The sequence below is a fragment of the Streptosporangium subroseum genome, assembly GCF_900188345.1.
In the GTDB taxonomy this organism is placed as follows: domain Bacteria; phylum Actinomycetota; class Actinomycetes; order Streptosporangiales; family Streptosporangiaceae; genus Streptosporangium; species Streptosporangium subroseum.
The window spans coordinates 135,923-193,593 of record NZ_FZOD01000011.1 but is presented as its reverse complement, the minus strand read 5'-3'; the positions used below and the strand labels follow the sequence as shown (position 1 = coordinate 193,593).

Genomic DNA, 57,671 nt, shown 5'->3' with positions numbered 1-57,671 from the left:
GAGTTGATGCCTCAGGACGACGCGACGGTTGAGATCACCTGTTTCGGCCTCCTGCCCTGGGCGATCGGCAAGGGCGTGGGCGGGCATCTGCTCGAGTTCACCGCGGCCCGTGCCTGGGATCTGGCCGAGCGGCAGCCGGACCGGGAGCCGACCCGGCGGGTGTGGCTGCACACCTGCTCCCTCGACAGCCCGGTGGCGCTCGCCAACTACCAGGCGCGAGGGTTCCGGATCTACGACAGCAGGCTCAACGTTCCCGGGGATGAGTACGAAGGCGACGCTCCCGGGCCCTGGCCCGGAGCCGGGCCCAGGCCGGCTCAGGCCACCGGCGCCCCGTCCGATCGCCGGTAGCCGGTAGATCGGCCCGCAGGCGGCCTTGAAGTGTCGGGTGCCCTGGGTATGGTATCGAGTCTCGGCACAATGTTCGGCTACCTCTTCCCGGCCTGACGCTCCTCCAGAGCCGATGGCTACGGCTACACCACGCAGACAGAAGGAGGATGCGCTTCCCCCCGGCCTGAAGGCCGAGGTGCCCGCGCAGGAAATCAGATGGCTCGACGGACGACCACACCCCCGACTGACGAGGGCTTCGAGGAGCGGATCGTCGACATCGACGTTTCCACCGAGATGCGCACCAGCTTCCTCGAATACGCATACTCGGTCATCTATCAGCGCGCGCTGCCCGATGCCAGGGACGGCCTCAAACCCGTCCAGCGCCGCATCCTCTACTCCATGAGCGAGATGGGCCTGCGCCCCGACCGGGGTCACGTCAAATCCTCGCGCGTCGTCGGCGACGTGATGGGCAAGCTGCACCCGCACGGCGACACCGCCATCTACGACGCGCTGGTCCGCATGGCGCAGCCGTTCTCGATGCGGCTGCCGCTGATCGACGGGCACGGCAACTTCGGCTCCCCCGACGACATGCCCGCCGCGATGCGTTACACCGAGGCCCGTCTGGCCTCGGCGGCCATGGCGATGGTGCAGTCGATCGACGAGGACACCGTCGACTTCAAGCCCAACTACGACGGCCAGGAGACCGAGCCCACGGTCATGCCGTCGGCTTTCCCGAACCTGCTGGTCAACGGGGCCACCGGTATCGCGGTCGGCATGGCGACCAACATGGCGCCGCACAACCTCGTCGAGGTCATCGCGGCCGCACGCCACCTGATCAAGAAGCCGGACGCGACCCTCGACGACCTGATGCGGTTCGTGCCGGGGCCCGACCTGCCCACCGGCGGCACGATCATCGGCCTGGACGGCATCCGCGACGCGTACACCAAGGGCCGGGGCACCTTCCGGATGCGCGCCAAGTGCGCCGTGGAGCAGGTCAGCCCCCGGCGCAAGGGCATCATCGTCACCGAGCTGCCGTTCAACGTCGGCCCCGAGCGCGTGGTCACCAAGATCAGAGAGCTGGTCACCGCCAAGAAGCTCCAGGGCATCTCCGACCTCAAGGACCTCAGCGACCGGCACAAGGGCCTCAGCCTGGTCATCGAGATCAAGAACGGCTTCATCCCCGAGGCCGTGCTGGAGGAGCTCTACCGGCTGACGCCGATGGAGGAGACCTTCGGCATCAACAACGTGGCGCTGGTCGACGGCCAGCCCCGCACGCTGGGCCTGCGCGAGCTGCTCCAGGTCTACGTGGACCACCGCATCAACGTGGTCCGCCGCCGCTCGGCCTACCGCCGCCGCAGGCGTGAGGAGCGCCTGCACCTGGTCGACGGTCTCGTCATCGCCCTGCTCAACATCGACGAGGTCATCCAGGTCATCCGTTCCTCGGAGAACTCCGCCCAGGCCCGCGAGCGCCTGATGGAGGTCTTCGAGCTTTCGGAGATCCAGGCCGCCTACATCCTCGACACCCCGCTGCGCCGCCTGACCCGCTTCGACAAGCTGGAACTCGACAACGAGAAGCGGGTTCTCCAGGAGGAGATCGCCGACCTGACCGCGATCCTGTCCTCGGACGACAAGCTCCGCAAGGTCGTCTCCGACGAGCTCGCCCAGGTCTCCAAGACCTTCGGCACGCCTCGCCGCACGGTGCTGCTGGAGTCCTCCGGCGTCACCAGGAACGCCACGGCGCCGCTGGAGGTGCCCGACGACCCGTGTCTGGTGCTGTTCTCCTCGACCGGCCTTCTGGCACGCACCTCCGACGCCTCCTCGCTGGCCGGCGACGGTGAGCGCTCGGCCCACGACGTGCTGATCTCCGCGGTGAGAAGCACGGTCAGGGGTGAGGTCGGCGTGGTCACCAACCAGGGCCGGATGATCCGGGTCCAGGTGGTCGACCTGCCGACGCTGCCCCGCTCGGTCAACCCGCCGTCGCTGTCCGGCGGACATCCCGTGTCCGAATATGTCACCTTCAACCCGGACGAAACGGTTGTGGGCATCGGCTCGCTCGATCCTGACGGGCCCGGACTGGCCCTGGGCACGGCACAGGGCGTGGTCAAGCGGGTGGTCCCCGACTACCCGGCGAACCGCGACGACTTCGAGGTCATCGGGCTCAAGGACGGCGACACGGTGGTGGGGGCGGTGGAGCTGACCAGCGAGGATCACGACCTGGTCTTCGTCACCTCCGAAGCCCAGCTGCTGCGCTACCCCGCCTCCATCGTCCGTCCGCAGGGTCGTCCGGCGGGCGGCATGGCTGGCGTACGGCTCGACAACGACGCCACCGTGATCTGGTTCGGCGTGGTCGATCCGGCGCGCGAGTCACAGGTCGTGACGATCGCCGGATCCTCCACCGCGCTGCCCGGCACCCAGATCGGCGGGGCCAAGATCTCCGACTTCACCGAATATCCGGCCAAGGGCCGTGGCACCGGTGGCGTTCGCGTCCAGCGTTTCCTCAAGGGCGAAGACGTGCTGCTGCTCGCCTGGGTCGGCCCCGGCCCTGCCCGCGCGGTCTCAGCCGTCGGCAAGCCCGTGCCTCTCCCCGAGGAGCTGGGCCGGCGTGACGGCTCCGGAGTCCGGCTCACCCACACCGTGGCGGCCGTCGGCGGAGCCATCGGCGCCTTCGACGAACCCGCGCAGGACCCTCAGGCCCCGCAGAGCCCTGAGATCGCGTAGGACCGTCAGTCCACGCAGAGGCAGAACGGATGCCCGGCTGGGTCGAGAAAGACGCGGAAACCGTCCTTCTCGCCCGGCTGGTGCGGGTGTTTGACCGCGCCCAGCGCCACCGTGGCCGCTTCGGCCTCGTCAAGGTCGTCCACAGTCACGTCGATGTGAAACTGCTGGGGCCGGTCGGCACTGGGCCAGACGGGCGGCTGGTGGTCCGGGGCCAGCTGGAAGCAGAGCCGTCCCGGATTTCCATCGGTGACCGTCACCCAGTCGTCCTCGACGCCGGTGATCTCCCACCCCAGAAGGGCGCTGTAGAAATCGGCCAGGCGCTTCGGGTCGGGACAGTCGATAACGATCGACCGCATGCGGGCAACTGCCATGATTCCTCCAAATTTCGACACCGGTAAAGATCTTATGGCGGTGTCCTCGGAAGCTTCAATCGCTTTTTGCGCCCATCAGCTCGGAGTGCGCGAAACGCCCCCGGCCCTGAGCGCGCAGAACGCCTAAGCCCCGGGGCCCGTCAAACGCCTCGGCCTTGGGACGCGCAGAACGCCTGCCCCAGCGCCACCGCCGTATTCCTCACCCGATCACGCCGGTGCGCCCTGAAGCGCGAACCGGATCGCCATCAACAACTGCCAGGGCTCGCCGGACTCCCAGAAACGGATCAGCCGGGCGACCTGATCGGTCGGCTGGAACTCGTCACAGCCGGGCGGACCGAAACATCCCGCCTCCGCGAGGGCGACCACAAACGGGTCGTCGTCGCTCAACGACCGGGCGTAGACCGCCGCGTCGAGGAGGGCCAGCGCCGAGCGGGCGTTGCGTCCCTCATCTCCGGTCTCCACCCGGTCCAGCCTTCGCCTACCCTGGGCGCGCAGATAGTCGGCCAGGGATTCGGTCCTGCTCATTGCCCTCTCCACGCTTCCACACCGTGCATCACAGCATCATTACTCAGAGTGAGTATCGATGGTGGGACCTTGGTGAAGACGTCGCGGAAAGAGGACCCGGAAATTCCCACGAAATGGGCATGAGGGATTATTGGTCCCGTTCATTCCGTCGACCAAGAGGTATTCAAGTGAGCGTCTTCGACGACCTGCTGGCCGCGAACGAGGACTTCTCCGCCGCATTCACCGATGCGGAGCTGACCGGCAAGGCGGCCCGCGGCCTAGCGGTGGTGACCTGCATGGACTCGCGGATCGACCCGCTGGGACTGTTCGGCCTGAAGCCCGGTGACGCCAAGATCCTGCGTAACGCCGGAGCCCGGGTGACCGACGACGTGCTGCGGACGCTCGTCCTGGCGGTCTATCTGCTGGGCGTCAAGCGGGTGCTGGTCATGCCGCACACGGACTGTGGCATGTCAAAGGTCACCGACGACGACGTGCACGAGCTCGCCGCCCGGCACGGCGTCGACACCCGGAGCCTGGAGTTTCACACCGTCCCCGACCAGAACGCCGCCCTGCGCCATGACCTCATGCGCATCGGGACCAGCCCGTTCTTGCCCCCGGACCTGCCCGTGGGCGGCGCGATCTACGACGTGCGCACCGGAAAGCTGATGCCGATCGAGATGTGGACCGGGCGGGGGCAGGATTCCCCGCCCCTCGACCCCGGCGGCACGGCCCGCTAGGCCCATTTTCCGCACGTGCCATATCGTTGCAGGTCAGCAGCTATATCTGATCCAACGCCATGGGTAATCGCCCCAGACCGATCGGGGTCACGTGCGGAATGCAGGGCTAGGCGTCGATGTGGTCGCGGTCGACCTCGGCCGCGCTGCCCACGATGAACTCCCGGCGCGGGGCCACGTCGCTGCCCATCAGGAGGTCGAAGATGCGCTCGGCCTCCTGGATGTCCTCGATCTGGACCCGGCGAAGGGTCCGGTGGCGAGGCTCCATGGTCGTCTCGGCCAGCTGGTCGGCGTCCATCTCGCCCAGGCCCTTGTAACGCTGGACCGGATCCTTCCAGCGCTTGCCCCGGCGCTCCAGGTCGCGCAGGACCCGGTGCAGCTCCGCGTCGGAGTAGCAGTAGACGTATTTGTTCTGACCGCGACCGGGGTTGGTGACCTCGATCCGGTGCAGCGGCGGGACGGCGGCGAAGACACGGCCGGCCTCGACCATCGGCCTCATGTAGCGGTGGAACAGGGTGAGCAGCAGGCAGCGGATGTGAGCGCCGTCGACGTCGGCGTCGGCCATCAGGATGACCTTGCCGTAGCGGGCCGCCTCGATGTCGAAAGAGCGGCCGGAGCCCGCGCCGATGACCTGGATGATCGCGGCACACTCGGTGTTCTTGAGCATGTCGGCGACGGACGCCTTCTGCACGTTCAGGATCTTGCCGCGGATCGGCAGCAGCGCCTGGAACTCGGAGTCGCGGGCCGCGCGGGCGGTGCCCAGCGCCGAGTCACCCTCGACGATGAACAGCTCGCTGCGGTCCACCTCGTCGCTGCGGCAGTCGACCAGCTTGGCCGGGAGCGCGGAGTTTTCCAGGGCGGTCTTGCGCCGCTGGTTGTCACGGTGCTCACGGGCGGCGACGCGGGCCTTGGCCGCTGCGGCGATCTTCTCCAGGACCGCGCGCAGCTGCTGCTTGGCACCGCGCGGAAGGTTGGTGAAGAGCTCCTTGAGCTCTCGCGCGACGACGTGGGCGACGATCCTGGAGGCCGCCGAGGTGCCCAGGACCTCCTTGGTCTGCCCCTCGAACTGCGGCTCGGGCACCCGGACGGTCACCACTCCGGTGAGGCCCTCCATGATGTCCTCGCGGGTGACCGGGGCATCGCCGTTCTTCAGCAGGCGGGTCTCACGCAACTGCTCGTTCAGCGTGCGGACGAGGGCCCGCTCGAAACCGTTGATGTGAGTGCCCCCCTTGGGGGTGGCGATCACGTTGACGAAGGATCGGATGGTGCTGTCGTAGCCCTTGCCCCAGCGCAGCGCGACGTCCACGGTGAGCTCGCGCTGGACCTCGGTGGCGGTCATGTGCCCAAGATCGTCGAGGACCGGCACGGTCTCGTGGAAGTGGCCGACGCCCTGCAGGCGCAGCACGTCACAGACCGCCTCGTCACGGGCGAGGAACTCGGTGAACTCCGAGATGCCGCCGTCGAAGCGGAACACCTCCTCGGCGGCCTCCTCACCGCGGCTGTCACGCACGGCCAGGGTCAGGCCGGGGACCAGGAACGCGGTCTGACGGAGGCGGACGTGGATCTCGTCGAGGGAGACCTCGGCATCGGGCAGGAAGATCTGGTGGTCCACCCAGAAGCGGACGCGGGTGCCGGTGACCTTGCGGGCGAGTTTGCCGCCGTCGCGCAGCCCGGACTTCTTCTTGAACTTGGCCGTGGGCCCGTTGCCGTCGAAGACGCCGGGGACTCCCCGGCGGAAGCTGATCTCATGGATCTGGCCGCCGCGGTCGACCTCGACGTCCAGCCGCGAGGACAGGGCGTTGACCACCGAGGCGCCGACGCCGTGCAGGCCGCCGGAGGCGCCGTAGGAGCCGCCTCCGAACTTCCCGCCGGCGTGGAGCTTGGTGTAGACGAGCTCGACTCCCGCCAGGCCGCTCTTGGGCTCGATGTCCACCGGGATGCCACGGCCGTTGTCACGGACCTCGATCGAACCGTCGGCGTGGAGCTCGACCTCGATGCGGTCGCAGTGGCCGGCCAGGGCCTCGTCGACCCCGTTGTCCACGATCTCCCAGAGGCAGTGCATGAGGCCACGACTGTCGGTGGACCCGATGTACATGCCCGGGCGCTTGCGAACGGCTTCGAGACCCTCCAGCACCGACAGATGACGAGCCGTATAACCCGCCTCCGCGCTAACTGCGGTCACAGCCACTCCCACTCTGCTCGAACACGTGTGCGCAGCTTACCGTTCTTCCCACCGCTGCGCGTACAAGCTTGCCATCAGGTGGCCAACAGTGTTACATCCGGCGTGATCACCCTTACCTCCGGACGCTTTCCGCTCTCGGCGTAGTGGGGGGTCGGTTGGGAACGTTCGTATCGGGTTAGATGTTCTCTCAAGTGACTGACGCCAGATCCTCCACTTGGGGATGACCTGAAAGGCGATACGTGACTGGAACTCTCGCCCCCGCCAAGCAGCTAACGGCCGCGGACCGCTGCGACCGGTGCGGCGCCCAGGCTTACATCCGCGCGACCCTGCCCATAGGTGGGGAGCTGCTGTTCTGCGCCCACCACGGGCGGCAGCACATAGCCGTGCTGAGAGACAAGGGTGCCAACATCCAGGACGAGTCGGCGCGTCTCAGCGACGCTCCTTCGACTGCGACCAACGATGAATAGGTAGGTGCAGGAGTCATCGGACCCGGTAGCGATATCGGCCCGACACCGTGAGGTCCTGCCGCTCCTAGAGCGGCCGGGTCACGGTGTTCGCCTCCACCACGACTGAATATGCCCGCCACACGTACCCTGCCCTCGCGCATACGAGAGCAGGGCACGCCATATCCCCGTTGATGGCCCGGGTGCCGCGCGCGCGGCACCACAGCCATTGAACAAGATCTCGGTTCCGCTCCACGGCCTCCTACCCCAACGAGGCGTGGACGGCAGGCGTGCCGATGAGGATGTGCGTGGCCGTCCTCAGGCCGCCGGCACCGAATCCTCCGTTCACGTTTCGCGATTTTCCATTCACGCTGCGCAGTCGTCGTAAGCGTTTTCCACCCGCGTTCCATCAGACCTTGAGCCATGCCCGGGTGAGAGTCATGCCCGCGAGAGCGCTCAGCCCGCTCGGTCACATCGCCGGCGGCGCGCAGAACCCGTCTCTCCGTATCCGTCCGGTGGATCGCCGGCCGGGAGTGGTCGACAGGACGGTCAAAAGCCCTGTTGATCATGTTGAAGGACACTGAAGGACTCCGGCTTCCGCTCACCGCACTACGCTCGGCGACTGTGCTGATTGTGCTGCCTCCGTCGGAGGGAAAGGCCGCGCTTGGCGACGGCCCCGCCCTTGACCTGCCCCAACTGAGTTTTTCCTCCCTGAACGCGTCCCGGGAGATCGTCCTGGACTCGCTCGGCGCACTGTGCGAAGGCGCCGAGGCTCAGGTCGTCCTCGGATTGTCGCCGGGACAGCTCGGTGAGATCGGCAAGAACCAGACCCTGCGGACCGCCCCCACGTTGAAGGCCGCCGATCTCTACACCGGCGTGCTCTACGAAAATCTCGGCCTGGCCTCCCTGTCCCACGAGGCGTCCGGGCGGGCGGCGGAGAGCCTGTTGATCTTCTCCGGGCTCTGGGGCCTGTTGCGGATCACCGACCGGGTGCCACCGTACCGGCTCTCCATGGGAGTGAAACTGCCGTCGCTCGGCGGGCTGGGCTCCTACTGGCGCCGGTCGATCACCCCGGTTCTCGACGCCGAGCCCGGCCTGGTCGTGGACCTGCGCTCCAGCACCTACGCCGCGGCGTGGCGGCCCGGTGACCGTGCGGTGACGGTGCGAGTGCTCAGGGACGGCAAGGTCGTCAGCCACATGGCCAAGGCCACTCGCGGTGCGATCGCCCGCTCCCTGCTGGAGGAGGGCGCCGACCCTCGGACCCCCGGCGAACTCGCCAAGATCCTGGACCACCTGGGCCACTCCGTCACCCTCGAACCGCCCCCGAGCGGCAGAGGATCGTGGACACTCAGCGTCAAAGTGTGACATATGGCGCATTTCTTAAAGCTGCTTAAAGCTGAAGGCATACGGGGCACGCCCCTGCCGAAGCTCACCGCGCGCCGCGGCGGCCTCCCGTTCCCCTCCGGAACGCCCGGAGAGCTTTCCTCCAGAACGCCCGGAGAGCGCACCTCTTACCGGAAGCCTCCACGCCGACAGGTTTCCTGGGCGCTCACACAGGAACGACGTTGAGCCGGCCGCAGGCCCGCAGAAACTGCTGAGCCGGATCGCCAAGATAGGACCATGGCAGCCGGCTCACCCTGCCTCCGGTCCGCATGAGGTGCCCGCGTGCGGGCCGCCGCAGGTCAGCCAGGTAGAAAGCGGCTCCGAACAGGTTGTGGGCCTCCACCGCCCGTGGATGTCCGCTCCTGCCCAGCCAGCGTCCCGCGTGTGAGACGACCTCGCGCAGCGCCTCGTCCGAGAACCAGCCTCCCCGCGACATCGGCGAGCGCTCGGCTGCCACCTGCTCGAAATGCGCCAGGGGCAGCAGCGCGGGCATCGGGTCGCCGTCCGGCGCCTGCGAGACGGCTTCCCTGACAAACTTCAGCATCTCCTGTGCGCTGCCTCCCCAGGCTGGGGAGAGCGTCATCAACCGGGCCACGTGGGCCGGAAAGAGTGTCGGATAACGGCGAACGGCCTCGAACCAGGCCGCGTCCTTCTCCTGACGCGGACGGTCGAGGCCGAGACAGAACCACATCATCGACTCCCAGGGCACCGGATCCGACGGTGCGAGCGCCGCAGCGGTGAGGAGCGGCCGCCTGGCCGACTCCATCGCCTGCTGGAAGGCCTGCAGGCGCTGCGCCTGCACGGCTCTCGCCTTCACATCCGGTTTGAGCGCCCAGGCCTCCTCGATGCGAGTACGGCCCAGCCACAGCCAGAGATCGGGATTACCCTGGTCACGGCTTGTCAGTGCCTCGATGCTCCGGCTGAAGCCGACGGCGGCCTTGGCCAGTGCCTCGACCCTGAGCGCCCGGCTCTCCGGATCCCCTCGGGTCGCACCGAGCGCAACCGTCCCGGCCTCGAAAATCTTCCGGCGCACCGCGGTGACCGCGTCGTCGAGCATTGCGTCCGCCCACGGGCGATCAACGATCACCCGCGGCCCCCGGGCGCGAATCCTGTCCATTTCGGCCACACCCATGGGGCGCGAGCCTAGAAGCCCGTCCCACACTCCGTGCTACCGGGCTGTTACAGCTGCGTTAACGACGGCAGGGCCCACACCGGATGGCGTGGGCCCTGCCGTCGATGAATCTCAGTCCAGGTAGTCGCGCAGAACCTGGGACCGGGACGGGTGGCGAAGCTTGGACATGGTCTTGGACTCGATCTGCCGGATGCGCTCGCGCGTCACCCCGTAGACCTTGCCGATCTCGTCGAGCGTCTTGGGCTGACCATCGGTGAGACCGAATCGCATCGAGACCACGCCCGCCTCACGTTCGGACAGCGTGTCCAGAACGGAGTGGAGCTGCTCCTGCAGAAGCGTGAAGCTGACCGCGTCGGCCGGGACGATCGCCTCGGAGTCCTCGATGAGGTCACCGAACTCGCTGTCGCCCTCCTCACCCAGAGGGGTGTGCAGGGAGATCGGCTCACGACCGTACTTCTGGACCTCGACGACCTTCTCCGGGGTCATGTCGAGCTCGCGGGCCAGCTCCTCGGGAGTGGGCTCGCGACCGAGATCCTGCAGCATCTGCCGCTGGACACGGGCCAGCTTGTTGATCACTTCGACCATGTGGACCGGGATGCGGATGGTCCGCGCCTGGTCGGCCATGGCCCGGGTGATCGCCTGCCGGATCCACCAGGTGGCGTAGGTGGAGAATTTGTAACCCTTGGTGTAGTCGAACTTCTCGACCGCGCGGATCAGGCCCAGGTTGCCCTCCTGGATCAGGTCCAAAAAGAGCATGCCGCGGCCGGTGTAGCGCTTGGCCAGCGAGACCACGAGGCGGAGGTTGGCCTCCAGCAGGTGGTTCTTGGCCCGGCGGCCGTCCTCGGCGATCCACTCCAGCTCGGCGCGGACGTCGACCGGAAGCTTCTCGCCGTCGGTGCCCAGCTGCTCCTCGGCGAACAGGCCGGCCTCGATGCGCTTGGCGAGCTCGACCTCCTGCTCGGCGTTGAGCAGCGGGACCTTGCCGATCTGCTTGAGGTAGTCCTTGACCGGGTCGGCGGTGGCGCCGGCGGCGGCGACCTGCGGCACAGGAGCGTCGTCGTCGTCGTCGGAGAGAATGAGGACCTCGTCCTCGTTCTGCTCGACGACCACGACCTTGGGCGCTTCCTCGGCCTCGGCCTCGGCCTCAACCTCTACTTCGACCTCTACCTCGACTTCGACCTCAACCTCGGCCACGGCCTCCAGGTCGAAGTCCTCGAGCTCGACATCCTCGAGCTCGACGTCCTCATCGTCCTCACCCAAGGCCGACTTCGGCTTCGGGTCGGACTTCGGGGCAGCCGCCTCGGGCCCGGCCTTCTTGGGCGGGGCGGGAACCGGCTTCTTGGCAGCCGGGGCGACCTTCTTGGCCGGGGTCGCCGGCTTCTTGGCCGCGGGTGTGGGCTCGGAGCCGCTGACGACCGCGGTGACGGTCTCCGGCTGCTCCTTGGCCGCCGCGGCGGTCTTGGTCTTCTTAACTGTGGCGGGAACGGCGGGGGCACGGCGCTTGGTCGAAGTCCGGGACTTCTTGGGAGCCGCGGAGTCCTCAGCGGTCAGTCTTACCGTGATGCCCTCTTTGCTGAGGCTGCGCAGTATTCCAGCGACCTGCGCCATCGGAATGTCCGCTTCCTCGACGGCCTTGCGGACATCCTCGGACTCGAGGAACCCCTGCGAGCGCCCCCGCTCCATCAGCTGCTGAATGACGGGCTCGTTCAGCTCGGATGGCTTCGAGCGAGTCGAACTTGCAGGCGACACGAACACCTCTCGAAGGAAAGCGTGACGAGAATGGACCCAGATGCCCAACTAGGGGCAGTTAGCTCTAGTTGTAATTAGCGAGGCCGCGCGAACCGCGACGCACCTGTCCAGCATTGTGGCATGACACCGTGATCCATACGGCCGCCTCCTGGCGGTTGTCCTCCACCCTAGGCCGACCAAGAGAGTAGTGCGTACGTAAGCGAGGCACCGATACCCGAAAGCAACCGTTATGACTGATTCATTCAGTCACTCTTCGTGGCTGGAGGAACATGAATCGCGAGCACCGTGACGTCGTCATCCTGCTCATATCCCGACAGCATCCGATCCACCAGGAAATCCAGCAACATATGCGGGCTTCCGACGACTTCGGGTGGCGCTTCGGTCACAACAGAGCAAAGTTCAGCTAGTCCGGCATCGAGCCCACGCTTCCTGTTCTCGACCAGACCATCCGAATACAGGACAGCGGTGTGACCAGGAGGAACGCAGAACCGGAACTGCCTGCGGCTCGTGGGCCAGCCGAGCGGCGTGCCCGGCTCACCGTCGCACAGCAGCGGCACGCCCTGCGGTGAGACGAGCAGGGGCGGCGGGTGTCCGGCCAGCGCCAGCGTGCCCTCTCCGGTGCCGGGCTCGACCACCATGTAGGCGAGGGTGGTGACCTGCTCTTCCTCCTCGGTGGCCTCGAAGACCCGATCCAGGCCGGTGAGGACCGCCGCGGGCGGCGGATTGGTCAGTGCCAGGGCCCGCATGGCGTTGCGGATCCTGCCCATCCCCGCCGCGGCCTTGACACCCTTGCCCATGACGTCGCCGACCACCGCCGCGACCCGGCCGTCCTGCAGCACGAACGCGTCGTACCAGTCGCCTCCGACCTGCACGTGACGGCTTCCCGAGCGGAAGCGCTGGGCCAGCACCAGACCGCGCACCACCGGCAGGCGATCGGGCAGCAGGCTGCGCTGGAGCGTCTCGGCGGTGCGGTGCTCCCGCTCGAACAGGGTGGCCCGCTCCACGGCCAGGGCGCACTGCCCGGCGAGCGCCTCCAGGAAGACGCCGTCCTCCTGAGAGATCTTCTGGGGCCTGGTGAAGGAGAAGCGCAGCGCGCCGAGCGCGCGCCCCGCGGCCAGCAGCGGCAGGCCCACCCAGGCCCGCTCATCGCTGTGGGCGATGAAGCTGGTGACGGTCTCCTCCTCGCCTCCCGCGTCCACGAGCTGGGATTTCAGGCTCTCGGGGGACTCGGCGAAGACCGGGCGGCGGCTGTTCACCGCCATGGTCATCACGCTGGAGTGCGACAGCGGGATCTCCTCGCCCGGCGCGCCGGGCACATCGGGGATGCCACCGCTGTTGACCAGCTTCAGGGCGGCCCTGTCGATGTCGAGCAGCGCCACGGCCGACCGGTCGGCCGCCAGCGCCGTACGGCCCACGTCGATGATGACCTGGACGACCTGCTCGACGGTGAGCGCCTCGGCGAGCATCGCCGTGGCGCCCTGGAGCCGCGCGGTCCGCAGGGCGGCGGCGCCAAGCTGATCGGTCAGCCGCCCGCGCATCTCCTCGGCCTCGCGCTGCGGGGTGACGTCGGTGTTCGCGCCCACCCACTCGACCACCCGGCCGTGCCGGATGATCGGGACCGCGCGCACCTCGAAGTGGCGATAGCCGCTGGACCGGGTGCGAACGCGATAGCTCCACTCGAACATGGTCCGGCCGCGCAGCGCGTCGCGCCACGCCTCCTCGGTGTGGGGACGATCATCGGGATGAACGGCCTCCAGCCAGCCGTGGGTGAGGTATTCCTCAAGGCCCTGGCCGGTGATGGCGCGCCACTGCGGCGCGTCCTCCATGACGACCCCGGTCGGCGCGGTGATCCACACGAGCTGGGACTGGGCCTCGACCAGCGAGCGGTAACGCTCCTCGCTGCGCCGCAGATCCTCCTCGACCTGCCTGCTGTCGGTGATGTTCACCCCGATGAGGCAGACCGCGCGGAGCGTGCCCTTGTCGTCGTGGACCGGGGAGAACGTCAGCGACCAGTGATGGGTCTCCCCGTCGGCCGTGCGCACCCGGATCCGCTGATCGCCATCGACCTCGGAGCCTTCCGCGATGCCACGGACCGAGCCCTCGATGAGCGCGGTGAGATCGGCGGAGAGCAACTCGCCCGGAGCCCGGCCGACCAGACGCTCGACGGAGAGCCCGACCACGTCGGCGAAGACCTCGTCGACCCGCTGGAAACGACCGGCGGGGTCGAAGAACGCGAAAGCGAACGGTGACTGCGACAGCAAGCCCTGTAACAGCCCGGAGTCTGAGATGTCCACACCCGACTCCCGGGGACGGGGCACGGAGGTTTCGGCGCTCATGGTCGGCACCTCCGTCGCGTGCCAGGGTCTCCCACGAGGCACATCTCCAAACTTGCGAATTGGCGTAGCGCGGCTCCGGGGGACCGGATCCTGCAGTACATCATCAGCGATGGGTGTGTGCGGACGGAAGCCCCGCCCATGATGAGGTCGGCGCATCCCTCGAACGTCTTCGGCCCGGGGCCCGGGGGTTCCACGCTAACGCGCCGGGACACCGGCACGGCCATCCGCCGGCCGGCACTGAGCCGGAGCCGGATGGTGACGCTGTCTCCCGCCGCATCCGCCCCCTTTCCGAGGCCGAGGCAATCTAACGCCCTGATGCGAGAAGCCCGGATCGGGATCCTCCCGCGTGCTCGGCGTCATGGCTCTCGCCGGCCTTGCGCCGCCCAGAACCTGACGCTGCTCCCACCGTGTTCGCGGCCACCGGCGCGATCATCGCCGACGCCTTAAACGTTTGCGGCCAGGACCCTAGCAGGATCGAGCCGGACCGTCCCGGCAACTGCCGACCTCGTCTCCATCGGCATCCCCGGCAAGATCAGGCTACTGACTCCTTGTCCGTTTGGCTCCCTCTTCGACGACACCGGCCCGCTCCCCTGTAGCCAAGTTGAGTCAAGTTAAGTTGTCAGCTTCCCATATCACTCCCTCGGAGGGTTGACACTTACGGGATAAGTTGTGGAATGAGAACGCACGTCCCGGCCGTCTCCCTGGGGGTCATCCCCCCGGAAAACCGGAGGAATGCGACACTCATGCCCGCTCTCGCCATCCGCTCCACCGGCGGCACGACGACGTGCCACGAGCCGGTGAGCGCCCGTCTGGCCGCTGAGTTTCTCACTGTTCCCGCGTCCACCGTGGATCGATGCGTGGCCGAAGTCCGGGCCTGCGCCGAGCACCTCGGTATCAGGGTGACGCCCGAAGTGATCGAACGTGTGGCGCGCGAGCATTTGCTCGCCCTTGTCAACTCCGCGCCGCCGCCCCGAAGTCCCCGGTAGCATCGGGGGCACCCGGCCGTCTTCTACGCACCGTTTGGCCCGGGAATGCGAGAAGGTTGGGGCGTGAGCGAGCGAAGCGAACGGGCCAATCAACGCGGCGGCAGCGGCGACAGGCTCATGCGGCCGACGGAGGAGGCTGCTTGAGCCGGCGACATCGTCGAGACCCCAGGGAGAGCCAGTCTCCGGATGAGGTTTTCTCCGAGATGTTGCTGGCGGCTCGCGAGCTGCTCGCCGTACGCAGCCCGCTGGACGCCGAGCTCATGGTCTCGGACATGATCGGAGCATGGTGGGGGCGCCGGCTGAAACGGGGAGACGCCGAGCAGGTCCTCGGTGAGGGTCTGGTCGACTACGCGGCCAAGGCCGGGTCTCCTGCCGCGCTCACCCTGCTGATCGCGCTGGCCTACCTCGGCACCGCCCGCCAGGCCGCCAAGGCGGAGGGCGCGGCGCTGGCGCTCATGGAGCGCGACGTGGCCAGGCCCCGCTGGGCCAACCGGCTGGGCGCGGTCAAGCCGACCGGCTGCTTCGTCTCCCGCGACGCCTACGGCGACCAAGACACGGTCATCTGCACCTTCGGCTACCGGGGTGCGGACAGCGGCGAGGACCGGCACGCGCTGGTCGTGATCGTGGACTACAACATGCGGGGCATCGCCCGCGACGCCTGGGTCTCCTCACACGTGGACAAGCTGCTGGAACAGGCCCGGGCCGAGGCCGAGGGCAACCCGATGCTGAGGTTCCAGGAGATCGAGCCGCAGCAGTCCAGGGCACTGCTCGAATCGGCCATGAAGGCCACCGTGGAGTACGGCGACCGCAGGACGTCCGCGCCGATCAGCGACAGCTACAGCGCCTACCACGCCTTCGCCCGGTCCCGGATCAAGGCGCTGCCGCCCGGCCGCAAGCGCCCGGCCCCGCTGCACAGCGAGGCTCCCTACAGCCGCGACCGCCGGGCGATGCTGGCCGCGGAGTTCCTGTCCTCGAGCGCGGCCGAGCACCTGTCGGACCCCTCGGCGGCCTCCCGGTGCGCCGACCACATCATCGACTACGGCTGCGACCAGGATTTCGGCCGTCCGCTCCGGGTAAGCCCGACCAAGTGCGAGACGTTCCTTCTCGACTGGCTGCCGCGCAAGGTCCTGCTCACCCCTGCCGAGCAGGAGGCGGTGCCCCACGTGCTGGGGGCATGGGCGCGCTTCGCCGCGCGCAGGACCGGTCTGCCCGACGAGGGCCTGCGCGCCACCCTCGACGGGATCTGGGAGGCGACGGCCAAGTTCGCCGAGGCCTACCGCGACCCGACGACCTTCGGCCTCGACGACAACCTGCTGGAGCGGCTGTTGCCCGACGGCGACCTGTCGGCCCTGGCCAGACGGGTGTTCGCGTTCCCATTCCTCCAGGGCACGCACGGCGAGATCAAGCTCGGCCTGCTGAATCCCGCCGACGAGACCGACCGGCGGGTCCTGCTGGGGATCGATCACGGCGGCGAGATCAACCGGCCCGACTACGACGAGCACCTCGCCTGGCACGAGGAGATCGCCGGCCGCCTCTGGGAGGGCGATCCTCCGCAGCTCTGGGAGGCCGCCCAGCGGCTGCTGGACCTCGGCCACGACCGGCACGACGTGCTGCACGTCCTGATCGAGATCGCCGAGCGGATCGGCGACGATCCGGAGGAGCTGGCCATCGCCCTTGACGACATCGCAGACATACCCGACGAACCTCCGATGTAGGTGAGCCATGGTGATCGATCTCAACGCCGACCTGGGTGAGGGCTTCGGCATCTGGCGGCTGGGCGACGACATGGCCCTGCTCGACGTGGTGACCAGCGCGAACATCGCCTGCGGATTCCATGCGGGCGATCCGGTGATCATCCGCCGCACCTGCGCGGCCGCGGTGGACCGGGGCGTGATGATCGGCGCGCAGGTGTCCTACCGGGACCTGGCCGGGTTCGGGCGCCGCGAGATGGAGGTGGATCCGGAGGAGCTCTGCGCCGAGGTGCTGTACCAGCTGGCGGCGGTCGACGGGATCGCCAGGGCGATGGGCGGCCGGGTCTCCTACGTCAAGCCGCACGGCGCGCTCTACAACCGGATCTGCCGCGATCCCGAGCAGGCCGAGGCGGTCGTGACCGCGGTGGTCGACTACGACCGGGGCCTGCCGGTGCTGACCCTGCCCGGTTCCGCCGTCCACGAGATCGCCGCCCGCGAGGGGCTCGCCACCGTCGTCGAGGCCTTCGCCGACCGCGCCTACACCTCCGCGGGCGCCCTGGTCTCCCGCCGCTCCCCCGGCGCCGTGCTCCACGACCCCGCCGAGGTCACCGCCAGGGCCGTGCGCATGGCGACCGACCAGACGGTCACCGCCGTGGACGGCTCCCAGGTCCCCGTGGACGCGCGCTCGATCTGCGTGCACGGCGACACCCCCGGCGCCGTGCTCCTGGCGCGGAGCGTCCGCGACGGCCTGGTCAAGGCCGGGGTGACGCTGAGGGCCTTCACGTGAGGCCGGTGCGATGACCCGCGAGCACGCCCCACCGGTGAGCCTGGAGACGGCCCGCGAGGGCGGCGCGCCGGAGGGCACGATGACGATCCGGCGGGCCGGAGAGCACGCCCTGCTGGTGGAGACCGGCTCGCTGGAGGTCTCCCACCGGCTGGACGCCCTCCTGCGGGCCGATCGCCCCGCCGGGGTGGTCGAGATCGTGCCCGGCCCCGCCACCGTCCTGGTCGCCGCGCCGGGCGCCGACCTGTCACGGCTGCGGGACCTGCTCTCCGGCCTGCTGGCCACGGCCCGCACCACCGGCGCCGGAGCCTCCCTGCCCACCAGGACCGTGACGGTCCCCGTGGTCTACGACGGCGCCGACCTGGACGACGTGGCCGCCCTGAGCGGGCTCTCCGTGGCGGAGGTGGTCGAGCTGCACACCCGGCGGGAGCTGGTGGTGGGCTGGCTGGGGTTCGCCCCCGGATTCGCCTATCTCACGGGTCTGGATCCGGTGCTGCACGTGGCTCGGCTCTCCACCCCGCGGACCTCGGTGCCCGCCGGTGCGGTGGCGATCGCCGGACCTTACTCCGCGGTCTATCCCTCGGCCTCCCCGGGCGGCTGGCGGCTGCTCGGCCGCTCCCCCCTGATCGTGTGGGACGTGACCGCCGACCCGCCCGCCGTTCTCACCCCGGGCACGCGGGTGCGCTTCCAGCCGATCGCCGGTCCATGATCGAGGTGATCGCTCCGGGACCGTACACCACCGTGCAGGATCTCGGCCGGCCCGGATACGGTCACCTCGGTGTGCCCCGCTCCGGCGCCGCCGACGCGCCGAGCCTGCGGCTGGCCAACCGCCTGGTCGGCAACCCCGAGGGCGCGGCGGGAGTGGAGCTGACCTTCGGCGGTGCCCGGTTGCTCTTCGCCGCCGGAGCCTGGGCCGCCGTCACCGGGGCTCCCTGTCCCGTGGAGCTTTCGCGGCCCCGCGGGACGGTCCCCGCGGGGATGTGCGCGCCGTTCTGGGTCGCTCCGGGCGACGAGCTCCGGATCGGGCTCCCCTCGGCGGGCCTGCGCACCTACGTCGCGATCAGGGGCGGCATCGACACTCCCGTCACCATGGGGAGCAGGTCGACCGACTCGCTCTCCGGTCTCGGCCCTCCCCCGCTCCGTCCCGGAACGGTCCTGCCCGTGGGGCCGACCGGCGCTCTGCCTCCGCTCACCGTGGACGCGGCGGCGCAGCCCGGAGTCATGACAGATGTCCTGCGAGCCCTGCCGGGGCCCCGCGACGACTGGTTCGTGCCCGGCGCGCTGGCCGACCTGTGCGCGGAGCCGTACGAGGTCAGTCAGGACGGCAACCGGGTGGGCGTCCGGCTGCGCGGCACCCGCCTCGATCGGATCCGTGAGGGGGAGCTGCCCAGCGAGGGCATGGTGGCCGGAGCCGTCCAGGTGCCGCCCAACGGCCAGCCGATCGTGTTTCTCGCCGATCACCCGCCCACGGGCGGCTATCCCGTCATCGCCGTTCTGACCTCGGCCGCCCTCGCCAGAGCCGCCCAGCTCCGCCCCGGTGACCGGATCCGCTTCCATATGTGATCATCTATTATCGTCACAGCGACGATTAAGGAGATCGCATGACGCTCGCAGAACTCCTGGATCCCCTCCTCCAACCCGCCTTCGTCGTCGGCGGGGCGCCCACCAGTTGGGCCGAGTTCCTTGGCTTCGTCACCGGGATCCTCACGGTCTGGCTGGTGGCCCGCCAGCACCTCTGGAACTGGCCGATCAGCGTCGCCAACGTGATCCTGCTCGGGCTGGTCTTCCTGGCCGTCGGACTCTACGCCGACGCGGCCCTGCAGATCCTCTACGTGGCGCTCGGGCTGTACGGCTGGTGGCAGTGGCTGTACGGCGGGGCGGGCCGGACCCGGCTGACGGTCCGCAGGACCGATCGCACCGAATGGGCCGCGCTGATCGGCTGCGGCGTCGTCGCCACCGCCGTGCTCACCGTTGTCCTCGCCACCTGGACCAACTCGACCGTGCCCTTCTGGGACGCCCTGACCACCGCACTCTCGCTGATGGCCACCTACGGGCAGACCCGCAAGCTGGTGGAGTCGTGGTGGCTGTGGATCGTGGTCGACCTGATCTACGTCCCGCTCTACGTCCACAAGGGCCTGTACCTCACCGGCGCCCTCTATGTGATCTTCCTCGCGCTCTGCGTCTCGGGCCTGCTGGCCTGGCGCAGGGACCTCGCGACCCGGCCGGTCCCGGTGACGGCATGAGCGCGGCTTTCGCCCATGGCCTGATCGTCGGCAAGTTCTACCCTCCGCACGCGGGTCATCATCACCTGATCGACACCGCGGCGGCGCGATGCGCCCGGGTGAGCGTGGTGGTCACCGCCTCGACCGCGGAGAGCATCCCGCTGGCGTTGCGCGCGGCCTGGCTGCGTGAGGCGCATCCGCAGGCCGAGGTGACGATCGCCCCCGTGGTCGACGACGTCGAGATCGACTACGCCGATCCGGAGATCTGGTCGGCGCACGTCACGGTGTTCCGGCACGCGCTCGCCCTCGCGCACGGCGAGGCTCCGGAGATCGACGCGGTCTTCTCGTCGGAGGGATACGGTCCGGAGCTGGCCCACCGGTTCGGCGCCGCCCACGTCGGCGTCGACCCGGACCGGGGGCGCTTCCCGGTGAGCGGCACGATGGTCAGGCGCGACCCGGCCTCGTGCTGGCGGTGGCTCTCTCCTGCGGTCCGCGGCCACCTGGCCCGCCGCGTGGTGGTCGTCGGCGCGGAGTCCAGCGGGACCACCACCCTGGCCAGGGATCTGGCCGCCCATTACGCCGCCCGGGGCGGGCCGTGGGCGGCGACCCGGTGGGTGCCCGAGTACGGCAGGACGTACTGCGAGGAGAAGCTCGCCCTGGCCCGCCGCCGCGCCAAGGCCACCGGACTGCCCGAACCGTGGCTGGACGATCTGGAATGGGAGTCCCCGGAGTTCGCGACGATCGCCGAACGCCAGCTCCTTTGGGAGGACGCCGCCGCCCGCACCGGCTCTCCCCTGCTGGTCTGCGACACCGACGCGTTCTCCACCTCGCTCTGGCACGAGCGCTATCTGGGAGTGGCCTCCCCCGTGCATCCGCGCGCCCGGCACGACCTGTGGATCCACACCTCGGTGGAGGACGTGCCGTTCGAGCAGGATGGCTGGCGGGACGGCGAAGCCGTCCGGCACCGGATGGACGCCCGTTTCCGCGAGGAGCTGGCCCTGCGGGGGTTGCCGCACCTCGTGGTGTCCGGGCCGCCGCACGCGCGGTTGGAGCAAGCCGTCGAAGCGGTCGACGCCCTGATCGCACGGGGCTGGGCGTTCACCGCACCCCTCTGAACGGCCTGCGGCCGGGCGAACCTGGGCCTGACTTATTTCATGAAACCGATGTCCTGGTATTTCAGGTCATAGAAGCCGCGGGCGCCGAAGTTGGCGATGGTGCTCTTGACGGCGACGTTCTGGGGACGCTGATAGAGCGTCACCACGTTCACCGCCTGCCAGATCAGTTTGTCGGCGGCGTTGGTGTCGGCGATGGCCTGGGCGCCGTCAAGCTCGGCGGTCGCCCTGTCCATGGCGGCGTCGATCTGGGGGGAGCCGATGCGGCCGAGGTTCGCGTTCCACCGCTTGACGCCCTTGGAGTCCTGCTTGGCGTTGGCGTACTGGCCGTAACCGCTGGAGACGGGAAAGGGCGTGCCCACGTAGGCGAACGCGGTGATGTCGTAGTTGCCGGGAATGATGTACGCGGTGAAAAAATCATCGCCGGGCACCGCCTGAAGGGTTACCTTGACCCCGATCTGGGCGAGCATGTTCTGGGTCAGTTCGGCCTCGGCCTTGGTGAGCTGCAGGCCGGAGGGCATGACAAACCGCAGGTTCAGCTCCTTGCCGTCCTTCTTGCGGGTCTGGCCCTCCAGCTTCCAGCCGGCGGCGTCCAGCATCTGCCTGGCCCTGCCGGGGTTGTAGACGCCGAGCTCACCGGCGTTGTCGCGGTATCCCCCCTGGGTGTTCATGAAGAAGTGGTTGTTCAGCAGGACGATCGGCCAGTCCAGGCCCTGCAGGTCCGACTGGGCGATGGCCTGGCGGTTGATGCCCATCGTGATGGCCTGACGGACCTTGGGGTCGGAGAGCATCGCGCTCTCGCCGTTCATCGTGATGTGCCGGAAGTCGGGCGCGGCGGCCTGCCGTACGATCGCATCCGGGGTGAGCTTGGCCCGCGCGTAGTCGGGCGCGGACGGGCCGATGTCGAAGGTGTCCAGCTCGCCGTTGCTGAAGGCGCCGATCAGCGCGTCGCTCTCCAGCGAGCGGTAGATGATCTGGTCGAGCTTGGCCCGCTCTCCCCACCAGCGGTCGTCCCTGCCGATGGTGAGCGTCTTGGCCGTCGGGTCGAACGCGACGAACCTGAACGGGCCTGCGGTCACCGGGATCCGGTTCAGCCAGTCGGTGTTGAACCCCTCGGGGGTGGCGTTGGTGGCCTTCGGATAGAGCGGGGCGAACAGCGACTGCCAGTCGCCGAAGGGTTTGGCGAAGGTGACGACGGCCCGGTAGTCGTCCTTGCCCCTCGTCACGCTCTCGATGTCCTGGTAGCCGGTGGTGCCGGCGACGCGGTAGTCGCCGTTCTTGCCGCTCAGCGCCTGCCACTGGGCTCTGTAGTCCTCCCAGGTGATCGGCTTGCCGTCGGACCACCTGGCTCTCGGATTGAGCGTCAGCGTGACGACCTGTTTGGGCCGGCTCGCCGTGATTCTGCCCGCCAGCAGGTAGTCGACGTTCGCGGAGATCTTGCCCTTCTCGTTGGAGCGGAAGGGCGAGGGCATGAGCCCGTCCATGACTCTCTTGACCGTCGCGAGGTTGCCGTCGACGTGGTTGAGGTTCCAGTTGGCCGGATACTCGTTGAGCCCCCAGCGGAGAACTCCCCCGTCCCTGACCTTCTCCCGGGCGACCGGGTTGATGTCGTAGGCCTTGATCTCCGAGGCGGACCCGGCCGGCGGCCCGCTCCGCCCGCCGCCGCAACCGGCCAGAGTCAGCGAGCCGACCACAGCCAGCACAACCAGCACGGCCGGCGCGGCGGCCGGCGCACTCACGCGCCGGATTGATATCATGGTTCCTCCTGGGTCATACGACTTCAAGCTTCTCGGCGAAGTGGCATGAGGCGCCGTGGTCCTCACCGAGAGACCGGACCTGGGGCTCCTCGTTCACGCATCGCGCCCTGTCCGTTTCGCCGAGCGTCTTGAACTTGGGGCAGCGGGTGCGGAAGCGGCAGCCGGAAGGGGGATCGGCCGGGCTGGGCAGGTCACCCTCGAGAAGGATGCGTTTCCTGGAGCGTTCCTTCTCGGGGTCGGGCAGCGGGACCGCCGACAGCAGTGCCTGCGTGTAAGGGTGCATCGGGGCGTCGTAGACCTCGCCGACCTGCCCGATCTCGGCGATCTTCCCGAGATACATGACTGCGACCCGGTCGGCGATGTGGCGGACCACGGCCAGGTCGTGTGCCACAAACAGGTATGACAGCCTCAGACGGCCCTTCAGCTCCTCGAGCAGGTTGATCACACCGGCCTGGATGGACACGTCGAGCGCCGAGACCGGCTCGTCCAGCACGATCAGCCGGGGCTCCAGGGCCAGCGCGCGGGCGATGCCGATGCGCTGGCGCTGGCCCCCGGAGAAGTCCTGCGGGTAGCGGGCCGCGTGGGCGGCCTCCAGGCCGACCAGACGGAGCAGCTCCCGGATCCTCGGCCCGGGGTCCCTGGTCCCGTGCGTGCGCAGCGGCTCGGCGAGGATGTCGTAGACGGTCATCCTGGGATCCAGCGAGGCCAGCGGGTCCTGGAAGACGACCTGCATGTCCCTGCGGATCGCCATCCGATCGCGGGCGCTCATCGCCGAGGTGTCGCGGCCCAGCACCGCGACCCTGCCCCGCTGCGGCTTGACCAGCTCCAGGATCTCCATCAGCGTGGTCGTCTTGCCGCAGCCGGACTCGCCGACCAGGCCGAGCGTCTCCCCCTCGCGGATGTCGAAGCTGATGCCGTCCACCGCGTAGACCGTGCCGACCCGCCGTTTGAAGAGCGAGCCCTTCATCAGGGGGTAGTGCTTGATCAGGTCGTCCACCGACAGGACCACGTCGCGCTCTCCGCGCGGCAGCCGTACCGGCCGCTCCTGAGGGACGACGGACTCGGTGAGCGGCTCGGTGACGGGGCCGGTGGCGGGTTCGGCGGTGGACTCGGCGACGGACTCGGTGACAGGACCGTTGGCGGGCGCGATGACGGGCGCGGCAGCGGACTCAGTGACGGGCTTGGTGACGGGGCCGGTGACGGACTCGGCAGCGGACTCGGTGGCGGGGCCCCCGCCGCTCTCGCTGCGCACGCCGTAGACCTGTGCGGGCGACCAGCCCGCCGCCTCGATCTCGCCCGAGCGGATACACGCCACCAGGTGACCGGATGAGCCCACCGGCTCCAGCACGGGCTCCGCCTCGGCGCACTCGGGGACGGCCAGCGGGCATCGCGGCTCGAACGGGCAGCCGGGCGGCAGCGCCGCCGGTGACGGCGGGTTCCCCTCGATCGGGACCAGCGGCTGCTCCCCGCCCTGGTCCAGACGTGGGATCGAGCCGAGCAGCCCCATGGTGTACGGCATGCGTGTGCGGTAGTAGACGTCGTCCACGGACCCGACCTCGACGGACCGTCCCGCGTACATGACGAGGACCCGGTCGACGAACCCCGCGACCACCCCCAGGTCATGGGTGATGATGACGATCGCCGCGCCCGTCTCCCGCTGCGCCTTCTTGAGCACCTCCAGAACCTGCGCCTGGATGGTGACGTCGAGCGCGGTGGTCGGCTCGTCGCAGACGATCACGTCGGGATCGTTGGCGATCGCCATCGCGATCACCGCGCGCTGGCGCATGCCGCCGGAGAACTCGTGCGGGAACGCCCTGGCGCGCTGCGCGGCGTTGGGGATGCCGACCAGGTCGAGCAGCTCCACGGCGCGCTTGGCGGCCTGCTTGGCGGTGACCTTCTGGTGGATCCGTACGGCCTCGGCGATCTGGTCGCCCACCCGGTATACCGGGGTGAGCGCGGAGAGCGGATCCTGGAAGACCATGGAGATCGTCTTGCCGCGGAACGCGGTGAGCGTCTTCTCCGTCGCTCCCAGGATCTCCCTGCCCAGCAGCCGCACCGAGCCGGTGACACGGGCGTGTGAAGGGAGCAGGCCCATCACGGCCAGCGAGGTGACCGACTTGCCGGAGCCCGACTCGCCGACGATGCCCAGCACCTCGCCGGGACGGACCGCGTAACCGACCCCCCTGACCGCGCGCACCGCGCCGGGGCCGGTGCCGAAGGTGACGTTGAGATCGCTCACCTCGAGGACCGGAGCGGCTCCGAGGCCTCCTTCACCGCCCCTTCCGGTCTCTCCCGTCTTCGCGGGCCGGGACCTCGCGTCCGTCGGCCGCCTGTCGCGCTCGCTCATCTGTTCTCCCTACCCCTCTGCGCGGTGGGGTCGAAGGCGTCGCGGAGGGAGTCGCCGACCAGGTTCACGGCGAGCACCATGACGATCAGCAGCCCGGAGCAGAACCAGAACGTCCAGGGGGCGTAGATGGCCGTCCTCGCCCCATCGGCGATGAGGCTGCCCAGCGAGACGTCGGGCGGCTGGATGCCGAAGCCGAAGTAGGACAGGGAGGTCTCGGTGAGGATCGCGGCGCTGACGTTCAGGGTGGCGTCCACGACCAGCAGCGAGGACATGTTCGGGATGATGTGACGAAAGATGATCTTTACCGGCGGCACGCCCATGAATCTGGCCGCCTGGATGAACTCCCGCTCCTTGAGCGAGATGGTCATGCTTCGGACGATCTTCGAGGTGACCATCCAGAGGAAAACGGCCAGTACCAGCACGAACAGCAGCCACTGACCGCTTTCGAAGAGCGGAGACATGATCGCCAGGATCAGGAAGGCCGGGAGCACCAGCATCAGGTCGGTCACCCAGGTCAGCGACCGGTCGGCCCAGCCCGTGAAGTATCCGGCGAAGGCGCCCACCACGGCGGCCAGCGTGGTGCCGATCACCGCGGCCAGCAGGCCGACGATCAGTGACTTCTGCAGGCCGCGCAACGTGACCGCGTATACGTCGGCCCCCGTCTGCAGGGTCCCCCACCAGTGCGCGAGGGAGGGCGGCTGGAGGAACGCCGTGAAGTCCTGGTCGGTGTAGGTCCACCTGCCGATGTAGGGCCCGACGAAGGCCAGCAGGAAGATCAGCCCCAGCAGCGCGAACCCGATCCGGCCCTGGAGCGAGCCGAAGAAGCGGCCCGCGACCACCCGCAGCCGCGAGGGCGCCTGGATCCGGCCGATGGCCGACTGCTGCTCGGCGAGCTCCTCGTCGGAGATGGTCATCGCCGGCTCACCCCACCCTGACCCGGGGATCGAGGACGGCGTGGAACACGTCGGAGGCCAGCGCGGCCAGCAGCACCGCCAGGGCGGCGAAACAGCTGATGGCCGCGACGGTGTTGACGTCGTTGGTGGAGATGGAGTTGACCAGCTGCTCGCCCATGCCGTGCCAGCCGAAGATCTTCTCGGTGAAGGTGGTGCCGACCAGCAGCGAACCGAACGTGAAGGCGAAGTAGGTGACCGCCGGGATCAGCGCGGTGCGCAGCGCGTGCCGGGTCAGCGCCGTACGGCGGCGCAGCCCCTTGGCCATGGCCGTGCGGATGAAGTCGGCGCCGAGCACGTCGAGCATCATGTTGCGCTGGTAGCGGCTGTAGACGGCGACAAGACCGAGCGAGAGTGAGATCGTGGGCAGGATCAGGTGCTGGAGCCGGTCGACCAGCTGGGTGAGGAACCCTCCCTGGAGGCCGGGGGTCGCCTCGCCGCTGACGAGAAAGACCTGGGTGCCGACCGCGTCGTTGAACCAGATCACGGCGATGATCAGGATGTTGGCCAGCACGACCGTGGGGACCGCGAGGACGACGAAGGAGACCGCGGTCGACAACCGGTCGAACACGCCGTACTGCTTGACGGCCGCGTAGGCGCCGATGAGCACGCCGGTGACGCTGCCGACGATCAGCCCGGTCGTGATCAGGCGCAGGGTGACGCCGATCCGCCTCGCGAGGTCGTCGTTGACCGAGCCACCCGTCACCGTCTTGCCGAAGTCTCCGTGGAGGAGGCCGCCCGCCCAGGTCAGGTAGCGCTGGAACAGCGGGGTCTCGTCGTTCAGATTCAGTTCCGTGAGGCGCGCGTCGATGACCGCCGGTGGAATCGGGGGGTTGCGTCCCTCATAGTTCGACCGGGGATTGAGCGCGCTCGCCGCCAGCATGTAGGCCAGGCTCGTGGCCACGATGATCAGCACCAGATAGTTGAGCAGCCTCCGGGCAAGGAATCCCGCCATCGTCCCCCCCTCCGGAGCCTCTTGCCGCCAGCGGCCATCCTGCTACATTGGGCGACTGGTTGAGTGCATAGAGTACTGATTCGAGGGTGCGATCTCAGCCAACGGCGGTGTTTGGTCGCTCCGCCTCGCGAACCCGGGCCCGCGGAGACTCCGCGCGGGCTCCGTAAGGGGCCGGCGTGGGATTCCGGTACGGGCTCGCTCGGCGTGAGTTCGACGCGGAATTCAGTGGGGGCCCGGCGTGGGCTCGACGCAGGATTCGGTACGGGCTCCGCGTGAATTCGGCGCGGGATCGGTACGGGCTCGCTCGGTGCGGCCTCGACCCCGGCTCAGCATGGGCTCAGCTCGGGATCAGCATGGGCTCAGCGCCCGGCGAGTTCTTCCACGGCGGCGCGCAGGTCGGCGCTGGTGATCGTGGTCAGGTCGGCGGCACTGGCGGTCCCGCCGCCCACGGCGGCCAGGCGGACATCCCTGCGCATGGCGGCGCGTTCGAACAGCGAGCGCGCGAACCGGCCGTTGCCCAGGCCGTCGATCAGGCCCTCGTCGCAGACCCAGGTGAAGACCTCGGCCAGATCCTGACGGGCGGCGTCGTCGAACCTGTCACCCGACCCCTCGGCAAGCAGCGCGGCGATCTCGGCGAGCTCGTCCGGAGAGTAGGAGGGGAACCGCACGTGCTGGTTGAACCTGCTGGCCAGACCGGGGTTGGAGGACAGGAAGGCGTCCATCTCCCGCCCGTATCCGGCCAGGATGATCACTAGCCGGTCGCGGTCGTCCTCGGCCCGCTTGAGCAGCGTCTGCACGGCCTCGTTGCCGAAGGCGTCGCCCCCGGCGTAACCGGGGTTGACCAGGCCGTAGGCCTCATCGATGAACAGCACCCCGCCGAGCGCCCGGTCCACCAGCTCGTTCGTCTTGATCGCGGTGGCCCCGAGGTGCTGACCCACCAGGTCGGCCCGCTGGGCCTCGACCACGTCGGGCTGGGCGAGCAGGCCCAGCGCGGCGAAGATGCGGCCCACGATGCGGGCCACGGTGGTCTTGCCGGTGCCCGGCGGCCCGGCGAAGACGAAGTGCCTCATCTGCGGCGGGGTGGGCAGCCCTCGCTCCTGGCGCATCTTGGCCACCCTGAGCTGCGCGGTGATCGCGTGCACCTGCCGCTTGACGGGCTCCAGACCGGCCATCCGGTCCAGGTCGGCGAGTGCCTCCTCCAGGGTGGGCGTGGCCTGGTAACCGCGGTAGCGGGCGGTGAGCTCGTCGAAGGCCTTCGTGACGTCGCGCTCGACGGTGGTCACCAGGTCCTCGGTGGTGGGTGAGCCTCCCCCGCCCACCACGCGCACATCCCTGGCCTGGGCCGCGGCCTCCACCAGGCTGCGGACGAACCGGGCGTTACCCAGCTCGTCCACCATGGCGCGCCGATGAATGTCCTCGAACCGGGCGAGCAGCACGGGCTTGGCGTCCTCGGCCATCCGGTCGCCCCGCCGCCGCTGCAGCAGCTCGGTGATCTGCAGCAGCTCGTCGGGGCCGTAGCTGGGGAAACGGACCCGGCTGGAGAAGCGGCTGGACAGGCCGGGATTGGAGGACAGGAAGGCGGTCGTCTCCTTCTCGTATCCGGCCAGAATGATGATCAGCCGGTCGCGGTCGTCCTCGGCCCGCTTGAGCAGCGTCTGCACGGCCTCGGCGCCGAACCTGTCGGGCTGGCCTTCGCCGGAGTTGACCAGGCTGTAGGCCTCGTCGATGAACAGCACCCCGCCGAGCGCCCGGTCCACCAGCTCGTTCGTCTTGATCGCGGTGGCCCCGAGAAACTCCCCCACGAGGTCGGCCCGCTGGGCCTCCACCACGTAGGGCGTCTCCAGCAGGCCGAAGGCGTAGAAGATCTTCGCGACGGTCCTGGCCACACTGGTCTTGCCCGTGCCGGGCGGGCCGACGAACACGAAGTGGCGCATCGGCGGCTCGGTGGAGTATCCCGCCTCCTTGCGGAGCCTGGCCGCCTCGATCGAGGCGGCGATCGAGCGCACCTGCTCCTTCACCGGGGCCAGGCCGATCATGCTCTCCAGTTCGCCGAGGGCCTCCTCCAGCGATATCGGAGGCGGCGCGGACGGCTCGCCGGACGCGGAGACGGGAGCGCCGTTCCCCCCGTCGCGGCCCCGGAGCCTGACCTGCTGCTCCTCGCCGGCCAGTGCGATCCTGGCCTGGCGCGCCTGGACGAAGCGGTAGACCAGCACCGCGACAGCCGCGCCGTACGCGACTCCCACGGCGACGCCCGGCGACTCCGAGGCGACCGTGGTGGCCAGCACCGCGGCCACCGCACCGGCGGACGCCAGCGCCAGGAGCGTGGTCACCCACGGGGGAACCCAGCGGATGAGGTGGGCGATCCCGGCCACGGAGAGGCCGAGGACCACCAGCGCCGTCGAGACCAGCGGCGGCCAGCCGTACGTGCCCTGGAGGAAGAACAGCGCCATCAGCCATCCGAGCACCACCACCAGGGTGGCGGCGGCCCGGGGGAAGCGCAGGGTCAGCGCGACGAAGCCGAGCAGGGTCAGCGTGGTCATGAACGTGTAGATCGGATCCCAGCCCACGCCGAGCGCCAGTCCGACCATCCCGATCAGCACACCGGCGTAGATGAGTCTGCGCAGAGGCACGGAGAGCCGGAAGTAGCTCAGCCTCACCTGTTCGAACAGATCTCGTGCCGCCGCGCGTCCCGCCGGCCGGGCCCTGCCGGATTCCCGCATCACGCCTCCCCGGTCCGCCCCCGGTTATACCGCACCGAGGATGCGTTTGCGCGCGCCTGAGCGCCACGCCACGCCGTCACACAGACACGATCAGATATACGGATGAGATCGGATTAACTCTACGATCCAGGCACCAAGTTCCGGCCCCCTTCTTCCCCTGCGGGCGAGCCTCTCTTTTCACTCTGTTCTCATACATCTCGCCAGCAGATCTCATCTGATGAAACGGGCCATTCCTCCCGCCGATCGCGCCTTCCCCCCGCCCTCGCGGAGCGGGCGCCGGACTCCGGGCAGGGGAATGTCACCGGCAGGCAAGGCGACACCGACGACGGCGATCGGGCCAAGAGCTCGCCGGGAAATCCTCCCGGCCACGACGGGACGCGGCCCGTCGCCCGTCGCCCGTCGCCCGTCGCCCGTCGCCCGTCGCCCGTCGCCCGTCGCCCGTCGCCCGTCGCCCGTCGCCCGGGATCGTACGGGCCGCAGTGGGCTCTCCTCAGCCGGGGCGGGAGCGGCCCTGGTGGCGGCCGGGGTATTCGCCGACGACGACCTGCTGGGGGGTGATCCTCAGCACGTCCGCCTCACTGTCGCCGATCGCGATGCCGCGCACCTCGGCCCAGAACCGGCGGTCCACCGGGTCGGCGACGAACACCGCCACCCTCGGGTCACGCTCGGCCGCCTCCCAGGCGTCGGAGGCGGCGATGAGGCGGAGTTCGCCGCTCGGGCCGACCGAGCTGACCGACCCCACGGCCAGCGCGCGCGGCCCACTGGAATCGGCATAGGCGAGCACCACCCCGCGGCCGTAGGTGAAGGCGTCGCGCACCTCCACGCTGAGCCCCACCGGCGGACCGACGTCGCCGGGCACGCGCCGGCCGCAGTTCTCACACATGATCAGGGATGCCCGCCACGGTCCCGGCGCACCCCGCCACCACGCCTGCACCGACCTGGTGGCGAACACCACCACCAGCACGGCCAGCATCCCGGCCCCCGCCTGTCCCGCCCAGCCGCCCACGGCCGGGGGCAGGCCGAGCACACCGGCGGCCGCCGTCCCGCCGAGCGCGAGCGAGGTCGCCACCAGCAGGCCCAGCGCGGCCACGAGCCAGCGATCCGTGGCGAGCACCTGGCCGAGGCAGGGAGCCAGTCCGCCCCGGACGCGCACCCAGGCGAGCGCGAGCGGGACGGCCGCCGCGGTGAGTGCCCATCGCGGCTCGCCCAGGATCAAGGCGGTCCCCGCGACCGCGGCCAGCACCGACCACGCCCGGCCCACCACCAGCCAGAGGGTCACGTCGATGTCCCGCCGGGCCGTACGGTCCTGGTGGACCGTGGTGAACTCGGCCAGCGCCCTGACCGGCCGTCCGCGCCACGCCTCGACCAGCACGCGCAGGACCAGCACGGCCGCGCCGTTGAAGAGGACCAGCCCCGCGAGACCCGCCCAGACACCGCTCACCATGTCCGGCGCCGAGCCGAGCGTGAGCGCGGGAACCTCGGCGGGAAGGGTGGCGATCGCCGCGACATAGGCGGCGACACCGACCAAGGTGATCGAGACGGACATGCTGAGCCAGAGATCACGGGCGAGCATGCCCGGCACGTAGGGCCAGAGCCTGACCCGGTGCGCCTGCCTCAGGGTGATCACCAGGACGACGAGGGGCATCGCCGCACCGCCGATTTTCGCCTCGGTGACCAGGCCGAACCCGAAGGCCACCACCCCCACCACGACAAACGCCAGCGCGAGCAGGATGCGGGTCTGCCGGGACCACACCTCCAGGGCGCGCCTGGCCCGCCCGGTCTCGCGAGGGTCGATCGGCCAGGCGGGATCGTGGTGGCCGCGAGGACGCTCCCAGCGCAGGAACGTCAGGCCGAGGTTGATCCTGGCACCGGGATGGTCCTCCAGGCGGCGCAACGCGTTGCGGTAGGCGGTCTCCGCGCGCCTGTGCTCTCCGCGCAGCAGTGCGAGGTCGCCGACGAGGACGTGCGCGTCGGGCTCATCGGGGGCGTAGCGCACGGCCCTGGCCGCCTGGGCCCACGATTCACGCCAGCGTCCCGGCACCCGGCGCAGGGCCGCGCCCAGGCGCAGTCGCGCGGCCCAGGACCCGGGCGCCAGCCGTACGGCCTCCTCCGCGGCGGCCACGGCCTCGGCGTCGCGGCCGAGCCGTTCGAACGAGAGACTGGCGAGGCGGTAGCCCCAGTCGGCGCCGGGATCAAGGTCCACCGCCTTTCGTGCGGCGTCCAGTGCGGCCTCCGGCTGATCATGGCCGAGCAGGGTGACGGCCGTGATACACCATTCCCGTGGGCCGTCCGGAGACGGCGGGAGCGAGACCCGCGCGAAGTCCTGTTCGTCAGGACCTCTCACCACGGTGGTTCACGGGCCTCGCGCCGGTTGACCACGATCTGACTCCCCATGATCACCATGGTCCGTGCGAGACCGCCGTTTGCCTAGATAGCGGCTATATGCCTGTATCTCTCTAGAGAGGTCGCAGATGCGGCCACAAAGTGCATATATCAGCGCGAATCAGTCATCCATTCGCCGCCGGACCGTCCCGTCACCTTGCCACGACCCGGGAGCCCCAAACGGGTGGAACCACAGCCGGGCCCCGCCCACGCGGAGCCGCGCCCGGACAGAGAATCGTCCCCGAAAGGCCGGCTCCACGACGGACGATTCAGGGCCCCGCCGACCCGCCGGGCGCAACGACATCGGGTGAAGGTTTGGATGGTCCCCGTTCGGTCAGTTATCGGTCAACCATGGGCAAGAATGGGGAATCCGACCCGAAGGGGGAACCGTGCGACGAACCCTCCATGATCTTGCCTCCCTGGCCGCCAGACTGGGAGTGGGCGGGATCTTCTTCGCCAACGGCTGGCACAAACTGGAAGCGGGCCTGACCGCCACGAGCGACCAGTTCGGGAGCCTGGGTGCCCCCGCCCCCGGGGCGTGGGCCGCCACCACGATGCTGACCGAGCTCATCGGCGGCGCCCTGCTCGTGGCCGGACTCGCCGTACCGGCCTGCGGGCTGCTGCTGTTCGCCGAGGCCGTCGCCGTGTTCGTGGTGGCCAGCGGCGATCAGGGCCTGCCCCTGACCGGGGGCGACATCAACCTGATCGTGGCTCTTGGGGCGGCCTCCATCCTGCTGGCGGTCGGCGGCGCGGGCCGCCTGTCGGTCGACCACATGGTGGTGATCAAACGGCGTGAGGCCGAGGCCGCCGAGGACTTCGCCGCCGATGCCGAGGCCGACGACGTCCTCGCCTCGCTGCGCGAGCCGGAGACCGTCACCGCGCCCGCCCCGCCCGTCACCGACCGCACCGACCAGAAGGCGGGCAAGCCGGCCGCTTCCGGATCGGGCGATCCGGGTGGTTCGGACAACACCGCCGACACCGCGGAGTTCCCCGCCGCCACCCGTCCGCGTGTACGCACCCGCAGGCCCCCGGCCGGTGACGCGACCCCGGCGACCGCACCCGCGCCGGTCGTCACACCCACCCCGGACAAGGCAGGCGACACCCTCGTGGCGGGGAAGAAGGACAAGTCCGCCGAGAGCTGAACAACCCGGCGGAACAATCAGGCGACCGGAGTGACCAGCTAGAGCGGGTAATTGCCGCGATGCTGGCGATCGGGTAATCGTCCGCATCGCGGATAAGCAGTACCGGAACGGCCCGTCGTAACAGCACAATGACCACCATGCGCCTGCCCGACTGGTTCGCAGAGCGGGTGGAACCCGCACCCCCGGAGACCGAGCTCCGCGTCTCCACCCTTGAACTCTTCTTCGATCTGGTCTTCGTCTTCACCGTCACGCAGCTCACCAACCTCCTGGTGCAAGGACTGCAGGACGGCGAGGCCTACGAGGGTGCGCTACGCGTACTCCTGGTGTTCGGTGTCATCTGGTGGATGTACGCGGGTTACGCCTGGCTGACCAACGCGGTTCCCCCGGCTCGCCCCGCCCGCCGGGTGCTGATCCTTCTGGGCATGGCCGGGTTCATGATCGTGGCGCTGTCGATCCCCGCGGTCTTCGACGGCGACGGCATGGCGTTCACCCTCGGCTACCTGCTGCTGATCGCCGTCCACGCCGGGCTGTACATGCAGGCCACCGCGGCCTTCGCCCGGGTGATCCCGTTCAACCTCGGCGGGGTCGCGCTGGTCGGCCTGGCGAGTTTTGCCGGCGAACCGTACAACTACCTGCTCTGGGGCGCCGCGGTGGCGCTGCTCTGGGGAAGCCCGTACTTCATCGGCCAGAAGGGCTTCAACCTCAGGGCCGGGCACATCGTCGAGCGCCACGGCCTGCTGGTGATCGTGGTGCTCGGCGAGTCGGTCGTGGCGATCGGCATCGGCGCCGCCGGACTGCACGTCGGCTTCGCCCTCGGCCTGGCGTCGGTGCTCGGTCTCGCGCTGGCCGCCTGCCTGTGGTGGCTGTACTTCGGCGGGGACGACGAGGTGCACGCCGAGCACACCCTGGCGGAGGCCGAGCCGGTACGGCGCACCCGCCTGATCCTCGGCGCCTACTTCTACGCGCACATCCCGATGTTGCTGGGCATCGTCGCGGTCGCCACGGGCGTCAAGAAGGCGATCGGGCACCCGGTCGATCCGCTGAAGCTCAGCGCCGCCGTCACCCTGGCCGTGGGCGTCGCCCTGTTCATGGCGGGCAACGCCTGGTTCCGCCGGGTCCTCGGCATGACGGGCAACGGGCTGCGGAACACGGGCGCCCTGATCGCGCTCGTGACGGTCGTGCTCGGGCTCTGGTCGGCCCTCGCGCAGCTCACCGCGCTGGTCGCGCTGATGGTCACGGTGATCGCGCGGGAACGGCGCTCGGTCTCTCGCTCATCCCTTCGCTGAGGGTCGTGTACGGAGGCCACCGAGATCGTCGGGCCAAGGTCATGACGAGGCCGCGTTCCGTCTAACGTGGTCTCCTGCTCCATCCAGCAGGGCGGGGACGCGGCGGTCTCGCGGGCCGTTCGGGACACGCGGACGGCGTCCCCCGCCCGCCGGACAGGACGCGTCCGCCGTACCGGAGGAGAAGACGTGATCAAGGTTCTGATCGTGGACGACCAGGTGCTGGTCCGCGCGGGCTTCCGGATGATCCTGGAGGCCCAGGACGACATGAGCGTGGCGGGCGAGGCCGGGGACGGTGAGGAGGCGTTGCGCCTCACCCGGGAACTGCTGCCCGACGTGGTGCTGATGGACCTGCACATGCCTCGGGCCGACGGGATCACCGCCACCGGCGCGATCACCGCCGAGCTGCCCGGGGTGCGGGTGCTCGCGCTGAGCACCTTCGACCTGGACGAGTACGTCGTCGACGTGCTGCGGGCCGGGGCGTCAGGTTTCCTGCCCAAGGACATCTCGCCCGAGGAGCTGGTGGAGGGTGTGCGGGTCGTGCACCGCGGGGAGGCGGCGGTCGCGCCCCGGCTGCTGACCCGCCTGATCGGCACGTTCGTCCAGGCGGCCCGGCCGCGCCATACGACCACGTCCGAGCAGCTGACCGGGCTGACCGATCGTGAGCGGGAGGTGCTGGTCCTCATCGCCCGCGGCCAGTCCAACACCGAGATCTCCAGGACCCTGCAGCTGGCCGCCTCCACCGTGAAGAACCACGTGAACAGCGTGTTCGCCAAGCTCGGCATCCGCGATCGAGCCCAGGCCGTCATCGCCGCCTACGAGACCGGGCTCGTCACCCCCGGTGACTCCTGAGTCCCGAGCCCGTACGGTCCGGGACACCGGCCGTCACGGAGTCCACGTCCCCGGCCCCGTGCCCGTACGGCGCGGGACATCGGAGGCCGACCGGCGGGTCCGGCTAGAACTCGTCCGTCAGCCGGGCGATCGCCCGCATCTTGTTCATGGCGTCGAGGGCGGCGACCTTGTAGGACTCGGCCAGCGTCGGGTAGTTGAACACGGCGTTGACCAGGTAGTCGACCGTTCCGCCGCAGCCCATCACGGCCTGTCCGATATGCACCAGTTCGGTGGCCCCGGTGCCGAACACGTGGACGCCGAGCAGCCGCCGATCATCCGGAGAGACGAGCAGCTTGAGCATCCCGTACGAGTCGCCGATGATCTGCCCGCGGGCCAGCTCCCGGTACCGCGAGATGCCCACCTCGAACGGGATCTTGTCTCGGGTCAGGTCGTCCTCGGACTTTCCGACAAAACTGATCTCCGGGATCGTGTAGATCCCGATCGGCTGCAGCTCGTGCATGTTGGCGACGGGCTCGCCACACGCGTGCTGGGCCGCCAGCCGGCCCTGCTCCATCGAGGTGGCCGCCAGGGCGGGGAAGCCGATCACGTCGCCGACCGCGTAGATGTGCGGGACGGGGGTGGCGTAGTTCTCGTCCACGTCGATCCGGCCCCGGTCGTCGGCGGCGAGCCCTGCGGCCTCAAGACACAGCTCGGCCGTTTTGCCCTGCCGTCCCGCGGAGTACATGACGCAGTCGGCGAGGATCTTCTTGCCGCTCTCCAGGATGGCCAGCGCCCCGCGCGGCCGTCGCTCGACCGCGGCGACGCTCTCACCGAACCGGAACGTCACGGCCAGGTCCCGCAGGTGGTATTTGAGTGCCTCCACGATCTCCAGATCGCAGAACTCCAGCATCCGCTCCCGGCGTTCCACCACGGTGACCTTGGTGCCGAGCGCCGCGAACATCGAGGCGTACTCGATCCCGATGACCCCGGCGCCGACGACGACGAGCGTCTCGGGCACCCGGTCGAGGTGCATGATCGCATCGGAGTCGATGACCGTCCGGTCGTCGAACTCCACGGTGGGCGGGCGGGCCGGCGAGGTCCCCGTCGCGATCACGATCTTCTCGGCCGTGACCTTCCTCTCCTCGTCCCCGGTGACTCCGACCGTGTGCTCGTCCAGGAACCGCGCGGTTCCCTGCAGCATGACCACCCGGTTACGGCTCAGCTGGCTGCGGATCACCTGGACCTCGCGGCCGATGACGTGCTGGGTGCGCATCCCGAGATCCGCGACGGTGATCTCTTCCTTCACCCGGTAGCTCGCCCCGTACAGCTCCCGCTGGTTGAGCCCCGTCAGATAGAGGACCGCCTCGCGCAGGGTCTTGGAGGGAATCGTCCCGGTGTTGATGCACACTCCACCGAGCATGTCCCGCTTCTCGACGACCGCGACCTTCTTGCCGAGTTTCGCCGCGGCGATCGCGGCTTTCTGCCCGCCAGGACCGGTCCCGATCACGAGCAGATCAAAGTCATACATGGAGACCAGTGTGGACGCCGGAGGCGTCCACGACCAGACTCCCAGGGATCTACGTGGAGACCATCTCCTACATACCCTGCCCCGCCGACACCCCGACGCGGTCCACGATCGCGTTCGCGCCCTCCTCGCGAGCGCAGTGCGCACAGCAGAACCAGCGCCGGTCCGCCTCCACCCCGTGCCCGGCGATCCGGACCCCGCAGTGTTCGCACATCGGCGCCATCTGGTGAATCGCACACTCGAAGCTGTCGAAAACGTGCACCACTCCCTGGGCGTGCACCTCGAAGCTCATGTCGTAGTCATTGCCGCAGACTTCACACTGCGCCATGTTTTCCCCCCGAAAACTCACGGCATCTTCCGTGTAGGTCTACCCAGGCATCTTCCGATCAGACAGGCATTCTCACCGCGGTCATTTCCCCGTTCAGAGCGCGCGCCGTCACCACGGCCGCGGGGAAGAAAGCCGTATTCAAGCAGGACAGACATTTCGATAGGGCACGCCGTTCAGATAGGTGCTCCACTCCCCGCGCGACAGGGTGCGACCCGCCCGCGCGCAGACCGTGCTCGCCACCAGCTCCGGATCGACCGGATAGTCGACCAGGACGCCGTCGAGGTCGACCATCATCAGCCGGGACCCGTCGGCGTTGAACGCCAGCGACCGGAGGTCACCGGTCAGCACCGTGATCGGCTGGCCGAGGCGGAGCCCGGTCTCGACGTCCCACAGCGCGACAGCCCGTTCGCCGGCCCCGGCGGCGATCACGTCGCCACGGGGCGAGTGGGCCAGCATGGATCCCGCGCCCGCACCGCTCCTGACCAGGATGCCCACCCGCCTCCTGCTCGCCGTCTCCCAGACCGAGATCCGCCCGGCCTGGTCGGCGGTGGCGAAGCGGGCACCGTCCCGGCCGAAGGCCAGCGCGGTCGTCGGGACGCCGATGCCGGGCGAGCCGTACGCGTTGCCGAACGGCTTCCCCGTCGCCGCGTCCAGCAGGCGTTGATCTCCCCCGACGGGCGCGAGCGCTTGGCCGTCCGGGCTGAACACCAGCCCCTCGACGGACTCCTGAGGCCGCGACCAGAGCGGATGCCCGCCGGGCACCTCCCACACGTGGATCTCCCCCCTCCTCCCCTGGGATGCCTTCCGGACATCCTGGTAGTTCGCGTAGGAGGCCACGAGGGAGCCGTCGGCGTTGATCGCCACGGCGACGGCCTGCGCGTCGCGCTTGACGGCGACGGCGGCGATCCGCCGGAAGGTGGCGGTGTCCCAGACCGTCAGCCGGGGTCTCTCCCCGCCCGTCTGGATCGCCAGTCGCCTGCCGTCGCCGCTGAAGGCCATCTCGAGGTGGCCGTCCCGTACCGGCCCGACCCGCAGGGCGGCGACGCGCGTGCGCCGCCGTACGTCCCGGAGCACGACCTCGCTCGTCTCCGTCTGCCTGGAGGCGAGCAGCCGCCCGTCGGGACTCAGCTCCGCCCAGCCGGTCGCGGGCCCCTTCAGCAGGACGGGCCTGGTCAGCGCGGTGATGTCGAGAGTCGTCATCGAGCTTTCCGTGAGATAGCGAAGCGTGCGCCCGTCCGGGTCGAAGGCCACGACGGGCGACAGCGCGTTGATCTTCTGGGTCAGCAGCAGCCGTCCGTCCCGGACCCGCCAGAGCTTGAGGCTCGTCTCGTTCGCGATGCTCAGGAATCGTCCGTCAGGGCTGAAGACCGGGTCACCGCTACCGCCTTCCTCGAAGAGCCGGTCCAGCTTCGCTCCGGTGAACGCGTTTCGCAGCTCGATGTCCTTGTTCCGGGCGACCGCGACGGTCCTGCCGTCCGGACTGTAGGCCACGCCCAGCGCGCAGCCGTTGCACCTGCCGCCCAGCGGGACGCCCGTGAGCCGGTCCAGTGTCCAGGCCGTCACCGTGCCGTCGATGCCGCCGACCGCGAGCCCGCGTCCGTCGGGGGAGATGTCGAAGCTCCCGGAGGTAGGCGGGGACCTCTTCTTCCCCGTGGTGAGGTTCACGATCGTGAGCGCCTCGCCCTGGAAGATCGCGAGCCGGTTCTCGGCCTGCCCGAAGGACGCTCCGGTGTCTCCGCCGTCGAAACGCCCCTGGACGGTGAGGGTCACGCCGGTCGGTCTGCCGGTCGTCACGTCCCAGACCTTCAGCTCCAGATCGCTGATCACCGCGAGCAGCCTGCCGCTCGGGCTCAGCGCCAGCGCCCGCAGGTCCCCTCCGATCCCCCTGAACCCGCCGGTGCGCCTGCCGGTCCGCACGTCCCAGACCCGTACCTCGCCCTCCCCCGCGCTGATGAGCGTCCGCCCGTCTCGGCTCAGCGCCCTGAGCGTCTGGATCGAGGTGGCCGGATCGTGGAAGGCGGCCGTCTCCCACTGGGCCAGCGAGCCGGACAGGCTCGCCCTGGCCTCGGTCACCGGGGCCAGCCGCCAGGCGGCCACGCTGAGCAGCATGGCCCTGGCCGGATCGGCGACCCGTAGCGAATCGGCGACGGTGGCGAGCCGCCGGGCCTCCGCGCTGTCGCGCTGGGAGGCGATGACGGCGCTGCGGGCGTCGGCCGCCCTGTTCTGCTGTACGGCGAGCGCCCCGGCGAGCAGCGCGACCACCAGCAGCGCGGCCAGTGTGGCGGACAGCAGCCGGCTCCGGCGGGCACGGCGTCCGGCGAGGGCCGCGCCCGCCTCCAGGAAGTCGCGTTCGACCGGGCTGAGCGTGATGTTGCGGCGGCCGGTGGCCGCCCAGTGCATGGCGTTCTCCAGGCCGCTGCCCTGGAGCAGGTCGCCGTCCTTTCTGCCCTGGCTCTGCCAGCGCCGCGCGGCGGCGAGGATCCCCCGGTGCACGATCAGGCCGTCCCGGTTGGCCTGGACCCACGTGCGCAGCTTCGGCCAGGCCTGCGGCAGCGCGGGCCGCGACAGCCAGATCTCCTGGTCGTCGTCACTGAGGAGGTAGGCGAACGCCTGCAGCAGCCGCCGGACGGCGGCGGCCTCGTTCTCGGGCCGTCCGTCGAGGAACTCGGCCCGCCGCGCCCGCCGTACGATCAGCTGGCCGTCGTCGGTCACGGTGACGAGCCGGAGGAACACCTCGGGGGCGAGGTCCCGCTCGGCCGGGCCGAGCCCGGCGTACACCTCCTCGGCGAGGGCGCCGAGCGTGGGGTCCGCGGCGGGGACCCGGACCAGGGCCCCGGCGTCGCTGCCCGCCGCCAGCAGCTCCGGGGTGTCGAGACCGTCCTCCCCGCTGACCAGGGCGAGCAGCAGATCCCTGGCCGACGGCCTGGCCTCGGGGTCCTTGGCGAGCGAGGCGGCCACGAACGGCCGGAGGCGCTCGGGCAGCATGTCCAGCTGGGGCTGGACGGAGAGCACCCGGTGCATGACCCCGCCCAGGCTCTCCGCCCGGAACGGGTCCGCCCCCGTGGCGGCGAAGACCATGATCCCGCCCCAGGCGAACACGTCGGCGGGCGTGCCGGCACGCCCGCCCATGAAGATCTCGGGGGCCATGTAGGTCGGGGTGCCCGCCACCATGCCGGTCGCGCTCAGCGACATGTCCGCCGTACGGGCGACACCGAAGTCGATCACCCGGGGGCCGTCGGGGCCGAGGAGCACGTTGTCCGGTTTGAGATCGCGGTGGATGACCCCGGCCTCGTGGATGGCGGTCAGCGCGGTGGCGATCGCGGTCGCGAGGCGATGCAGGTCGCCGCCGGTGAAGCGGCGGCCCTCCGCGACGGCCCTGCGCAGCGTCGGGCCCTCCACGTACTCGGAGACGATGTACGGCCTGAGCCCGTCGAGGTCCGCGTCGAGCACTCCCGCCGTGCAGAAGGGGGCGACGCGACGGGCCGCGGCGGCCTCGCGTCCGAACCGGCCTCGCAGCTCGGGATCGGTGCCCGCGTCACCGTGCAGCACCTTGACCGCGACCCGTCTTCCCTCGGCGTCGTAGGCCTCGTAGACCACGCCCTGACCGCCCGTGCCCAGCCGTCCGGCCAGCCAGTAGCCCCCCAGCCGCTGCGGGTCCCCGTCCATCAGTCCGGCCTTCACCTCACTCTCCGTTCGACGGTGTGCCGGACGCCCCGGCGGACGGGGTGGTTCGCCGGGGGTCGCGCACTCGGGACATGTCTCGTCCTCCTTACGTGAACGGTGACGAAGGTCGTGGCCGAGTCGGGCCTCGGCCGGCAGGGATGGTCCACGCGCCGTCCGGCGGCCTCGACGAGGTCAAGGACGTGGTCCAGGATGCCTGGTTCCGGCTGGGCAGGACGGACCCTTGGGAGATCGGGCGCGTCGCCGTCCGGCCGACGGTCCCGATATCACCGCTCGCGCCGGAGGCTCCGCGCTCGGCACGGGCACCCAGAACCGTCACCACGCGTATGGTTCGTGAATCTTTCCGTAACCAAAACGGTTGATCCCAGTGGCGATGGCGGACTAGGTTGGCTCGCATGGGCCTCCGTGCGGGCCCGCCCAGCTCGGCCGGGTCGGCCTTGCAAACGGTTGACAACCGGATGCCAAGTGACGTGGAGCACGGTGAGTCCAAGGAAAGGGGCAGACCATGCGACGCACCAGAATCACCCGGCAGGGCCGGCGCCGTCCCATCCGCACTTCCGGTCTGGACCTACGGTCACCCTCGGGCCGTCGGCTCCCCTACTGACCTTGTCTTTACGACAGTCTTATGCTGCGATCTGTAGACATCTCATATAACAAGACCATCACGCCGGGGGGCTCAATGAAGAGACTTGTGGTCGTGCCACCATATGTCGCACGGCTCAAGATCCGGGACATCCGTTCCGCGACACGCCGCAGGGCGCCCGGTGACACGAAGGTCGTCGACCTTCGCGCCTACACCGGACGAAACGTCCTGCGCTTCCCACGGACGAGCGGCCCCACCCCCGCCGCCTGATCCAGCCCGCGAAAGACCCGTCTCGTACGGGTCTTTCTCTGTGTCCGGACCCTGCCTCACGGGTCTTTCACCCGCCCGACGGCAAAAAATCACACGCCTGCCGTTGCCTTCCGGAGGCCTGTTTCACTGGCCTCTCGCAAATCTGCCGCCAAAATCGCCTTTCTGCCCTCAATGCCCGATATTCAGGGCTGATCCACAGATTTACCCTGGGCTGGTCGCCCGGCGCGTTCGTCACGGAGAGTCCATCGTCGGGGGCCCGTTTTCAATGTCTGGTTAAATATCCCTCCGTGAACGAATCATCGGCAGACTTATCAGAATTATCGGCAACGGAGCGCACCCGGCACCGCCGCCTCCGTGAGAAGGGCCGGACCGACCGCGCCGCCTTGCACGAGGTGCTGCGCGCCGGATTCATCTGCCATCTCGGGGTGATCTCCGGAGGCGTGCCGATGGTAGTTCCCACGGTCTACGGCTTCGACGCCGACAACCTCTACGTCCACGGGTCGGCCGCCAGCCGGAGCCTGACCGGGCGAGAGCCCTCACGGTCGCGAAACGGATCCGAGAGCCCGGACGCGGGCGCGGACGCCGTAACGGATGCGAGACAGGACACACCGGGCGGATCGGGAGCCGAGACGGGTGCGGCCATGGGCACGGTCTGCGTGACGGTCACCCATGTGGACGGCCTCGTCCTCGCCAGGTCGGTGTTCGAGCACGGCGTCAACTACCGCTCCGCCATGGTCTACGGCGTGCCCCGGAAGCTGGAGGGCGAGGAGAAGCTGACCGCGCTGCGGATCCTGACCGAGCACTCCGCCCCCGGGCAGTGGGACTACGCCAGGCAGCCCAGCCGCAAGGAGCTGGCGGCGACGACCATTCTCGCGATCTCCCTGGCGGAGGCGTCCGTCAAGATGAGCTCGGGCCCGCCCGACGACGGTGAGGGGCCCGACGCCGCGCTGGGGCTCTGGGCGGGCGTGCTGCCGATCGCCACCACCTGGCTGGCGCCGATCCCCGATCCCCTGCTCCCCGAGGGGCTCACGCCTCCCGATCACATCGGCGTACGCGCGGGCACGCGCCTGTCCTGACCCGCGGCACGACGTCCGGCCCAGCGCGTGCCGCACTGGGCCGCGAGGGCGAGCACGGTGAGGACCGCGGCAAGGAGCAGCGCGCGGGAGGCGCCGGCGGCCCCGTCGTGGGCGACGACTCCCATGACCGAGACTCCGAGGACCGCGCCCACCTGACGCACCGCGTTGAGCAGGCCGCCCGCCGTGCCTGCCGTACCGGGGGGAGCCATCGACACGACGTCGGCGACCAGGGCGGGCAGGCAGCAGGAGAGGCCGAAGCCCATAATGATCATTCCCGCCGTCGAGGGGGCGAAGACCAGGCCCGCGGACAGCAGGGCGAGACCCGCCAGAATCGAGGGCCCGGGACCGTACCGGGCGACGAGGCGGCCGGTGAGCAGCGCGTTGAAGGTCATCGGAATGGTCAGGGGCAGGAACGCCAGCCCCGCCTCCAGCGGTGTGAACCGCCGCTCCCCCTGGAGAAGCAGCGTGATCACGAAGAGCGCTCCCGAGAAGGCGAAGTTCACCACCCCTCCGGTCAGCAGGCCCGTCCAGGAGGCGCGGAGCAGCCCGCCGGGCAGCGTGGGCGCGGGAGCACGCCTCTCCAGCCAGACCAGTGCGGCGAGCGCCACGAGGGCGAGCGAGGCGGCCAGGACCGAGGCCTCGATGATCGTCGCGGCCAGGAGACCGAGAAAGGCGCAGGCCCCGGCCTGCACTCCCCAGCCGATCCTGCCCGCTCCCACGGCGGAGACCAGGCCTCCGACGGCGATGAGGCTCGCCGCGGCGAGCGGCGGGTTGATGAGGAAGATCGCGCGCCAGCCGTACGACTCCACGAGCAGTCCGCCGAGCAGCGGACCGGCCGCGAGCGCGGTACCGGTGAGCCCGGCCCACACCCCCATGGCCCGCGCCCTCTCGGCGGGGGCGGTGTAGAGCTGGGCGATCAGCCCGAGGGAGCTGCCCAGGCAGAGCGCGCCCATCAGGCCCAGCAGCGCGCGCAGGGCGATGAGGAGTCCCAGATCGGGCGCGAACGCGCACATCAGGGAGATCACCCCGAACCCGGTGACTCCCAGCCGGAACACCCGGGCCGCGCCGTACCGGTCGGACACCGCCCCGCCGGTCAGGAGCGACGCGGCGAACGCGACCGTGTAGCCGTTGACGGCCCACTGCTGTCCGGCGAACGTTCCTCCGAGGGAGGCGCGCAGGTCGGGCAGGGCAACGGTGAGCACGGTGGTGTCGAGGAGAACGAGGAAGTAGGCGAGGGAGATTCCGGCGAGCCGCCGGAAGGACGTTGTCGCGAGCATGCCGGCAACTCTGCGGAATCGAACATTTCATCTCAACAGCCGCAGCCATATGGGGCGTTCGGGAAAACCGTATGCTGACGGCATGGATTTGCGGCAGTTGCGGGGGTTCGTCGCGGTCGCCGGGACGGGCACGATCACCGGAGCCGCGCATCAGCTGGGCCTGGCGCCGGCATCGACGTCGGAGCAGATCCGCAGGCTGGAGACGTCCCTCGGGGTGACGCTCTTCGAGCGCACGCCCCGGGGCATGCGGCTCACCGGGCCGGGACGGACCCTGCTCGCCGAGGCCCGCGGCCTGCTCGACCACGCGGAGGCGGTACGGCTGGCCGTCACCGGGCAGCGGCGGAAGGTCCGGGTGGGCGCGTTGGAGATGCTGGCGGCGACCCGGCTGCCCGGCATCGTCCGGCGCCTGGCCGAGCTCCGCCCCGACCTCGACCTCGACGTCACCGCGCTCCCCAGGCACTTGCTGTTCTCCGAGATCGCCCGGGGTTCCCTCGATGCCGGGCTGCTGCTCGACTCCGGCCTGCGGATCGGCGGCCTCGGCTTCACCCCACCGCCCGAGCTGGACTTCCTCGACGTGGGAGAGGTGCGGCTGGTGCTGGTCGCGGCCCCCGCCGGGCACGACGACACCCTGCTGGTGACCGAACCCGCCTGCTCGATCCGGATGGCCTCCGACCGGATGTTCGGCCTCGGCGTCAAGCAGAGGGAGCTGCCCGGCGTCGTCACCGTCAGGGAGTGGGCCAAGCAGGGGGCGGGAATGGCCCTGCTCCCCGACTTCGCGATCGCCGAGGACCTGGCGGCCGGCACCCTGGTCCCGCTGGAGCCGGAGGCTCCCGCCCTGGCCCTGCGCCTGGTCTGGCTCAACGGCCGCGAGGAGGGCCTGCGCGACGTGCTCTACGCCATGAGCTCCTCGGCTCAGCCCCGGGCGGATCGCGACGGCTCCGGGTGAGCCCGCTCACCGACCGCTCGCAACACCCGGGCCAGCTCCTCGGGGTGCGTGAGCTGAGGATGGTGCCCGGCGCCCTCGATCTCCGTGAAGGGCCTGTCCCCCGCGATCGGATCCTCGGACCCGGCCACGATCGTCACCGGGACCTCGATCCGGTCGAGCAGCCCACGGAGCTCCTCCCTCGCCGCGTGAGCCGTACGCATCGCCCCGATCACGCGCCGCGCCGCACCCGGCCGGCGCAGGTCCGTGATGGCGTCCGCCGGAAGGCCGAGGCTGCTGCCCAGCCGCTCTCGTGACATCCCGCGCAGCATCGGCACGGCCACCCCCGAACGGGAGAGCCGTCCCGACGGCGCCTGGAGGAAGGCCGGGGCGACGAGGACCACGGCGGCCACCCGCTCCGGGCGGGCCGCGGCGTAACGCAGGGCGGGCCCGCAGCCGAGGGAGTGACCGACCAGAACCGGACGGGTTCTGACGGGGACCATCAGGTCCGCCGTCCAGTCGTCCAGCGAGCGGGCGGGCGCGGAACGGCCCAGGCCCGGCAGGTCGGCGGCGAGGACCGGCGCGCCCAGCAGGTCGCGCACGCCCTCCCACGAATCGGCGTCCACCGGCAGCCCGTGCAGCAGCACGTACTCGGGACTCTCCCGTTCACCCGTCACCCAGGTCCTGCTCCCCGCCACGCCGCGGAACCCGTACGGCCCGCGCGGCGGGAGCCCCCTGCCGAAACGGGCTCCGACCAGATCGTCGGCCCAGCGCCGGAGCGCCTCTCCGACCGGGGGCATGCGGAGCCCCGCCCGCTCCGCGAACTCCAGGGCGGGGGCGGTGTCGTAGCGGTCCGTGGAGATGAACGACAACGTCTCGGGGTCGGTCCCGGTGAGCGCGCGGGGCAGCCGCCGCACCACCCGAAGCGGGATCGAGAGACGGGGTGCGGGCACGCCCAGGTGCCCGGCGATCAGCCCGACCAGTTCGGGCAGGTTGGGCGTCTCGTCGTCGAGCACCCAGTAGGCCTTCCCCGCGGTCTCCTCGTGGACGGGCAGGGCCGCCATGAAGCGGGCGAAGTAGTCTCCGTCCACGACCGGCAGGAAGATGTCCGGCCCGCCGGGAAGGGCGGGAAGCCGCCCGCACCAGAGATCCTCGACCATCGAGGCGAGGCCGACGAACTGGCCGGGGCCGATCACGGTGCACGGGTTGGCGATCGTCAGCGGGACTCCCAGCTCGCGCGCCCGGACCCGCACCGCCCCGTCGGCCTCCTTCTTGGACGCCTCGTAGGCGCCCTCCCCTCGGTAGTCCACGGGGCCGCCGGAGACGCGATAGCCGCTGATGTGGACAAGCCGGCGCAGGCCGGGACGGGCGGCGGCCCAGTCGACCACGTTGAGCGCCCCCGTCACGTTGGCCGACCTCGCCTCCTCGACGCTCAGCCCGAAGGCGAAGCGGGCCGCGGTGTTGTAGACGTCGCGTACCTGCTCCAGGTCCTCCAGTCCCTCCAGTTCCTCCTGGCCTTCGAGGCCGAGACCGGGCACGGTGATGTCGGTGGTGACGACGGTCAGCCCCGAGGTGTCCACCTCCCGCGCGGCGAGCCACGACGTGAGCCGGTCCCCGGGCCCGCGCACGGCGGCGGCCACCCGGCGCCTCTGGCGGAGCAGCTCCGCGACCAGGGAACGCCCGATGAATCCCGCCGCGCCGAAAACGATGGAATCGATGGGATCGGCGGAGCCGAGAGGGCCGATGGTCACGTGATCACTCCAAAATAGATCGGTCTACATATTAAATGGACATGCAGGAACCCACCGGAGCGGATCCTTCAGAGCGGCGCCGTGATCTGACGGAACGCAGGGTCAGAGCGGCGCCGTGATCCGACGGAACGCAGGGTCAGAGCAGCGCCGTGATCCGACGGAACACAGGGTCAGAGCAGCGCCGTGATCTGACGGGACACCCGGTCGAGCGGCTCCCGGCTGCGGTGCGCCCTGGCGAGCAGCAGCGCCCCCTCGATCAGGGCGAGAACGGTGACCGCGACATCGGCGGCCTCGGGGTGCCCGTCGGCCACCAGTCGGTCCCGGAGCGAACCCTCCCAGGATCCGTAGACCTCCGAGCAGACCTCCTGCAGCGGATCACTGATGGCCGCCATCTCCAGCGCGACCGTGGCCACCGGGCAGCCCTTCCGCCACCCGGACGCCTCCAGCCGATCGCCGAGCAGCCCCAGCACCGCGGTGACCAGGGTCACGGTGTCGGGCGCGGTCTCGGCCAGGTCCTGCACGACCTGGCCGATCTCACGACCCGCCCGCCGTACGGACTCCGCGACCAGTTGGTCCTTGCCCCCGGGGAAGTGGAAGTAGAGCGAGCCGCGCGGCGCTCCGCTGGTCGCGATCACCTGGTTCAGCCCGGCCCCGAAGTAGCCACCGCTCTCGATCAGATCTCGCGTCGCGTCGAGCAACCGGCCGCGCGTCTCCTCGCCCTTCTGTCCCATATCCATAAAATAGACCGGTCTTCTTATTATTGGCAACCCTCTTTCCGGAGAGCGGGAGTTTCCGGAGAGAGGGAGGATCGCGGGGGCGGGCGCGCCGGACGTGAGCGCGACGGCCCGATCGGCCGCTTTCGCCCGGGAATCACCCCTCGGCGCCAAGGGCGGCCTACGCCTCGGCGAGCCTCAAGGGCCGAGATGGCTTACACGTCGGCGAGCCTCAAAAAAGGCGATAACTTATCCGGATTCAGTACGGTCCGGAGCCCGACGATCATCCCGTCGGCCACCTCCATCACGAATACCCCGATGAGCTCGCCCTCCCGCCATGCGAGCATCGCGTCCTGGCCGTTGACCTCGGCGTAGTCGAACTCCACTCCGGCCCCGAACTTGGTCGCGATCCCGATGACGTAACGGATGACCTTCTCACGGCCGATGATCGGCCGCAGGACCGCGGCGGCCTTGCCGCCCCCGTCGGCCCAGGACGTCACATCGGCGGCGAGCACCTGCTCCAGCCCGGCGAGATCGCCGCTCCGCGCGGCCGCCAGGAACCGTTCCACGATCTTCCGCCCCTGGTCGCCGGGAGCGTCGAACCTCCGGTGCTCGCCGACGTGCCGCCGGGCCCGGCCGTACAGCTGGCGACAGTTGGCCTCGGACAGGTCGAGCACCTCGGCGATCTCGCCGTAACCGTACGAGAAGGCCTCGCGCAGCACGAACACGGCCCGCTCTGCCGGGGTGAGCCTCTCCAGCAGGACCAGGAACGCCAGGGACACCGAGTCGCGCTGCTCGACGGTCTCCAGCGGGCCGAGCACGCCGGTCGGCGCGGGTTCGGGGAGCCAGAATCCGACATAGCGCTCGCGGGTGGTGCGGGCCGCGGTCAGCCGGTTGAGGCAGAGGTTGGTGACCACCTTGGCCAGCCACGCCCCGGGCGAGTCGATGCTCTCCCTCTCGGCGCCGCGCCAGCGCAGATAGGCGTCCTGGACCGCGTCTTCGGCCTCGGCCACCGAGCCGAGCATCCGGTAGGCCAGGCCGAACAGCTTCGGCCGGTGCGTCTCGAACTCCTCCGTCACGTGTACCAGGTTGCCAGAGATTCCGAGAACCTCCCTTCAACAGAACGGAACCTTATGTTCCGCAGATATATTGAGGGCGTGGAGACAACGACCCCGACGCCCATGAGCGGCCGGAAGGCTCAGGCGGCACGTAACGACCACGTGATCCTGGAGGCCGCACGCGCGGTCTTCGTCGCCGATCCCGGCGCGCCGATCTCCGCCGTCGCCGAACGCGCCGGGGTCGGCATCAGCGCGCTCTACCGCCGCTACCCCGGCAAGGAGGATCTGCTCCGCAAGCTCTGCTCGGACGGCCTGAAGCTCTACATCGCCGAGGCCGAGATGGCCCTGGCCGACGAGGGCGACCCGTGGGCCGCCTTCACCGAGTTCATGCGCCGCGTCGTGGACGCCGACATCCACTCCCTGACGATCAACCTGGCCGGGACCTTCGCTCCCACCGAGGACCTCCACCGCGACTCCACCCACGCGTCCGAACTCGCCGAGCGGGTCTTCGAGCGCACGAGGGAGGCCGGCGCGCTCCGCCCCGGCCTGACCGTCGTCGATGTGGCGATGATCTTCGATCAGCTCGCCGCGGTCCGCCTTGGCGACGAGGCCAGAACCTCCCGGATCAGGCACCGATATCTGGCCCTGCTCCTCGACGCCATGCACCTGACCTCGGCCGGACCCCTGCCCGGCCCGGCGCCCGACGCCGAGGAGCTCAACCGGCGCTGGACCGTCCGGTAAACCCTCCCGGCATGCCCGGAGCGACCGGGACGACCAAGGCGACCGGGATACCCGGGGTGACCGGGCCCCGATACCCGTACGCCCCGGCCGGACGGCGCGTCAGCCGCCGTTCTCGACCGCCCGGGTCTCTCGCCAGAGCGGACTGTCGAGGAAGTGGTTGTCGAAGAGTTCCTGCGCCTCAAGGAGCTCTTCCAGCGTCGCCTCGCCCCTGCCCAGACGCCCCAGCAGCCGGAAGTAGTCGAACCGTTCGACTCCCGGGGTGATGACGATCAGCAGATCGGCCCCGGCGCCCGGCGCGGCGGCGAAGGCATGGGCCGTGTTCGGCGGGACGACGACCAGGTCGCCCTCGCCCGCCGTCACGACACTCTCGCCGACAAGAATCTGAGCCTCTCCGTCGAGGACGTAGAACAGCTCCGACGAGGCCGTGTGGTGATGAGGGGTCGCGCCGTCGGCGCCTCGCCCCAGGGTCACCCGCTGAGTGCTCAGCGCACCGCCGGTGGCACTGGAGTCGGCGAGGAGCCGGATCGTGCTCGGCGACTGCCCGACGATCTCGGCGTCCGCGGCACGCACGATGACCGCTCCGTGCTCGACCGGCTGGATAAGTGACATCTCGCCCTCCCGCGACGAAGTAGTTATGCGTAAGACAATAAGGCGTAAAACTATCTGTTGTCGAATAAGATGTCCGAGTGGATGAAGTAGACGCGATCCTCGCCCAGTGGGAGCGGGAGCGGCCGGATCTGGACCTGTCGGGGATGGGCGTCTTCGGGCGGCTCGGCAGGCTGAACGTCATCGGTGGCCGGGCCATCGACGAGGTGTTCCTCCGACACGGCCTGCAGCGCGGGGAGTTCGACGTTCTGGCCACGCTGCGCCGGTCCGGCCCGCCGTACATCCTGATTCCCTCGGCCCTGTCGGAAACGCTCATGCTGTCGCGGGCCGGGATGACCAACCGCCTCGACCGACTGGAGACCGCGGGCCTGATCGAGCGACGGCTGGATCAGGACGATCGGCGGAGCTTTCTGATCGCGCTCACCCCCGAGGGCAGGCGGGTCGTCGACGCCGCGGTGAGTGAGCACACCGCCAACCAGGTGCGGCTGCTGTCGTCGCTGACCCCGCAGGAACGCACGACCCTGGATGAGCTGGTCCGGAAACTGCTGTCGGGAATGCCGCCTCAGTAGTCGCAGCCGTTCCGGCTCCCCCCGCCGCCAGACGCGCGAGCCCTTTCCGCCCTCGCCTCCCAGGCGCCGATGAGCGGTTCGGCCGCGTGCTCACCGGCGTCCCGGACGGACCGCGCGGCGCCGGGTGGGGCGATGGTCGCGGACCCCACCATGTGACGAGCGAACCCTGAGCAGCACAGCGCCACCGGGACCGACGACCGCCGTGCCTCCGTACGCCGGCCCCCGGTCCTCCCGTGGGGCGCGGCGTCCCCGGCGGTGGGACATTCTCACCCGTAACCCCCAGTGCTACAGCGTCGCCACCTGGCTTTCGGCAAGTCATCCGCCTTGCGGAGAGTCATTTTGCCGTTAGCAGGAACGGCCGGTGCGAGCATCGCCGGAGAGCCAGAACTGATCATGACAGCTGGGGGGAAAATGCTCCGAAAACTGATCCCGATCCTGGCCATGGTCGTGGCGGCCGGATCACCGGCCGCCACGACCGCGGCCTGGGCGGACGGGTTATCGACCGCTCCGGCGGCGCAGGCGGTCACCGCTGCTCCGGCGGCACAGACAGTCACCGCCGCCGCCCCGGCGGCACGGGCGGTCACCGCTCCGGCGGTACAGGCGGCCACCGCTTCGGCCGCGCAGGCGGCCGGTACGTGCAGCGCTCCCGGCAGTCCTCCCGGATCTCCGTGCGCGGCGGTCAACTGCGGTCCGGGCCGCGTCTGCGTGCCCTCGCCCAAGCAGTGCATCACCACGCCGTGCCCGCAGTACGACTGCGTGCCCGCGTCGGGTCCCGGGGGCCCCTGGCCTCCCCGTCCCGGCCCCTGGCCACCACATCCGAACCCCTGGCCGCCCCACCCGAACCCGAACCCTTGGCCCCCGCATCCGAACCCGTGGCCTCCTCACCCGAACCCATGGCCACCGCACCAGAACCCGAACCCCTGGCCACCGCACCCAGGCCCCTGGCCACCGCACCAGAACCCGAACCCCTGGCCACCGCACCCAGGCCCCTGGCCTCCCCACCCGAACCCGAACCCCTGGCCGCCGCATCCCGGTCCCTGGCCCCCGCGACCGAACCCCTGGCCTCCCTACTCGGGAAGTCAGCCGGGACAGGTGCGGCCTCCCTATCAGGGCTCGAACCCGGGTCAGGTGCGGCCCCCTTATCAGGGCTCGAACCCGGGAGGTCGGCCTGATCAGGGAAGACCCCCCTATCCGGTACGGCCCCTCTAGCGGACGGAAGATCGCTCAGGGAGCGCGCCTGACGGCGGTTCCCGATCCTTGAAGGCGGCGGGCGCTGCGAGCCATGGCTCGCAGCGCCCGCCCCCTTCGGCGCACCGGTCCGGCCCTGCGGGTGATGTCGGATTTCCGCTAGCCCAACGGAGCGACCACGGACCATGCTGGCAATATGCATGAGGATGTGGAGCGGTGCGTACGGGCCGTGCAGTCCAAGGACGCCCGGTTCGACGGCTGGTTCTTCTGTGCGGTGATCACCACGGGGATCTACTGCCGGCCGAGCTGCCCGGTGGTACCGCCCAAGATCAAGAATATGCGCTTCTATCCCAGCGCCGCCGCCGCGCAGCTGGCCGGATTCCGGGCGTGCAAGCGGTGCCGGCCCGACGCCAGCCCGGGTTCCCCGCGGTGGAACGAACGCGCCGACGTCGTGGCGCGGACGATGCGCATGATCGCTGATGGCGTCGTCGACCGCGCTGGAGTGCCCGGCCTGGCCACGCAGCTCGGCTACAGCACCCGCCAGATCGAACGGCAGCTGCTCGCCGAACTCGGAGCGGGCCCGCTCGCGCTGGCACGGGCCCAAAGGGCCCAGACCGCCCGGCTGCTGATCGAGACCAGCACCCTGCCGATGAGCGATGTCGCCTTCGCCGCCGGATTCGCCAGCATCCGGACGTTCAACGACACCGTGCGCGAGGTCTTCGCCCTGACGCCGACCCAGCTCCGGGACCGCGTCGCCCGCGGGCGCCCGGTGGCCACCCCCGGGACGCTGTCGCTGCGGCTGCCGTTCCGCGCCCCGCTCTGCCCCGGCAACCTGTTCGGGCATCTCGCCGCGACCGCCGTACCCGGAGTGGAGGAGTGGCGCGACGGCGCCTACCGCCGCACCCTGCGCCTGCCGTACGGCCACGGCATCGCCACCCTGCGGCCGCTGCCCGACCACGTCGGCTGCCGGCTGGCCCTCACCGACCTCCGAGACCTCTCCACCGCGATCAGCCGGTGCCGGCGCCTGCTCGACCTCGACGCCGACCCCGTCGCCGTCGACGATCTTCTCCGGGGCGACCCGGTGCTCGCCCCGCTCGTCGACAAGGACCTCGGCCGCCGGGTGCCCCGCACCGTGGACGCGTCCGAGTTCGCGGTGCGCGCGGTGCTCGGGCAGCAGGTGTCCACCGCGGCCGCCCGCACCCATGCGGCCCGGCTGGTCATCGCCCATGGCGAGCCGATCACAGACGCCGCCGGAGGCCTCACCCATCTCTTCCCCGGCCCGGCGGCACTGGCCTCGATGGACCCGGCCGCGCTCGCCCTCCCCCGGGCGCGCCGCACCACGCTCACCACGCTGGTCGCCGCCCTGGCCGCCGACGAGATCGATCTCAGCGTCGGCGGCGACTGGCATCGAGCCCGTGCACAGCTCTCGGCGCTGCCGGGAGTCGGGCCCTGGACCGTCGAGACCATCGCGATGCGTGCCCTCGGCGACCCCGACGCGTTCATACCCACCGACCTCGGCGTCCGCCTCGCCGCCGGCAAGATCGGCCTTCCCGCCACCCCTGCCGCGCTCATCCGCCATGCCGTCGCCTGGCGACCCTGGCGCGCCTACGCCGTTCAGCATCTCTGGGCCACCGGCGACCACCCCGTCAACCGGCTCCCCGCCGACTGAGCTCCCCCACCGGCCAGAGATCCCCGTGAAGGACCCTTGATGACCCTGCCGAAACACCACCCGCTGGAACACCGGACGCACACCGTGGTGGACAGCTCCGTCGGCCCGCTCACTCTCGTGGCGGTCGATGGAGTCCTCACCGGTCTCTACATGCACCGGCAACGGCACCGGCCGCCGGAAGAGACCTTCGGCGAGCCCGACCCCGCGCCTTTCACCGAGGTCGCAAGCCAGCTGCGGGCCTACTTCGACGGGCGGCGAACCGACTTCGACCTCCCCATGGTTCTCGCCGGCACGCCCTTCCAGCGGCGGGTCTGGGCCGCCCTGCGGGACATCCCCTACGGCGAGACGATCACTTACGGTCAGCTCGCCGACCGGATCGGACAGCCCACCGCGGCCAGGGCCGTGGGCCTGGCCAACGGAAAGAACCCGATCGGCGTCATCGTTCCCTGCCATCGCGTCGTGGGTTCCACCGGCGGCCTCACCGGCTACGGCGGCGGCCTGGCGACAAAACGGTATCTGCTCGACTTCGAACGAGGTGTCGGCGGGACCTCTCTCTTCTAACGAGCCGCCGCGAATGCCGCCCGTAGACCCCCGCCGACGGCACGGCCCCCTCGAACGAGCCGGGAGCCGTCGTACGCCATCGGCGGGGGGCACAGTCCACCGGGTAAGAAGGACCCCTCCGGAGAGGTCGAACAGGCCGGAGGTCGATCGCGGACGGCCCGGAGGTCAAGCCGGGCGACCGCGACTACTTCTTACTCGCGTCCTCCGGCGTCTGTGACAGCGCGCTGGCCGCGGCGGACTTCTCCGTACCGTCCGATTTCGGATCCGACAGCGTCTTGGACGAAGCCGACGCCGCCTCGGCGCCGGTCTCCCCCTCGCTCTCCGGAGCCTGCGACAGCGCGCTGGCGGCGGCGGCCTTCTCCTCCGCGGTTGACGTGGGGTCCGCCAACGTCTTGGCTGCGGCCGACGCCGCGTCGGAGCCGGTCTGTCCCGAGTTACTCGCCACGATCTCACCTTTCGTCGAACCGTATGCGCATCGCGGCCGGGAAAGTGATGCCCCGCGGTTTCCGCAGGGCACCTGACATCGCTTTCCGCGTCGCGGCGAGCAACCGGTCCTCGATGACCGGCTTTTCGCCGTTCTGAGCCGCTGATTACAGCGCGCAGCGCCTACCCCAACCGTCGCCCCCCAATCAGAGAACGGAAACGCGGGCGGCTCTCAGCCGATATTCGCGCAATACGGTCAGCGCCTGCCCGAGAGAACGTCCCGGGCGAGGGCGTCCCGCTCCGCCGCCTCCCGCTCCGTGGTCTCCTGCTCGACCGCCACGCGGACGTCGTACGCCGAACGGGCGGTGGCGATGTCGTTCTGGTGCTGCTCGGTCCAGGTGACCAGCGCGCGGATGGTGTGGTGCAGGCTCGCCCCCAGGGGCGTGAGCTCGTAGTCCACCCGCGGTGGCACGACCGGGTGCACGGTACGGCTCACCAGACCGTCGCGCTCCAGGTGGCGCAGGGTCCGGGCGAGCATCCGCTGGCTGATCCCGTCGATCGCACGGCGGAGTTCAGTGAAGCGCAGGCTGCGCTGATCGAGCAGGGCGATGACCAGTAGCGACCATTTGTCGGCGATCCGGTCGAGGATCTGCCGGACCTCGCAGTCCTCCCGCGTGTCCCACTGGAGAACGTCGTAGTCGCCGTCGGTATCCCCGCAGTAACCGGGGGACTTTGAAGTGCCGTCTTCCATGGTCATCGATGGTGTCCGAAGCTGCTGCTGGTTACAAGAGGGAACCGGCAGTCATTTGGAGAACCGGGCCGGTCCCGCCTTTCACGAGAGGAATCGACTCATGTCCACATCGAGCGGCCGGATGGACGGACGTGCTTGGGGTGTGTTGCTCGTACTGTGCGGAGCCATCTTCCTGGAGGGCATCGACGTGGCGATGCTGAACGTCGCGTTGCCGTCGATCCGGGCCGACCTGGGCCTGTCCACCGGGATGCTCAGCGGTGTGGTCAGCGCCTACGTGCTCGGTTACGGCGGGTTCATGCTGCTGGGCGGCCGCACCGCCGACCTGCTGGGCCGCCGCCGGATGTTCCTCTTCTGGCTGACCGTCTTCCTGGTCTTCTCCGGTCTGGGCGGTTTCGCCACCGAGGGCTGGATGCTGCTGGTCGCCCGGTTCGCCACCGGGGTCGCGGCCGCGTTCATGGCTCCCGCCGGGCTGTCACTCATCACCGGCAACTTCCCCGAGGGCCCGCAGCGCACCAGGGCCCTGGGGGTCTACGCCGGAACGGCGGCGGGCGGTTTCTCGCTCGGCCTGGTCGCCGGTGGTCTGCTGGCCTCGTTCGGCTGGCGATGGGTGTTCTTCGCCCCGGTGATCCTGTCGGCGGTGATCCTGCTGGCCGCCATCCCTCTCCTCAAGGATTCGAGGGCTCCGGAACGCCCGGCCGGCGGCTTCGACCTCGCCGGCGCCTTCGGCATCACCGGGGCGATGCTGCTGCTGGTGTACGGGGTGGTCCGCCTGGAGCATCCCGGCAACGGCCGGGCCGGCACGGTGGGGACATTCGCCGCGGGTCTGGCGCTGCTGGCCGCCTTCGTCGTGATCGAGCGGCGGGCGGCCAACCCCCTGGTGCGACTGGGCATCCTGCGCTCGGGACCCCTGGTACGCGCCAATCTGGGAGCGCTGTTGTTCCTGAGTTCCTTCGCCGGCTTCCAGTTCCTGGTCACCCTGTACCTGCAGGAACTGCGCGGCTGGAGCACGCTGCAGACGGGTCTGGCCATGCTGGTGATCGGCGTCGACACGGTTCTCGCCCCGACCCTGACGCCGCGGCTGGTGAACCGGTTCGGCAACGTCCCGGTGCTCTTCGGAGGCATGGTCCTGGCGACCCTGGCCTACGTGCTGTTCCTGCCCGTCGGGCTGGACTGGGCCTACACCGCCATGCTGCCGACCATGATCCTGCTGGGGCTGGCCTTCTCCCTGGCCTACGGCCCGTTGACCATGGCCGCCGTCGACGGCGTGGACGAACACGAGCACGGCCTGGCAGGCGGCCTGCTGTACACCGCGATGCAGTTCGGCACGGCCCTCGGCCTGTCGGCGGTGACCGCCGTCAACGTCGCGGCGCTCGGCGACGGCGGCTCACCGGAAGCGGGGCTGAACGCGCTCCAGGCCGCCCTCGTCGTCCCGGTCGTCGCAGGGGTCCTCGGCGCGGTCGTCACCGCGTTCGGCCTCCGCGCCCGCAAGGCGCCCCGGATCCCCGAGCCCGTCCCCGCCGAGACCGTGACCGTGACCGGATAGAACGGCGGGCCGTCGAACACCGTCCTTCAACGCGACCAAGGACGAGTCCGGTGACACCACCACCATGACCACCGTCGATGAGGAGGCGCGCCCCGTGCGCGGGTGCTGATCCCGAGTTGGAGGAGTTCCGTTCCGCCGCGAACGTAGCGAGGGGCGCCCCGGCCGTCGTGAGGGCCGGGGCGCCCCTCGCCGGTTCACCTTCTGGTGGACGCCGGCGTACGGACCGACGTCAGCGGGTGCGCGGCAGTACCTGAATCGTGTCGCCCACGGCGCGCTCGCCCGTCGCGTCCGACGGGCGGTTGACGAGCGTGCCGTTCACCGCCATGGCGGTGGAGCCTCCGCCGTCCAGGTTCAGCGCCTGCTCCGCGCCGAGGGACCGCATGAAGGCCGCGCCCTCGGCGATGGTGAAGCCCTCGCTCCCGCCGCTGAGACGACCGTCTACGGTGACCAGCAGCAGCCGGCCCCGCCGGTCGATGCCCGCCATCGTCCGGGGCTGGCGGTTGTTCGCCCACGCGTAGCCGAAGGACAGGTCCGCCGGGTCGACGACGCCCTCGGTGGCGGCGTCGATGCGGATCCGTCCGTTCTCCACCAGGGTCGGGGCGGCGCTGATGACGCTGTCGTTCGCGCCGAGCCTGACCCGCCGGCCGTCCGCGTCGCGAACGACCTCCGTCACGGAGACCTTCTTGCCCACCACGGCGTGGGCGGTGAGCCAGTCGGCCGCCGCGCCGATGCCCTGGAGCACGGTGTGACCGGGCGCGACGACGCCTCCCCGGACGCCGATCGACACCACGCGGTCCTTGGAGTCCAGCACCGCCTGGACACCGGTACCGACCGGCAGGTCGTGGGCGTACTCGGCCGTGAATGTGACCAGGTCGTCGATCAGGGTGCAGGTGGTGTCATGGCGCGGCTCCGCGGTGGGGATCCCGCCGGGCAGACCGCAGTTCCGTGCCAGTCCCGGCGTGCGGTTGATGCCCCCGACGGCACGGTCGAAGCGACCGGCGCTCGCGGTGACGGTGGTGGTCAGATCGGCGATCCGGTTGTGCCGGCCGCCGTCCCCGAGGATCAGCGCCGCGCGCGAACCCACCGCCATCGAGGCCAGCTCGCCGTTGTAGGCGCCGATGCCGGCCTGGACGCCCTGGACGCCGTCGGCGTCGGACGTGAGGAAGAAACCGCCGTTGACGCCCACCAGCGAGCCCAGTTCGGCGGCCACCGACGACGTCGTCTCCCGCTGCGCGACGTTGCCGTCGTGGGTGGCCTTGACGGAACCGGTGAACCTGCGCGGGTCGATGACCGCGACCTGGATGTTCTCCACGTCGGCCGGCTGGTCGGAGTCGTAGCCGGTCCACTCCACGACGGTACGGAATCCCGCCGCGGTGACCTGTGACGCCGTGCTCT

46 protein-coding genes (2 of these 46 running past the window's edge) are annotated in these 57,671 nt (G+C 70.0%); 23 read left to right on the top strand and 23 right to left on the bottom strand.

What is annotated here, in order from left to right; translation table 11 throughout:
- A protein-coding gene (locus CHC08_RS14405; protein WP_338055676.1) for a GNAT family N-acetyltransferase crosses the window boundary here: on the top strand, nt 1-348 show its 3' portion. 270 nt of this gene lie to the left of the window's left edge; 348 of the gene's 618 nt are visible here — the last part of the coding sequence; its start codon lies off the left edge, out of view; its stop codon occupies nt 346-348.
- A 195-nt stretch (nt 349-543) separates the two neighbouring features.
- The gene (locus CHC08_RS14400) at nt 544-3,045 is read left to right on the top strand and encodes a DNA gyrase/topoisomerase IV subunit A (protein WP_089207758.1); all 2,502 of its coding nucleotides are present in this window, start codon (nt 544-546) and stop codon (nt 3,043-3,045) included.
- Nucleotides 3,046-3,050: 5 nt separating this feature from the next.
- On the opposite strand, the gene CHC08_RS14395 is transcribed toward CHC08_RS14400, so the two are convergent.
- Together CHC08_RS14395 and CHC08_RS14390 are read right to left on the bottom strand one after the other, a co-directional pair.
- Nucleotides 3,051-3,416 (bottom strand): VOC family protein, encoded by a 366-nt coding sequence (locus CHC08_RS14395; protein ID WP_089207757.1) that lies wholly within the window; start codon nt 3,414-3,416, stop codon nt 3,051-3,053.
- A gap of 207 nt (nt 3,417-3,623) precedes the next feature.
- The gene (locus CHC08_RS14390) at nt 3,624-3,941 is read right to left on the bottom strand and encodes a hypothetical protein (RefSeq protein ID WP_089207756.1); all 318 of its coding nucleotides are present in this window, start codon (nt 3,939-3,941) and stop codon (nt 3,624-3,626) included.
- 119 nt (nt 3,942-4,060) lie between these two features.
- Between CHC08_RS14390 and CHC08_RS14385 the strand changes: the two genes are divergently transcribed.
- Nucleotides 4,061-4,657 (top strand): beta-class carbonic anhydrase, encoded by a 597-nt coding sequence (locus CHC08_RS14385; RefSeq protein ID WP_089207755.1) that lies wholly within the window; start codon nt 4,061-4,063, stop codon nt 4,655-4,657.
- 106 nt (nt 4,658-4,763) lie between these two features.
- Here CHC08_RS14385 and CHC08_RS14380 read toward each other — a convergent pair whose 3' ends face one another.
- On the bottom strand, nt 4,764-6,836 hold the full coding sequence (locus tag CHC08_RS14380) for a DNA gyrase/topoisomerase IV subunit B (RefSeq protein WP_179282037.1): 2,073 nt from the start codon (nt 6,834-6,836) through the stop codon (nt 4,764-4,766).
- A 239-nt stretch (nt 6,837-7,075) separates the two neighbouring features.
- Between CHC08_RS14380 and CHC08_RS14375 the strand changes: the two genes are divergently transcribed.
- Nucleotides 7,076-7,303, top strand: a complete 228-nt coding sequence (locus tag CHC08_RS14375) for a DUF7455 domain-containing protein (protein ID WP_089207753.1) — start codon at nt 7,076-7,078, stop codon at nt 7,301-7,303.
- Nucleotides 7,304-7,903: 600 nt separating this feature from the next.
- Nucleotides 7,904-8,644: a YaaA family protein gene (locus CHC08_RS14370; protein WP_089207793.1), complete on the top strand. Its 741-nt coding sequence runs from the start codon at nt 7,904-7,906 to the stop codon at nt 8,642-8,644.
- 184 nt (nt 8,645-8,828) lie between these two features.
- Here the strand turns inward: CHC08_RS14370 and CHC08_RS14365 are convergent, their stop codons facing one another.
- From CHC08_RS14365 to CHC08_RS14355, 3 genes are all read right to left on the bottom strand, one after another.
- Nucleotides 8,829-9,794, bottom strand: coding sequence for a hypothetical protein (locus CHC08_RS14365; protein ID WP_089207752.1), 966 nt, complete (start codon nt 9,792-9,794; stop codon nt 8,829-8,831).
- A 111-nt stretch (nt 9,795-9,905) separates the two neighbouring features.
- The gene (locus tag CHC08_RS14360) at nt 9,906-11,543 is read right to left on the bottom strand and encodes an RNA polymerase sigma factor (protein ID WP_089207792.1); all 1,638 of its coding nucleotides are present in this window, start codon (nt 11,541-11,543) and stop codon (nt 9,906-9,908) included.
- Between the two features lie 242 nt (nt 11,544-11,785).
- Nucleotides 11,786-13,879: a SpoIIE family protein phosphatase gene (locus CHC08_RS14355; protein WP_089207751.1), complete on the bottom strand. Its 2,094-nt coding sequence runs from the start codon at nt 13,877-13,879 to the stop codon at nt 11,786-11,788.
- A gap of 743 nt (nt 13,880-14,622) precedes the next feature.
- Here CHC08_RS14355 and CHC08_RS14350 point away from each other — a divergent pair.
- From CHC08_RS14350 to CHC08_RS14320, 7 genes are all read left to right on the top strand, one after another.
- On the top strand, nt 14,623-14,865 hold the full coding sequence (locus tag CHC08_RS14350) for a hypothetical protein (protein WP_089207750.1): 243 nt from the start codon (nt 14,623-14,625) through the stop codon (nt 14,863-14,865).
- Nucleotides 14,866-15,068: 203 nt separating this feature from the next.
- Nucleotides 15,069-16,580, top strand: coding sequence for a hypothetical protein (locus CHC08_RS14345; RefSeq protein ID WP_179282043.1), 1,512 nt, complete (start codon nt 15,069-15,071; stop codon nt 16,578-16,580).
- A 7-nt stretch (nt 16,581-16,587) separates the two neighbouring features.
- A complete protein-coding gene (locus CHC08_RS14340; protein ID WP_089207748.1) occupies nt 16,588-17,343 on the top strand; it encodes a LamB/YcsF family protein in 756 nt (251 codons plus the stop codon).
- Nucleotides 17,344-17,353: 10 nt separating this feature from the next.
- Nucleotides 17,354-18,049 (top strand): 5-oxoprolinase subunit B family protein, encoded by a 696-nt coding sequence (locus CHC08_RS14335; protein WP_245878316.1) that lies wholly within the window; start codon nt 17,354-17,356, stop codon nt 18,047-18,049.
- Nucleotides 18,046-18,903, top strand: a complete 858-nt coding sequence (locus CHC08_RS14330; RefSeq protein ID WP_089207747.1) for a 5-oxoprolinase subunit C family protein — start codon at nt 18,046-18,048, stop codon at nt 18,901-18,903. Before CHC08_RS14335 ends, CHC08_RS14330 begins: the two co-directional genes overlap by 4 nt.
- A gap of 38 nt (nt 18,904-18,941) precedes the next feature.
- Nucleotides 18,942-19,583: a nicotinamide riboside transporter PnuC gene (pnuC, locus tag CHC08_RS14325; protein WP_089207746.1), complete on the top strand. Its 642-nt coding sequence runs from the start codon at nt 18,942-18,944 to the stop codon at nt 19,581-19,583.
- Complete coding sequence (locus tag CHC08_RS14320; protein ID WP_089207745.1) at nt 19,580-20,677, top strand: AAA family ATPase; 1,098 nt, start codon at nt 19,580-19,582, stop codon at nt 20,675-20,677. The genes pnuC and CHC08_RS14320 overlap by 4 nt, the downstream gene beginning before the upstream one ends.
- A gap of 32 nt (nt 20,678-20,709) precedes the next feature.
- On the opposite strand, the gene CHC08_RS14315 is transcribed toward CHC08_RS14320, so the two are convergent.
- From CHC08_RS14315 to CHC08_RS14290, 6 genes are all read right to left on the bottom strand, one after another.
- The gene (locus CHC08_RS14315; RefSeq protein ID WP_245878315.1) at nt 20,710-22,413 is read right to left on the bottom strand and encodes an ABC transporter family substrate-binding protein; all 1,704 of its coding nucleotides are present in this window, start codon (nt 22,411-22,413) and stop codon (nt 20,710-20,712) included.
- A gap of 31 nt (nt 22,414-22,444) precedes the next feature.
- A complete protein-coding gene (locus tag CHC08_RS14310) occupies nt 22,445-24,778 on the bottom strand; it encodes a dipeptide ABC transporter ATP-binding protein (RefSeq protein WP_089207743.1) in 2,334 nt (777 codons plus the stop codon).
- The gene (locus CHC08_RS14305) at nt 24,775-25,692 is read right to left on the bottom strand and encodes an ABC transporter permease (RefSeq protein WP_089207742.1); all 918 of its coding nucleotides are present in this window, start codon (nt 25,690-25,692) and stop codon (nt 24,775-24,777) included. The genes CHC08_RS14310 and CHC08_RS14305 overlap by 4 nt, the downstream gene beginning before the upstream one ends.
- A gap of 7 nt (nt 25,693-25,699) precedes the next feature.
- Complete coding sequence (locus tag CHC08_RS14300; protein WP_089207741.1) at nt 25,700-26,683, bottom strand: ABC transporter permease; 984 nt, start codon at nt 26,681-26,683, stop codon at nt 25,700-25,702.
- A 359-nt stretch (nt 26,684-27,042) separates the two neighbouring features.
- Nucleotides 27,043-29,403, bottom strand: coding sequence for an AAA family ATPase (locus CHC08_RS14295; RefSeq protein ID WP_089207740.1), 2,361 nt, complete (start codon nt 29,401-29,403; stop codon nt 27,043-27,045).
- 490 nt (nt 29,404-29,893) lie between these two features.
- On the bottom strand, nt 29,894-31,747 hold the full coding sequence (locus CHC08_RS14290) for a tetratricopeptide repeat protein (RefSeq protein ID WP_245878314.1): 1,854 nt from the start codon (nt 31,745-31,747) through the stop codon (nt 29,894-29,896).
- Nucleotides 31,748-32,174: 427 nt separating this feature from the next.
- Here CHC08_RS14290 and CHC08_RS14285 point away from each other — a divergent pair, with 427 nt between their 5' ends.
- From CHC08_RS14285 to CHC08_RS14275, 3 genes are all read left to right on the top strand, one after another.
- Nucleotides 32,175-32,927 (top strand): DoxX family protein, encoded by a 753-nt coding sequence (locus CHC08_RS14285; RefSeq protein WP_143653216.1) that lies wholly within the window; start codon nt 32,175-32,177, stop codon nt 32,925-32,927.
- A gap of 137 nt (nt 32,928-33,064) precedes the next feature.
- On the top strand, nt 33,065-34,213 hold the full coding sequence (locus CHC08_RS14280) for a low temperature requirement protein A (protein WP_089207790.1): 1,149 nt from the start codon (nt 33,065-33,067) through the stop codon (nt 34,211-34,213).
- Nucleotides 34,214-34,399: 186 nt separating this feature from the next.
- Nucleotides 34,400-35,062: a response regulator transcription factor gene (locus CHC08_RS14275; RefSeq protein ID WP_089207737.1), complete on the top strand. Its 663-nt coding sequence runs from the start codon at nt 34,400-34,402 to the stop codon at nt 35,060-35,062.
- Between the two features lie 103 nt (nt 35,063-35,165).
- On the opposite strand, the gene sthA is transcribed toward CHC08_RS14275, so the two are convergent.
- The 3 genes from sthA to CHC08_RS14260 all read right to left on the bottom strand — a co-directional run bounded on the left by sthA (nt 35,166) and on the right by CHC08_RS14260 (nt 40,575).
- The gene (gene sthA / locus CHC08_RS14270) at nt 35,166-36,569 is read right to left on the bottom strand and encodes a Si-specific NAD(P)(+) transhydrogenase (protein ID WP_089207736.1); all 1,404 of its coding nucleotides are present in this window, start codon (nt 36,567-36,569) and stop codon (nt 35,166-35,168) included.
- A gap of 67 nt (nt 36,570-36,636) precedes the next feature.
- The gene (locus CHC08_RS14265; protein ID WP_089207789.1) at nt 36,637-36,894 is read right to left on the bottom strand and encodes a hypothetical protein; all 258 of its coding nucleotides are present in this window, start codon (nt 36,892-36,894) and stop codon (nt 36,637-36,639) included.
- A gap of 138 nt (nt 36,895-37,032) precedes the next feature.
- The gene (locus CHC08_RS14260) at nt 37,033-40,575 is read right to left on the bottom strand and encodes a protein kinase domain-containing protein (RefSeq protein WP_089207735.1); all 3,543 of its coding nucleotides are present in this window, start codon (nt 40,573-40,575) and stop codon (nt 37,033-37,035) included.
- A gap of 697 nt (nt 40,576-41,272) precedes the next feature.
- On the opposite strand from CHC08_RS14260, the gene CHC08_RS49555 reads away from it, so the two are divergent.
- Both CHC08_RS49555 and CHC08_RS49550 read left to right on the top strand, forming a co-directional pair.
- Nucleotides 41,273-41,428: a hypothetical protein gene (locus CHC08_RS49555; RefSeq protein ID WP_179282028.1), complete on the top strand. Its 156-nt coding sequence runs from the start codon at nt 41,273-41,275 to the stop codon at nt 41,426-41,428.
- 287 nt (nt 41,429-41,715) lie between these two features.
- Nucleotides 41,716-42,504: a pyridoxamine 5'-phosphate oxidase family protein gene (locus CHC08_RS49550; protein ID WP_245878313.1), complete on the top strand. Its 789-nt coding sequence runs from the start codon at nt 41,716-41,718 to the stop codon at nt 42,502-42,504.
- Here the strand turns inward: CHC08_RS49550 and CHC08_RS14245 are convergent.
- The gene (locus CHC08_RS14245) at nt 42,468-43,781 is read right to left on the bottom strand and encodes an MFS transporter (RefSeq protein ID WP_143653215.1); all 1,314 of its coding nucleotides are present in this window, start codon (nt 43,779-43,781) and stop codon (nt 42,468-42,470) included. The two genes, CHC08_RS49550 and CHC08_RS14245, sit on opposite strands and share 37 nt — an antisense overlap.
- A gap of 82 nt (nt 43,782-43,863) precedes the next feature.
- Between CHC08_RS14245 and CHC08_RS14240 the strand changes: the two genes are divergently transcribed.
- Entirely contained in the window at nt 43,864-44,727 is an 864-nt protein-coding gene (locus CHC08_RS14240) for a LysR family transcriptional regulator (RefSeq protein ID WP_089207732.1), read from the top strand.
- Here the strand turns inward: CHC08_RS14240 and CHC08_RS14235 are convergent.
- The 3 genes from CHC08_RS14235 to CHC08_RS14225 form a co-directional block, all read right to left on the bottom strand.
- A complete protein-coding gene (locus CHC08_RS14235) occupies nt 44,694-46,454 on the bottom strand; it encodes an alpha/beta fold hydrolase (protein WP_245878312.1) in 1,761 nt (586 codons plus the stop codon). The genes CHC08_RS14240 and CHC08_RS14235 overlap by 34 nt on opposite strands.
- 170 nt (nt 46,455-46,624) lie before the next feature.
- A complete protein-coding gene (locus CHC08_RS14230) occupies nt 46,625-47,185 on the bottom strand; it encodes a TetR/AcrR family transcriptional regulator (protein ID WP_089207731.1) in 561 nt (186 codons plus the stop codon).
- Between the two features lie 197 nt (nt 47,186-47,382).
- Nucleotides 47,383-48,246, bottom strand: coding sequence for an RNA polymerase sigma-70 factor (locus tag CHC08_RS14225; RefSeq protein WP_089207730.1), 864 nt, complete (start codon nt 48,244-48,246; stop codon nt 47,383-47,385).
- A 78-nt stretch (nt 48,247-48,324) separates the two neighbouring features.
- Here CHC08_RS14225 and CHC08_RS14220 point away from each other — a divergent pair, with 78 nt between their 5' ends.
- A complete protein-coding gene (locus CHC08_RS14220) occupies nt 48,325-48,966 on the top strand; it encodes a TetR/AcrR family transcriptional regulator (RefSeq protein WP_245878311.1) in 642 nt (213 codons plus the stop codon).
- A 99-nt stretch (nt 48,967-49,065) separates the two neighbouring features.
- Here CHC08_RS14220 and CHC08_RS14215 read toward each other — a convergent pair whose 3' ends face one another.
- The gene (locus CHC08_RS14215; protein WP_089207728.1) at nt 49,066-49,575 is read right to left on the bottom strand and encodes a cupin domain-containing protein; all 510 of its coding nucleotides are present in this window, start codon (nt 49,573-49,575) and stop codon (nt 49,066-49,068) included.
- A 77-nt stretch (nt 49,576-49,652) separates the two neighbouring features.
- Here CHC08_RS14215 and CHC08_RS14210 point away from each other — a divergent pair, with 77 nt between their 5' ends.
- The 3 genes from CHC08_RS14210 (at nt 49,653) to CHC08_RS14195 (ending at nt 53,559) form a co-directional block, all read left to right on the top strand.
- Nucleotides 49,653-50,141 carry a MarR family winged helix-turn-helix transcriptional regulator gene (locus tag CHC08_RS14210; protein WP_245878310.1) on the top strand — a complete coding sequence of 163 codons (489 nt, stop codon included), beginning with the start codon at nt 49,653-49,655 and terminating at the stop codon, nt 50,139-50,141.
- Nucleotides 50,142-51,525: 1,384 nt separating this feature from the next.
- On the top strand, nt 51,526-52,998 hold the full coding sequence (locus tag CHC08_RS14200) for an AlkA N-terminal domain-containing protein (RefSeq protein WP_089207727.1): 1,473 nt from the start codon (nt 51,526-51,528) through the stop codon (nt 52,996-52,998).
- A gap of 39 nt (nt 52,999-53,037) precedes the next feature.
- Nucleotides 53,038-53,559 carry a methylated-DNA--[protein]-cysteine S-methyltransferase gene (locus CHC08_RS14195; RefSeq protein WP_089207726.1) on the top strand — a complete coding sequence of 174 codons (522 nt, stop codon included), beginning with the start codon at nt 53,038-53,040 and terminating at the stop codon, nt 53,557-53,559.
- 184 nt (nt 53,560-53,743) lie between these two features.
- Here the strand turns inward: CHC08_RS14195 and CHC08_RS14190 are convergent, their stop codons facing one another.
- The gene (locus tag CHC08_RS14190; RefSeq protein WP_089207725.1) at nt 53,744-54,004 is read right to left on the bottom strand and encodes a hypothetical protein; all 261 of its coding nucleotides are present in this window, start codon (nt 54,002-54,004) and stop codon (nt 53,744-53,746) included.
- A gap of 234 nt (nt 54,005-54,238) precedes the next feature.
- The gene (locus CHC08_RS14185) at nt 54,239-54,733 is read right to left on the bottom strand and encodes a winged helix-turn-helix transcriptional regulator (protein WP_089207724.1); all 495 of its coding nucleotides are present in this window, start codon (nt 54,731-54,733) and stop codon (nt 54,239-54,241) included.
- Nucleotides 54,734-54,833: 100 nt separating this feature from the next.
- On the opposite strand from CHC08_RS14185, the gene CHC08_RS14180 reads away from it, so the two are divergent.
- Complete coding sequence (locus CHC08_RS14180; RefSeq protein ID WP_089207723.1) at nt 54,834-56,276, top strand: MFS transporter; 1,443 nt, start codon at nt 54,834-54,836, stop codon at nt 56,274-56,276.
- A gap of 229 nt (nt 56,277-56,505) precedes the next feature.
- Here the strand turns inward: CHC08_RS14180 and CHC08_RS14175 are convergent, their stop codons facing one another.
- On the bottom strand, nt 56,506-57,671 hold the 3' portion of the coding sequence (locus CHC08_RS14175) for a phosphodiester glycosidase family protein (protein ID WP_089207722.1). Its footprint extends 469 nt past the window's final position; only the last 1,166 of its 1,635 coding nucleotides appear in the window; the start codon falls outside the window, past its right edge — the gene reads right to left on this strand; it ends in the stop codon at nt 56,506-56,508.

Coding starts and splice junctions, on each gene's coding strand:
- CHC08_RS14400 (WP_089207758.1), top strand. CDS start 544: ATGGCTCGACGGACGACCACACCCCCGACTGACGAGGGCTTCGAGGAG.
- CHC08_RS14395 (WP_089207757.1), bottom strand. CDS start 3,416: ATGGCAGTTGCCCGCATGCGGTCGATCGTTATCGACTGTCCCGACCCG.
- CHC08_RS14390 (WP_089207756.1), bottom strand. CDS start 3,941: ATGAGCAGGACCGAATCCCTGGCCGACTATCTGCGCGCCCAGGGTAGG.
- CHC08_RS14385 (WP_089207755.1), top strand. CDS start 4,061: ATGAGGGATTATTGGTCCCGTTCATTCCGTCGACCAAGAGGTATTCAA.
- CHC08_RS14365 (WP_089207752.1), bottom strand. CDS start 9,794: ATGGGTGTGGCCGAAATGGACAGGATTCGCGCCCGGGGGCCGCGGGTG.
- CHC08_RS14355 (WP_089207751.1), bottom strand. CDS start 13,879: ATGAGCGCCGAAACCTCCGTGCCCCGTCCCCGGGAGTCGGGTGTGGAC.
- CHC08_RS14350 (WP_089207750.1), top strand. CDS start 14,623: ATGCCCGCTCTCGCCATCCGCTCCACCGGCGGCACGACGACGTGCCAC.
- CHC08_RS14345 (WP_179282043.1), top strand. CDS start 15,069: ATGTTGCTGGCGGCTCGCGAGCTGCTCGCCGTACGCAGCCCGCTGGAC.
- CHC08_RS14340 (WP_089207748.1), top strand. CDS start 16,588: ATGGTGATCGATCTCAACGCCGACCTGGGTGAGGGCTTCGGCATCTGG.
- CHC08_RS14335 (WP_245878316.1), top strand. CDS start 17,354: ATGACCCGCGAGCACGCCCCACCGGTGAGCCTGGAGACGGCCCGCGAG.
- CHC08_RS14330 (WP_089207747.1), top strand. CDS start 18,046: ATGATCGAGGTGATCGCTCCGGGACCGTACACCACCGTGCAGGATCTC.
- pnuC (WP_089207746.1), top strand. CDS start 18,942: ATGACGCTCGCAGAACTCCTGGATCCCCTCCTCCAACCCGCCTTCGTC.
- CHC08_RS14320 (WP_089207745.1), top strand. CDS start 19,580: ATGAGCGCGGCTTTCGCCCATGGCCTGATCGTCGGCAAGTTCTACCCT.
- CHC08_RS14310 (WP_089207743.1), bottom strand. CDS start 24,778: ATGAGCGAGCGCGACAGGCGGCCGACGGACGCGAGGTCCCGGCCCGCG.
- CHC08_RS14305 (WP_089207742.1), bottom strand. CDS start 25,692: ATGACCATCTCCGACGAGGAGCTCGCCGAGCAGCAGTCGGCCATCGGC.
- CHC08_RS14300 (WP_089207741.1), bottom strand. CDS start 26,683: ATGGCGGGATTCCTTGCCCGGAGGCTGCTCAACTATCTGGTGCTGATC.
- CHC08_RS14295 (WP_089207740.1), bottom strand. CDS start 29,403: ATGCGGGAATCCGGCAGGGCCCGGCCGGCGGGACGCGCGGCGGCACGA.
- CHC08_RS14280 (WP_089207790.1), top strand. CDS start 33,065: ATGCGCCTGCCCGACTGGTTCGCAGAGCGGGTGGAACCCGCACCCCCG.
- sthA (WP_089207736.1), bottom strand. CDS start 36,569: ATGTATGACTTTGATCTGCTCGTGATCGGGACCGGTCCTGGCGGGCAG.
- CHC08_RS14265 (WP_089207789.1), bottom strand. CDS start 36,894: ATGGCGCAGTGTGAAGTCTGCGGCAATGACTACGACATGAGCTTCGAG.
- CHC08_RS14245 (WP_143653215.1), bottom strand. CDS start 43,781: ATGCTCGCGACAACGTCCTTCCGGCGGCTCGCCGGAATCTCCCTCGCC.
- CHC08_RS14240 (WP_089207732.1), top strand. CDS start 43,864: ATGGATTTGCGGCAGTTGCGGGGGTTCGTCGCGGTCGCCGGGACGGGC.
- CHC08_RS14230 (WP_089207731.1), bottom strand. CDS start 47,185: ATGGGACAGAAGGGCGAGGAGACGCGCGGCCGGTTGCTCGACGCGACG.
- CHC08_RS14215 (WP_089207728.1), bottom strand. CDS start 49,575: ATGTCACTTATCCAGCCGGTCGAGCACGGAGCGGTCATCGTGCGTGCC.
- CHC08_RS14200 (WP_089207727.1), top strand. CDS start 51,526: ATGCATGAGGATGTGGAGCGGTGCGTACGGGCCGTGCAGTCCAAGGAC.
- CHC08_RS14195 (WP_089207726.1), top strand. CDS start 53,038: ATGACCCTGCCGAAACACCACCCGCTGGAACACCGGACGCACACCGTG.
- CHC08_RS14185 (WP_089207724.1), bottom strand. CDS start 54,733: ATGGAAGACGGCACTTCAAAGTCCCCCGGTTACTGCGGGGATACCGAC.
- CHC08_RS14180 (WP_089207723.1), top strand. CDS start 54,834: ATGTCCACATCGAGCGGCCGGATGGACGGACGTGCTTGGGGTGTGTTG.